Genomic DNA, 43,406 nt, shown 5'->3' on the forward strand with positions numbered 1-43,406 from the left:
AAAAGTAACGCGGCCGGTTCCCCGCGTTCATATTCAGTTCACGCCGGAATTGCTCATCTGAGGCCGTCATTCATGCGGCCCATCTTTGGAGAGAAGCGTGCGCCTGCTCGTTGTTGAGGACGACCCCGATCTCAATCGCCAGCTCACCAAGGCGCTGACGGACGCCGGCTATGTCGTCGACCGCGCCTTCGACGGGGAGGAGGGGCACTATCTCGGCGACAACGAGCCGTACGATGCCGTCGTGCTCGACATCGGCCTGCCGAAGAAGGACGGCATCTCGGTGCTGGAGGCCTGGCGCCGCAACGGCCGCACCATGCCGGTCCTGATCCTGACCGCGCGCGACCGCTGGAGCGACAAGGTCCAGGGCTTCGACGCCGGCGCCGACGACTACGTCGCAAAGCCGTTCCATCTGGAGGAAGTGCTGGCCCGCATCCGCGCGCTGCTGCGCCGCTCCACCGGTCATGCCCAGAGCGAACTCAGCTGCGGCCCGGTCACGCTCGACACCAGGACCGGCCGGGTCAGCGTCTCCGGCAATCCCGTCAAGATGACCTCGCACGAATATCGGCTTCTGGCCTACCTGATGCACCATTCCGGGCGCGTCGTTTCCCGCACCGAGCTGGTCGAGCATCTCTACGACCAGGACTTCGACCGCGACTCCAACACCATCGAGGTCTTCGTCGGCCGCATCCGCAAGAAGCTCGACGTCGACATCATCCAGACCGTCCGTGGCCTCGGCTATCTCCTGACCCCGCCGCCCGCTCCGGGCGCTTGACGCCTTCTCGGGCTTGACGGGCGGCCGAACAGGGGCCTTGGTCCGGTCATGACGTCCGACGCCCTTCCATCCTGCGCCTCCCGGGATCGTTCCGATGGCCGCTAGCTCGCTTGCGAACCGCCTGTTCCTGTCGGCGACGGCGTGGCTCGTGGTGATCCTGGCCATCACCGGCGTGGTGCTGTCGTCGGTCTACAAGAACGCGACCGAGCGCGCCTTCGACCGCCGGCTCAATCTCTATCTCCGCACGCTGATCGCGGAGGTCGCGACCCCGGACGAGCCGCCGGACCGCCAGTTCCAGTCGCTCGGCGAGCCCCTGTTCGAGCTGCCGCTGTCCGGCTGGTATTGGCAGATCACGCGCACCGACACCGAAAAGCCCGAGGTGCGCTCCTCGCGCTCGCTCTGGGACAAGAAGCTGCCGAAGCTGGAGGAGCAGGGCGCCGAGCTCACCGCCGCCGGCATCCGGCTCGGCTATGTCGACGGTCCCGAGGGGCAGAACCTGCGGATGGTGGAACGGCCGGTCGATCTCGGCGCCGACGGCAAATATCTGGTCAGCGTCGCCGGCGACGACACCGAGATTTTCGACGAGACGCGCAGCTTCGACTACTATCTCGGCGGCACCTTCACCGCGCTCGGCATCGTGCTGCTCCTGACCACGGTGTTCCAGGTCCGCTTCGGCCTCGCGCCGCTCAAGCGCATCTCGGAGTCGATCGCCGACATCCGCTCCGGGCGGGCGGAGCGCCTCGAGGGCGAATTCCCGGTCGAGATCGCGCCGCTCGCGCGCGAGACCAACGCGCTGATCGACGCCAATCGCGAGATCGTCGAGCGCGCGCGCACCCATGTCGGCAATCTCGCCCATGCGATCAAGACGCCGCTTTCGGTCATCGTCAACGAGGCCGGCGTACACGCCGCCGATCCGTTCGCGGCCAAGGTGATGGAGCAGGCGGACGTGATGCGCGACCAGGTCGCCCATCACCTGGAGCGGGCGCGCATCGCCGCGCGCGTTTCGGTCGTCGCGACCGTGACGGAGGTGGCGCCCGCCATCGAGGCGCTGCGGCGGACGATGGAGAAGATCCACCGCGACCGCGGCATCATGGTCGAGGCCAAGGCCGATCCGTCGGCAAAATTTCGGGGCGAGCGGCAGGATCTTGAGGAGATGGTCGGCAATCTCGTCGACAATGCCTGCAAATGGGCGGCCTCCCGGGTCTTCATCGAGGTGTTGGTGGAAGCGCCGCACCAGGCAGGCGCGGGTCCGCGCCTGCGGATCATCGTCGATGACGATGGCCGCGGCCTGTCGGAGGCGGAGCGCACCCAGGTCTCCCGGCGTGGCCAGCGGCTCGACGAGTCCAAGCCCGGCTCGGGGCTCGGGCTCTCCATCGTGGTCGACCTTGCCGCGCTCTATGGCGGCAGCCTCTCCCTCGGCGGCGCGCCGATTGGCGGCTTGCGGGCCGAGTTGGTTCTCCCCGGAATATAATCCTTTGTTCCAACAGGATTTTTTCGCTCCGGAACCGCCGATCCGCAAGCAAACGGGAGGATTCGAGCCAACGTCCTCAACGGCTTCTTAAGGCGCAGCCTCCTATGATCGCGCCCGGACGCATCCCATGTCCGCCACTTTACCGTGCATTACCCGGGCGCATGAGCCAGACATCGATCGAGCGGCTGAGGGAATATCTTGCGCAGCTCCCGCCGCAGTCGCAGGCGCTGCTGATGCGGGAGTTCGAGCGCGCGCTCGAACGCGGCCAGGACACGGCTGTGGCGACCCTCGTGCTCGAGCAGCTGCGCAAGATCGTCCGCAAGACGGAAGCCGACGAAACCCCGCCACCGCGCACGGACGACCTGTCGCGGCTCCTGTTCCAGGTGCTGGAACCGTTCCTCGTCGAGGCGGGCGCTCCGATCCGGGTCGGACAGATCCGCCGCTCCTCGCTGCATCCGATCTGGCAATGGCTCGGCCGTGACGGCGCTCCGGACAAGGTGAATGAATTCGAGGCGACGCTGGCGCGCATGCCGGCTGCCGACAGTGCGGGGCAGGTCGAAGCGCTCGCCCAGAAGCTCCAGGCGGTGGCCGCGGACGCCATCTTCCAGCTGACGGGGCCGGGCGGCGGCGACAAGTCGCGCGCGCTGGCCCGTGTCGGCCCGCCCAACGTGATCGAGGACCTCTATTCGGTTGGGGCGGTGCTCCAGGTCCGGGACGCCATCGCCACCCTGAACGAGAAGCTGCCGCGCTTCCTGCGCGCCTTCGGCGACTCCCAGATTGCCTCGGTGACGTCGGCGCTCAACATCCCCGTCCTCCAGACCCCGCAGATGCTGCCCTTCGCGCTGTCGATCGTCGTGCAGCGCATGACCGCGCCGTGGCAGATCATCCGCCTCGCCATCAAGATTGCCGCATCCGACGACGAGATCCGTGTGGCGGCAACGCCCTATGGCGTCGCCGTCACGATCGCCCTGCACGATCTGTCCTGCGTGGCCGCGATCCTGCGCATGGACATCAAGCGCGGCCATTTCGACAACGTCGCCGACAATCTCAAGGCGTTGCATGACGGCGTGCGCGGCCTGCGCACCGAGCTCGACCTGCGCAACGATTCCGCCTGGGGCAAGCAGCTGACCTCGATCCGGGCCGATATCTCCAATGCGCTGCAATCCGAGATCGACAGCGTTCCCGGCCGCGTTCGCCGCATCCTGCGCCAGCGCCCCGAGAAGGACATTCCGCCGGGCGCGCGGATCGACAGCACCGAGGTGGAGGAAACCGCGGCGCTGATCGATTTCGTCGCGACCTGCCGCAACTACGCCAGCGAGCTCGCGATCAACGAGGTGACGCTGCGCACCTATTCCGACCTGCAGCAATATGTCGAGCGCTCGACCGAGCAGCTGGTGCAGTCGCTGCGCGCCGCCGATCTCAAGGTCCGCACCTATCGGCAGCAGCAGGTGCAGGCCGCGATTCGCTTCTGCCAGGTACTGTTCGGCGATGATTACGCGTCGCTGATGAGCCGCGCCGCGGAGAACGCACTCACGGGCGAGCGCAAATCGTCGCGCGCAAGCTGATTCAGTCGCATATTTTTCTGATCACAATTTGTAGTTGACGCTGCCGGTGACGGGCCCTACGGTCCCGGTGCAAGTCCGGGGAATTTCTATTTGTGGGCGCATGAAACCCGTTATCAGCTCCATCGAAATCGACAACCGCGTCATTGTTGCCAAATATCAAAGACTGATGGTCGGCGCGAAGGTGGTGCTGGTCGAGAAGGCAAGCGGTCGGCAACTGCCTGAGACGGTCACCAGGGTTGCATCTCCGGTTCCGGTCGGAGCGTTGCGCATCAGATTGCCTGACGTCATCGAGCCGGGAACATACTTCCTGAAGGCCTTCAACGGTCACGGCGAGGACGCCGCTCGGAGTGTGGACTTCGAGATCGGCTAACCCGTTGGATTTCCGCCGTTTCGGGGCTGTGGCCGGTCGCGCCGAATTGACAATTGTCAATTGCCGCATCGTCCGGCCGTGGTGTAAAGCCACCTATGGGCGCGGGTGGCGCGCTGCCGGAAGCTTGCCAGATGACGCTATGGTTCGTGTTCGCGCTGATGACGGTCGCGGCGATTTTCGCCGTGCTCTGGCCGCTCGGCCGCAGCGCGCGCGTGCAAAATCAGGGCAGCGAGGTCGCGGTCTACAAGGACCAGTTGACCGAGATCGAGCGTGACCTTGCCTCGGGACTGATCGCTGCGCCTGAAGCCGAGGCTGCGCGTGTCGAGATCAGCCGCAGGCTGCTCGCTGCCGCCAGCAGCGAGCCCGTGTCGGAGCCGACATCGAGCCTGAAATGGCGCCGCACGGCAGCCGTACTGGCGCTTGTCGGTCTGCCGCTCGTTGCGATCGGCGTCTACATGCCGCTCGGCTCACCCCGGCTTCAGGACTTTCCGCTGGCGCAGCGGGAGCGCGGGTCCGGTTCCGGCATGGCGCGATCGCTGGAGAACCTCGTCGTGCAGGTCGAGCAACATCTGGAAAAGAATCCGACCGACGGACGCGGCTGGAACGTGCTCGCGCCGGTGCTGGAGCGGCTCGGCCGGTTCGACGATGCGGTGCGGGCCTATCGCAACTCGCTCACCTACAATGGTGAGAGCCCGGAGCGCAGATCCGATCTCGGCGAAGCAATCTCGGCCGCTGCGGGCGGCGTGGTGACGGCCGAGGCCAAGACCGAGTTCGAGCGCGCGCATGCCCTGAACGCGGACGATCCCAAGGCGAACTACTTCCTCGGTCTCGCCGCCGAGCAGGACGGCCGCAAGGACGATGCCGCCACCATCTGGCGCGCGCTGCTGGCCAAGGCTCCGGCGGATGCGCCGTGGCGGCCCTTGGTGCAGTCCTCGCTGGCGCGGGTCGGCGGCGGCACGATGCCGGCACTGTCGGACGAGACCATTGCAGCTTCCAAGGACATGAGCGAGGGCGATCGCGGCGCCATGGTCCGCGGCATGGTCGAACGTCTGGCGACGCGCTTGAAGCAGAACGGCGACGATGTCGAGGGCTGGTTGCGCCTGGTGCGCGCTTATCTCGTGATGGGCGATCGCGACAAGGCGGTCGGCGCATCGAGCGATGCCCGTCAAGCGGTCGCCAAGGATGGCGAACGGCTCCGCCAGCTCAACGAAGGCCTCAAAACTCTCGGGCTCGACGGATGACGATGTCAGGACGAGACCAGCGGAGAACGGATACGCCATGACCCGCAAGCAGCGACGCATGACCATCATCGGCGGCTCGCTCGCCGTGCTCGCGCTCGCCGCCGCGCTGGTGCTCAACGCACTTCGCGACTCCATCGTGTTCTTCTCGACACCGACCATGGTCGCCGAGAAGCACGTCCAGGCCGGCAGGCGGTTTCGCCTCGGCGGCCTGGTGCAGCCGGGCTCGCTCCAGCGCGGCGACAATCTCGTGGTGAGCTTCGAGGTCGCCGACGGCAACGCCAAGCTGCCGGTCGCCTACAAGGGCATCCTGCCCGACCTGTTCCGCGAAGGGCAGGGCGTTGTCGCCGAAGGCGCGCTCGATGCCAACGGCGTGTTCAAGGCCGACACCGTGCTTGCCAAGCACGACGAGACCTACATGCCCAAGGACGTCGCAGATGCCCTGAAGAAGCAGGGGCACTGGAAGGACGATTACGGCGGCAAGGCTTCTGATGGCGTCAAGCCTGCGGCCACGACAGCGCAGGGCAACCCGCAAGGAGCGGTGCGGTGATCGCGGAATCCGGGCATTACGCGCTGGTGCTGGCGCTCGGGCTGGCGCTGATCCAATCCATCGTGCCGCTGATCGGCGCGCGGCTGCGCGACGATGCGCTGATGAACGTGGCGCGCTCCACCGCACTGGCACAGTTGCTGTTCGTCGGCGCCTCGTTCGTGGCGCTGGTGATGCTGCATGTGAATTCGGATTTCTCCGTCGCCAACGTCTACGAGAATTCGCATTCGATGAAGCCGCTGCTCTACAAGATCACCGGCGTGTGGGGAAACCATGAAGGCTCGATGCTGCTGTGGGTGTCGATCCTGGCGCTGTTCGGCGGATTGGTCGCGGCGTTCGGCAACAACCTTCCGCTGTCGCTGCGCGCGCATGTGCTCGCCGTGCAGGCCTGGATCGCCAGCGCCTTCTATCTCTTCATCCTGGTGACCTCGAACCCGTTCCTGCGTATCGCCAGCCCGCCGATCGAGGGACGCGATCTCAATCCCGTGCTGCAGGACATCGGTCTCGCCGTGCATCCGCCGATGCTCTATCTCGGCTATGTCGGCTTCTCGATCTCGTTCTCCTTTGCCATCGCGGCGCTGATGGAGGGACGGATCGACGCCGCCTGGGCGCGGTGGGTGCGGCCGTGGACGCTGGTTGCCTGGATCTTCCTGACGCTCGGCATCGCGATGGGCTCCTACTGGGCCTATTACGAGCTCGGCTGGGGCGGCTGGTGGTTCTGGGATCCGGTCGAGAACGCCTCGCTGATGCCGTGGCTTGCCGGGACGGCGCTGCTGCATTCGGCGCTGGTGATGGAGAAGCGCAACGCGCTGAAGGTCTGGACCATCCTGTTGTCGATCCTGACCTTCTCGCTGTCGCTGCTCGGCACCTTCCTGGTGCGGTCCGGCGTCATCACCTCCGTGCATGCCTTCGCCACCGATCCGACCCGCGGCGTGTTCATTCTGCTGATCCTCTGCCTGTTCATCGGCGGCAGCCTGTCGCTGTTCGCAGGCCGCGCGACATCATTGAAGCAGGGCGGCCTGTTCGCGCCGATCTCGCGCGAGGGCGCGCTGGTGCTGAACAATCTGCTGCTGACCGTCGCCTGCGCGGTCGTGCTGTTCGGCACGCTCTATCCGCTGGCGATGGAGATGCTCGCCGACTTCAAGATGTCGGTCGGTGCGCCGTTCTACAACCTCACCTTTGCTCCGCTGTTTACCCTGTTGCTGCTCGCCGTGCCGTTCGGGCCGATGCTGGCGTGGAAGCGCGGCGATCTGCTCGGCGTCACCCAGCGCCTGCTCGCGGCTGGCGTTGCCGGGCTCGTCGTCACCGCGATCGTCTGGGCCTGGACGCGTGGTGGCAGCGCGCTCGCGCCGCTCGCGATCGGGCTTGGCGTCTTCGTCATCGCCGGCGCCGTCACCGATCTGGTCGAGCGGACGGGCCTGGTCCGTCTGCCGTTCGCAACGGTGCTGCACCGGGCGCGCGGCCTGCCACGCTCGGCCTGGGGCGCGGCGTTGGCGCATGCCGGCCTCGGCGTCGCGCTGATCGGGATCGTGTGCGAGACCACCTGGAACAGCGAATATATCGCGACGATGAAGCAGAGCGACGTCGCCCATGTCGCCGGCTACGACGTCAAGCTCGACGGGTTGTTTCAGCGTCAGGGCCCGAATTACCGCGAGATGATCGCCGAGTTCAACGTCAGCCGCGACGGTGAGACGCTGAGCGTCATGACGCCGTCCAAGCGCAGCTTCACCACCCGCGGCTCCTCCACCACGGAAGCCGCGCTGCTGACCCGCGGTGCGAGCCAGCTCTACATCTCGCTGGGCGATGCCAACGCCGAGGGCGCGATTGCCGTGCGCATCTATCACAAGCCGCTGGTGCTGCTGATCTGGTGGGGTCCGGTGCTGATGGCCTTCGGCGGCGTGCTGTCGCTGTCCGACCGCCGCCTGCGGGTCGGCGCGCCAAAACCGGCGCGGGCCAAGCCGCGCCTGCAACCGGCGGAGTGATCCGATGCGCCGGATGATGGCCGCGTTCGTCGCGCTTGCGCTGCTGGCTTCGCCTGCGGTGCATGCGGTGCAGCCCGACGAGATCATGTCGGATCCGGCGAAGGAGACGCGCGCGCGCGACTTGTCGCGCGAGCTGCGCTGCATGGTCTGCCAGAACCAGTCGATCGACGATTCCGATGCGCCGCTGGCGCGCGACCTGCGGCTCCTGGTGCGCGAGCGCATCGCGGCCGGCGACAGCAACTCGCAGGTGCTCGACTTCCTGGTCGCGCGCTATGGCGAGTTCGTGCTGCTCAAGCCGCGCTTCGAGCGGCAGACCATGCTGCTGTGGCTGCTCGGGCCGCTGCTGCTGATGGGCGGCGGCCTGGCGCTGTGGCTGCAAATCCGGCGTCGCTCGCGGAGCGGTGCAGACGTACCGGCGCCGCCGCTCACGCCCGATGAAGAGGCGAGGCTCGCGGCATTGATGTCGGACGAGGCCAAATCCTCCTAGCTGCTTCGAGTCGTCCCGGCTACGTAGAGCTACGTAGGGCGCCGGCCGCCGCCCGCGTATTTCATGCAATGTTGACCTTTGTCTGGAAGCTTGTCCCGAGATTTGATTCCAGACTCTGAGCTCTCCGATGTTCGCGAACAGCAATCTGACGATCCGCTTCCTGGTCGGCGCCGTTGTCGCTGCACTATTGTTCCTGCTGGGCATCGGCGGCGGCACCGGATTCGTCGCGGTGCTCTATCTCAACAACGAGATCACCAGCCTGTCGTCGGACTTTGCTGCGCTGAGCGGGCCCGCGCGCGATCACGCGATGCAGATCTACCAGCAGGCACAGGCCGCATTCTCCTATTTCCTGATCGCTTGCGGCGTGATCGCGGTCGTCGCCTGCACGATCTGCCTCACGACCTGGTTTGCCGTGCGCAACGGCATCCTCAGTCCCTTGGCGGCGATCGTGCATGCCATGCGCGAGGTCGCCGACCAGAAGTTCGAAACGCCCGTGCCGGGCCTTGGCCGCACCAACGAGATCGGCCTGCTCGCCGGCGCGCTGGAGGTCTTCAAGACCAATGGGCTCGAACGGCGCCGCCTCACCGAGCAGCAATTGCGTGAAGCGCAGCACCAGGCCGAGCGGTCGAAATTCCTCGACGCCCGGATCAAGCGCTTCAACGACCTCGTCGCCAGCGTCGTCGACAGGGTGGCCTCGTCGGCCGTGCATCTGAAGAGCAACGCCGAGACGCTGTCGCGGACGGCCAACGACACCAGCACCAAGGCCAATGCGGTGGCGAGCGGAGCGAGCCAGGCCAGCGCCAGCGTCCAGACGGTCGCGGGCTCCGCCGAGGAGATGACGAATTCGATCGGCACGATCAGCCGCCGCGTCACCGATGCGACCCAGCGCGCCGAGGGCGCGGCGGCGCAAGCCGAGAAGAGCCGCGACACCATCCACACGCTGTCGGATGCCGCCGACAAGATCGGCGAGGTCGTGCAGCTCGTGCAGGCGATCGCGTCGCAGACCAACCTCCTGGCGCTCAACGCCACCATCGAGGCGGCGCGGGCAGGGGAGGCCGGCAAGGGGTTTGCCGTCGTCGCCTCCGAGGTGAAGAGCCTCGCGCACCAGACCAGCAAGGCGACCGAGGAGATCACCTCCCATGTCGCCAGCATCCAGGGCATCACCGCGGAGACGCGCGAGGCGATCGACGGCATCTCGAAGACGCTGTCGGAGATCTCGTCGATCATGTCCGGCATCGAGGTCGACACCGCCCAGCAGCGCAACGCCACCCAGGACATCTCGCGCAGCGTCCAGGACGCAGCGCGCGGCACGCTCGACGTGTCCAATCACATCGTCCAGATCACCTCGACCTCCGCCGAGACCGGCCGCATGGCGGCCGAGGCCCGGGATTCCGCCGTCGATCTGTCGCAGCAGGCCGAGACCCTGAAGCGTGAAGTCGACGAGTTCATCGTCAGCGTCAGGGCGAGCTAAGGCCGCCAAAAACCTGGTTCGGCGCCGGTCACCGGAACTCGAATAAGTTCCTGTAAGACCACAACTTTCGGTCTGCGCTAAACTGCCGCATCAGCATCGCCCTTCATTACGAAAGTTTAACCTCGCCGCCAGCGCACGGTAAGGCGGGAGTCCCCATCTTCAGGTCCGCAAGGTGCTGGCATCCGGCACCAAATCGATTTCAAGGCCCTGGAGATATCTGCATGACCGAACGTCCCGACCTTTCGAACCTTCCGTCCTATCGGCAGTCGCGCCGGTCGGTCTTCTCCGCGCGCAAGATCGCGCTGATGGCCTCGGTCGTCGCCGGCCTCGGCGCCGCCGTCTACGGCTTCAGCCCGTCGGTGTCGCCGGCCGACCTGTTCTCGAGCCCGGCGCATGCGCAGGTCAACAACGAGGTCCGGAAGGTCGAGCGCCCGGTCGGTTTCGCCGACATCGTCGAGCGCGTGAAGCCGTCGGTGATCTCGGTGAAGGTCAACATCAAGGAGAAGACCGCGAGCAACGACGACGGCGATGATTCCTCCTCGCCGTTCCAGCCGGGCTCGCCGATGGAGCGTTTCTTCCGCCGCTTCGGCGGGCCGGATGGCATCCCCGGCCTGAAGGGCGGTGGTCGTGGCCGCGTCGTGCAGGGTCAGGGCTCCGGCTTCTTCATCTCGGCCGACGGCTTCGCCGTGACCAACAACCACGTGGTCGACGGCGCCGACAAGGTCGAGGTCACCACCGACGACGGCAAGACCTATACCGCCAAGGTGATCGGCACCGATCAGCGCACCGACCTCGCCCTGATCAAGGTCGAGGGCGGCTCGAACTTCCCGTTCGCCAAGCTGGCCGACGCCAAGCCGCGGATCGGCGACTGGGTGCTCGCGGTCGGCAATCCCTTCGGCCTCGGCGGCACCGTGACAGCCGGCATCGTCTCGGCCAGCGGCCGCGACATCGGCAACGGTCCCTATGACGATTTCATCCAGATCGACGCGCCCGTGAACAAGGGCAATTCCGGCGGTCCCGCCTTCGACACCAACGGCGAGGTGATGGGCGTCAACACCGCGATCTACTCGCCCTCCGGCGGCAGCGTCGGCATCGCGTTCTCGATCCCGGCCAACACCGTGAAGACGGTTGTTGCCCAGCTCAAGGACAAGGGTTCGGTCAGCCGCGGCTGGATCGGCGTGCAGATCCAGCCGGTGACGTCTGATATCGCCGACAGCCTCGGCATGAAGAAGGCCGAAGGCGCGCTGGTGGCGGAGCCGCAGGCGAACGGTCCGGCCGCGAAGGCCGGCATCGAGTCCGGCGACGTGATCACCTCGGTCAACGGCGAATCCGTCAAGGATGCCCGCGAACTCGCCCGCACCATCGGCGGCATGGCACCCGGCGCGACCGTGAAGCTCAACGTGCTGCACAAGGGCCAGGACAAGGTCGTGAACCTCACCCTCGGCCAGCTGCCGAACACGGTCGAGGCCAAGGCCGATATCGATAACGACAGCGGCAAGGGTGCGAGCAAGGGCACCGACGTGCCCAAGCTCGGCATGACGGTTGCGCCCGCCAATTCCGTGGCCGGCGCCGGCAAGGAAGGCGTCGTGGTCACCGAAGTCGATCCGAAGAGCGCCGCGGCCGAACGCGGCTTCAAGGAAGGCGACGTGATTCTCGAGGTCGGCGGCAAGAGCGTGAGCACCGCCGGCGATGTCCGCGACGCCATCAACACGGCGCGGTCCGACAGCAAGAACAGCGTCCTGATGCGCGTGAAGAGCGGCGGCCAGTCGCGCTTCGTCGCGATTCCCCTCGCCAAGGGGTAACCCTCAGGAGGCCTACGCAATGAAGGGCGTCGCCCGGCATCAGTCGCCCCAGCCGCCGGCGCCCTTCGGGGGAGCAGCGTAACGTTCGCTTCCCAATCTACCTTCCGGTGGAATACGCCCCCCTCCGTCGGAAGGCCTAGGGCGGTGAGGTCCCCCCAGCTTCACCGCCCGCCTTTTTCTCGACCCGAGACTCTCCCACTCGGCTTGCATGCGATTGCCGCTCGCGCCATGTTTAGAGAAGGTTGACTCCTTGACCGCCGCCGAACGCACGATGCGCCTCCTCATCATTGAAGACGACCGCGAATCCGCCGACTACCTCGTGAAGGCGTTTCGCGAAGTCGGCCACATTGCCGACCACGCCGCCGACGGCGAGGAAGGCCTCGCCATGGCCGAGAACGGCGATTACGACGTGCTGGTGATCGACCGCATGCTGCCCAAGCGCGACGGCCTGTCGCTGATCGGCGCGCTGCGCGACAAGGGCAACACCGCGCCGGTCCTGATTCTCTCCGCGCTCGGGCAGGTCGACGACCGCATCAAGGGCCTGCGCGCCGGCGGCGACGATTATCTGCCAAAGCCCTATTCCTTCGCCGAGCTCCTGGCGCGGGTCGAGGTTCTGTCGCGCCGCCGCGGCGGCCCGGCCGAGGACACGCTCTATCGTGTCGGCGATCTCGAGCTCGACCGGCTCTCCCATCGCGTCGCTCGCGGCAAGGACGAGTTGACGCTTCAGCCGCGCGAATTCCGTCTGCTCGAATACCTCATGAAGCATGCCGGCCAGGTGGTGACGCGCACCATGCTGCTGGAGAACGTCTGGGACTATCATTTCGATCCGCAGACCAACGTGATCGACGTGCACATTTCGCGGCTGCGCTCCAAGATCGACAAGGGTTTTGAGCGGCCTCTGCTGCACACGATCCGCGGCGCCGGGTACATGATCCGTGACGGCATTCGGTAAGCTGATCCGCACCACGGCATTCCGGCTGACGCTGGTTTACCTGTTTCTGTTTGCGATTTTCGCAGCCTCGCTGCTCGCCTATTTCGCCTGGAATACGCGGCGGCTGATCACCGAGGAAATCACGCAGACGGTGAACGCCGAGACCTCGGAGATCAACGAGATCTACGGCCGCCGCGGCCTGCGCGGCCTGGTGCTGGCGATCGAATATCGCGCGCTGCGGCCCGGCGCCAACCTCTACCTCGTGACGACGCCGACGGGGCAGGCGATCGCCGGCAATGTCGGCTCGCTCGCGCCCGGTGTGATGGCGACGCGCGGGTGGTCGGAAACCGCTTACCGGCGCATCGAGGACGCGGATGACCGCGACCATCGTGCGCTGGTTCGCGTCACCGAATTGGAGAACGGCTTCCGGCTTCTGATCGGCCGCGACCTCGCCGAGCGGCGGCGCCTGTTCGGCATCGTCGCCAAGGCTGCGCAATGGTCGATCCTGATCGTGGTCGTGCTCGGGCTCGGCGGCGGCGTCTTCGTCGCGCGCAGGGTGCTGAGGCGCATCGACGCGATGAGCGGCACGGCGCATCGCATCATGACCGGCGATCTCAGCGAGCGCCTGCCGGTGGGGCGCAGCGGCGACGAGCTCGACCGCCTCGCCGAAAACCTCAACGCCATGCTGGAGCGCATCGAGGCGCTGATGGCGGGGCTGAAGGAGGTCTCCGACAACATCGCCCACGATCTCAAGACGCCGCTGACGCGCTTGCGCAACCGCGCCGAGGAGGCGTTGGCGAAATCGGGCTGCGAGGCCGACTATCGCGCCGCGCTGGAGCGGACCATCGAGGAATCCGACGGGCTGATCCGCACCTTCAACGCGCTGCTGATGATCGCGCGCGCCGAGTCCGGCCAGGCGCGCGGCAACATGGACGATTTCGACGCCGCCGAAGTCGCGGGCGGCATCCACGAGCTCTACGAGCCGCTGGCTGAAGACGACGGCATGACCTTGAAGGTCAAATGCGAGCCGACGCCGGTTCACGCCAACCGCGAATTGATCAGCCAGGCGCTCGCCAATCTGGTCGAGAACGCGATCAAATACGGCAAGCCGGTCGCGCAGATTGGTGGAACCGTGGTCAGCATGGACTCCGGGCAGATCCTCATCGAGGCCAGGCGCGAGGGCGACCAGGTGCTGCTCAGCGTCACCGATCGCGGCCCCGGTATCCCCGAAGCCGATCGCAAGCACGTCGTCGAACGATTCGTGCGGCTGGAGGCCAGCCGCACGCTGCCGGGCTCCGGCCTCGGCCTCAGCCTCGCCTCCGCGGTTGCCACATTGCATGGCGGAGAATTGCGACTGGGCGATGCCCATCCCGGCCTCGTCGCCACGCTGGTGCTGCCGGCGCGTGTGGGCGCGGGCGACAGGGTTGCTCCTCCAATACCGGATGTGCCACAGAAGGTGGCATGAACCACTCCGCGCCGGGAAACGCGGACAAGCATGGTGAGAGCCTGGCCGCGCGCTTCGCGGAGGCTCCCCATATTGCCGCTTCCGCAACCGACGAACGACGTTTCGAAGACTGGCTGGCCGCGCTCGAGCCGGCACAATCGGCTCGTCTCGAAGCGTTGCTGGTTCATCCCTTCGCCCGGAATATCCTCGCCGGCATCGCGGAATTCTCGCCCTATCTGTTCGATCTGGTGCGCGCCGATCCGCTGCGCCTGATCCGGCTGCTCGAATGCGATCCGGATACTCATCTCGCCGCACTGATCGCGGAGGCGAGGGGCGCCGTGCTCGCGGCACCTGACGAGGCCGAGGTGATGCGGCTGCTTCGCCGCACGAAGGCGGAGGCGGCGCTTCTGACCGCGTTGTGCGACATCGGCGGGGTCTGGCCAGTGATGCGGGTGACGGCGGCGCTGACCGATGTCGCGGTCTCCTCCGTGCAGGCGGCGCTCCGGTACCTGCTGCGGCAGGAAGCCGCACGTGGAAAACTATTCCCGCCCAATCCCGAGGCACCGGAAGAGGGCAGCGGCCTGATCGTGCTCGCGATGGGCAAGATGGGTGCGGGCGAGCTGAACTATTCCAGCGACATCGACCTCATCGTGTTCTTCGATCCCGATGCCACGACGCTGGCGCCGGATATCGAGCCGCAGCCGTTCTTCGTTCGCGTGACGCAAGGCATGGCGCGCATTCTCCAGCAGCGCACCTATGACGGCTACGTCTTCCGCGTCGATCTGCGGCTGCGTCCCGATCCGTCCTCGACGCAGGTGGCGATCTCGCGGGACGCCGCGCTGCATTACTACGAGCGGGAAGGGCGCACCTGGGAGCGCGCCGCGATGATCAAGGCGCGTGCCTGTGCCGGCGATGCCAGGGCAGGCGAGGCGCTGCTCGCCGAGATCGCCCCCTTCGTCTGGCGCAAGCATCTCGACTTCGCCGCGCTTGCCGACGTCCACGACATGAAGCGGCAGATGCAGACCTATCGCGGCCAGAGTGAGGTCGCGGTCGAAGGCCACAACGTCAAGGTCGGTCGCGGCGGCATCCGCGAGATCGAGTTTTTCGCGCAGACCCAGCAGCTGATCGCCGGCGGCCGCCATCCGCAATTGCGGGTGCGGCCGACGCTCGCCGCGCTCGATGTGCTCGCCGCCAGCAACTGGATCACCCTCGCGGCGCGTGACGAGCTCGCCAGAGCATACGAATTCCTGCGCCGGGTCGAGCATCGCCTTCAGATGGTCGCCGACGAGCAGACCCATGCGCTGCCCGACGACAAGGAGGCGGTCGGGCGCTTTGCGCGGTTCTTCGGCTATCCGGATCGCGAGGCCTTTGCGCGCGATCTGCTGCGCCAGCTCGAGATCGTCCAGGGGCACTACGAGAAGCTGTTCGAGGGCGACGATCCGACCGGCACGGCAAAGCTGCCGGCGCTCGACTACGGTGCAGGTCCCGACGATCCACGCCTGCTCCAGCACCTGACGACGCTCGGCTTCAAGAAGCCTGCCGCCGTGGCGCAGACCGTGCGCGACTGGATCACCGGCGATTATCGCGTGTTCCGCAATGAGGCGACACGAAGCGCCTTCATCGAATTCGTGCCGGCCCTGATCGACGGCCTCGCCCACGCCGAGGAGCCGGACCGCGCCGTCGTGGCGTTCGATCATTTCCTTGGGGCGCTCCAGCGTGGCGGCCGGCTGATCACGCTGCTTGGCCAGAACCGCGATCTCGTCGCGCTGGTGGCGCTGGTGCTGGGCGCGGCGCCGCGGCTCGGCGAGATGCTGGCGCGGCAGCCGCAGCTCATGGACGGATTGATCGATCCGCGCTTCTTCGGCGCGATGCCGGACAGGCGGGAATTGTCGGGGCGGCTCGCCGCCACCGTGCAGGATGCCGCCTCATATGAGGAGTTCCTGGATCGCCTGCGCCTGTTCGGGCAGGAGAGCCTGTTCCTGATCGGCACGCGTATCCTTTCCGGCACGGTCTCGGCGCAGCAGGCGAGCACGGCCTTTGCCGACGTCGCGGAAGGTGTCGTCCACACCGTGCATGGTCTCGTCGCCGATCGCTTCGCCGCCCAGCACGGCCGGATCAAGGGGCAGGAGACGGCGATCATCGCGATGGGCCGGCTCGGCAGCCGCGAAATGACCGCGTCGTCCGATCTCGACCTGATCCTGCTGTACGATTTCGACCGAGAGAATCCGGACTCGGATGGGCCGCAGTCGCTTCAAGGCGCGCATTATTTCGCCCGCTTCACCCAGCGCCTGATCAGCGCCTTCACGACGCGCACCAATTACGGCGTGCTCTATGAGATCGACATGCGGCTGCGCCCGTCGGGGCGCGCCGGCCCCGTGGCCTCGAGCCTCGCCTCCTTCGCGGATTACCAGGCCAACGAGGCCTGGACCTGGGAGCACATGGCGCTGACGCGCGCGCGCGTGGTGTCGGCTTCGGCTGAATTCGGCGACCGGATCGCGCGCGTCATCCGCGATGTCCTGACCCGCCGCCGCGATCCCGCGATCATCGCCAACGACGTCGCCGACATGCGGCGCGCGATCGGCCAGGAGAAGGGCGAGACCGATTATTGGGATCTCAAATATGCCGCCGGCGGCATGATCGACATCGACTTCATCGCGCAATATCTCCAGCTCGTGCATGCCCATCACAAGCCGGATATCCTCGACGTCAGCACGCTTCAGGTGCTGGATAATGCGGCCAGGCTCGGCGTGCTGCCGCAGTCGGAGGCCGAGGTCCTGCGCGCCGCAGCGCGGCTCTATCACGACCTGACGCAGATCCTGCGGCTGTGCGTCAGCGACGGCTTCAAGCCGGAAACCGCCGGCACCGATCTCCAACGCGTGATGGCGCGCGCCGGCGATGCGCCGGACTTCTCGTCGCTGGAGGCGCGGGTGAAGGAGACGCAGAGCGAGGTGCGGCGCACGTTCAGGGCGCTGTTGGAAGCGACGTCGCCTGCTTCAGCGAGGTGATGGCCTCGCGCACGTTCGGCTCCAGGCCAGCGCCGCCCGTGTCGAGATGGGCGAAGATCGCGCGCTTCATCCGGGGATCCCAGAATTTCTTGATATGCTCGGCGATTCCCGGCACGGCCTTGTCGTGGCCCTGGCTCTGGAAGAACCTGCCGATCTGGTTGGCCATGTAGATCAGGCGGTCAGGCGACATCGGCAACCTCCGTGGCATGGCAGGCAACGATGCGGCCGCCATGTGTAAACACTTCGAACCCGTCTTGCCGGGCAATGGCGATCAGCGTGATGCCGGCGGCTTCGGCCGTGCGGACCGCGAGCGCGGTCGGCGCGGAGACCGCGACCATCAGCGGCGCGCCGATCGCGGCGGTCTTCTGCACCATCTCGACCGAGACGCGGCTCGTCAGCAGCACCATACCGCCGCGCGCATCCGTCCGGCTGCGCGCCAGCGCACCTGCGAGCTTGTCCAGCGCGTTGTGGCGGCCGACATCCTCGCGCAGCGCGGCGATGTTGCCGGCAGGGGACCAGAACGCGGCGGCGTGAACGGCGCGGGTTTGCATGTTGATCGATTGGAGCGGCGCGATGGCCTGCATCGCCGCCATGATCTGCTCGGGCGTGAACGTCTGCCCCTGCGGCACGACGGCCGCAGGCCGCACGGCTTCGGCAATGGACTCGATGCCGCAGATGCCGCAACCGGTCGGGCCGGCGATATGACGCCGCCGTTCGCTGATGCGCGCGGCTTCGTCCGGCGCAAGCCACATTCGCAGCTCGATGCCGTCGTCGAGGCGGACGATTTCGAGCGAGCGGATGTCGTCGACCGATCTGACGATGCCTTCGCTGAGGCTGAAGCCGACGGCGAAGTCCTCGAGGTTCTGCGGCGTCCCCATCATGACGGCATAGGTGCCGCCATTATAGGTCAGCGCCAGCGGCGTCTCTTCCGGGATCAGCCGCGCCCCTTCGGACGCCGCGCCGTCGCGCCAGATCTCGCGGTCGATGGCCTGAACCGGCACGTGCATGCGCTTACTCCGCGGCTTCGGCCGGCACGATGCGGCGGGAGTGCCGCGCCTGCGCGTCGTAGGACTTCTGCCAGTCGGACGGGCCGTTCGACGGCGAAATCTGTACCGCCGTGACCTTGTATTCGGGACAGTTGGTGGCCCAGTCCGAATAGTCGGTGGTGATGACGTTGGCCTGCGTGTCCGGATGGTGGAAGGTGGTGTAGACGACGCCCGGCGCGACGCGATCGGTGATCTCCGCGCGCAGCGTGGTCTCGCCGGCGCGGCTCTTTAGCCGCACCCAGTCGCCGTCGCGCACGCCGCGCTGCTCGGCGTCGTGCGGGTGGATCTCCAGCCGGTCCTCGGCATGCCAGACCACGTTCTCGGTGCGCCGGGTCTGCGCGCCGACATTGTACTGGCTGAGGATGCGCCCCGTGGTGAGCAGCAGCGGGAAGCGCGGGCCGGTACGCTCGTCGGTCGCGACATATTCTGTGACGATGAACTTGCCCTTGCCGCGGACGAAGCCGTCGATATGCATCACCGGCGTGCCCTCGGGCGCCTTCTCGTTGCACGGCCACTGCACCGAGCCGAGCTTGTCGAGCTTGGCGTAGGAGACGCCGGTGAAAGTCGGCGTCAGCGCCGCGATCTCGTCCATGATCTCGGAGGGGTGGCTGTAGTTCATCTCGAAGCCCATCGCCTTGGCAAGGCCGATGGTGACCTCCCAGTCGGCCATGCCGTTCTTCGGCGTCATCACCTTGCGCACGCGCTGGATGCGGCGTTCGGCGTTGGTGAAGGTGCCGTCCTTCTCGAGGAAGCTCGAGCCGGGCAGGAAGACATGGGCGTAGTTCGCGGTCTCGTTCAGGAAGAGGTCGTGGACGATCACGCATTCCATCGCCGACAGCGCCGCCACCACATGTGAGGTATTGGGATCGGACTGGAGGATGTCCTCGCCCTGCACATAGATGCCCATGAACGTGCCCTCGATCGCGGCATCGAACATGTTGGGGATGCGCAGGCCCGGCTCGGGGTTGAGCTTGACGTTCCAGAGCGCCTCGAACTGGTCGCGCACGGCATCGCCCGAGATGTGGCGGTAGCCGGGCAGCTCATGCGGGAACGAACCCATGTCGCAGGAGCCCTGCACGTTGTTCTGGCCGCGCAGCGGGTTCACGCCGACGCCGGGACGGCCGATATTGCCGGTCGCCATCGCAAGGTTGGCGATCGCAATCACCGTGGTCGAACCCTGGCTGTGCTCGGTGACGCCGAGACCGTAATAGATCGCGCCGTTTCCGCCGGTAGCGTAGATGCGGGCCGCTTCGCGTAGCGCCTTGGGGTCCACGCCGGTGAGGATCGCCGTTGCTTCCGGGCTGTTGTTCGGTTGGGCGACGAAGGCGGCCCATTCCTCGAACTCGGTCCAGTCGCAGCGCTCGCGCACGAAGGCTTCGTTGACGAGGCCCTCGGTGACGATGACATGCGCCAGCGCGGTCACGACCGCGACGTTGGTGCCGGGCATCAGCGGCAGATGCAGCGCCTTCACATGCGGCGCTTCCACCATCTCGGTGCGGCGCGGATCGATCACGATCAGCTTGGCGCCCTGGCGCAGCCGCTTCTTCAGGCGCGAGGCGAAGACGGGGTGTGCGGAGGCCGGATTGGCGCCGATGACGACGGCGACGTCGGTGTTCTCCACGGAGTCGAAGTCCTGGGTGCCGGCCGAGGTGCCGAAGGTCTGCGACAGGCCATAGCCGGTCGGCGAATGGCAGACGCGGGCGCAGGTATCGACATTGTTGTTGCCGAAGCCGGCCCGGATCAGCTTCTGCACCAGATAGGTCTCTTCGTTGGTGCAGCGGGACGAGGTGATGCCGCCGATGGCGTCGCGGCCGTACTTCTTCTGGATGCCGCGCATCCTGGCGGCGGCGAAGGAGAACGCCTCATCCCAGGACACTTCGCGCCAGGGATCCTCGATCCGTTCGCGGATCATCGGCTTGAGGATGCGTTCCTTGTGGTTGGTGTAGCCCCAGGCGAAACGGCCCTTGACGCAGGAATGGCCGCGATTGGCCTTGCCGTCCTTGTAGGGCACCATGCGCACGACTTCCTCGCCGCGCATCTCCGCCTTGAAGGCGCAGCCGACGCCGCAATAGGCGCAGGTGGTGACGACCGAATGCTCGGGCTGGCCGATTTCGATCACCGACTTTTCCGTCAGCGTCGCGGTCGGGCAGGCCTGCACGCACGCGCCGCAGGAGACGCATTCGGAGCCGAGGAAGCTTTCACTCATGCCGGGCGAGACGCGGCTGTCGAAGCCGCGGCCGGAGATGGTCAGCGCAAAGGTGCCTTGCACCTCCTCGCAGGCGCGGACGCAGCGCGAGCAGACGATGCACTTGGAGGGATCGTAGGTGAAGTAGGGGTTGGACTCGTCCTTCGGCATCCAGTTGTCGTTGGTGCAGCCATCCGTCTTGGCGAAGACGTGGTTCTCACCCTCATAGCCGTAGCGCACGTCGCGCAAGCCGACGGCGCCGGCCATGTCCTGCAACTCGCAATCGCCGTTGGCGCCGCAGGTGAGGCAATCGAGCGGATGGTCGGAGATGTAGAGCTCCATCACGCCCTTGCGCAGCTTCTTCAGCCGGTCGGTCTGGGTGTGCACGACGAGGCCCGGCATCACCGGCGTGGTGCAGGAGGCCGGCGTGCCGGCGCGGCCCTCGATCTCGACGAGGCAGAGGCGGCAGGAGCCGAATGCATCGACCATGTCGGTCGCGCAGAGTTTCGGGATCTGGTGGCCGGCCTCCATCGCCGCGCGCATGATCGAGGTGCCCTCGGGCACCGATATCTCTTTGCCGTCGATGGTCAGCGTCACCATCGTTTCCGATTTGGCGCGCGGCGTGCCGAAGTCGATTTCTTCGATCAGAGACATTGTCGTTCTCCTATTCCGCGGCCTGAAGCGTGGTCGGCGCCGGGACGAAATCCTCCCGGAAGTGCTTCAATGCGCTGAGCACAGGGTAGGGCGTGAAGCCGCCGAGCGCGCAGAGCGAGCCGAATTTCATGGTGTTGCAGAGGTCTTCGACGAGCGCGAGGTTTTCGCTGACCCGCTCGCCGTTGATGATCTTCTCGATGGTTTCGACGCCGCGGGTCGAGCCGATGCGGCAGGGCGTGCACTTGCCGCAGGATTCGACGGCGCAAAATTCCATCGCAAAGCGCGCCTGCCTGCGCATGTCGACGCTGTCGTCGAACACGACGATGCCGCCATGGCCGATCAGCCCGTCACGCGCGGCAAAGGCCTCGTAGTCGAACGGCGTGTCGAACAGCGCGCGGGGGAAGTAGGCGCCAAGGGGGCCGCCGACCTGCACCGCACGGACCGGACGGCCCGTGAACGTGCCGCCGCCGATGTCGTCGACAAGCTCGCCCAGCGTCACGCCGAACGCGGTCTCATACAGGCCGCCATAGCGGATGTTGCCCGCGAGCTGGATCGGCATCGTGCCGCGCGAGCGGCCCATGCCGAAATCGGCATAGGCCTTGGCGCCTTCGGCGAGGATGAAGGGGACCGCCGCGAACGACAGCACGTTGTTGATCACGGTCGGCTTGCCGAACAGGCCGTGATGGGCCGGCAGCGGCGGCTTGGCGCGCACGATGCCGCGGCGGCCTTCGAGACTCTCCAGCAGCGACGTTTCCTCGCCGCAGACATAGGCGCCGGCGCCGACGCGGACTTCAAGGTCGAAGCTGTAGGCCGAGCCGCCGATTTTGTCGCCGAGATAGCCGCCGCGCTTCGCAGCCTTGATGGCGGCATTCATCGCCTCGACCGCGTGCGGATATTCGCTGCGGATGTAAATGTAGCCCTTGGTTGCGCCGACGGTGATGCCGGCGGTGGTCATGCCCTCGATCACCAGGAAGGGATCGCCTTCCATGATCATGCGGTCGGCGAAGGTACCGCTGTCGCCTTCGTCGGCGTTGCAGACGATGAACTTGCGGTCGGCCTTGGCCTGGGCAACCGTCTTCCATTTGATGCCGGTCGGAAAGCCCGCGCCGCCGCGGCCGCGCAGGCCCGATGCGGTGACCTCGGTGAGGATTGCGTCCGAGCCGAGCGACAGCGCGCGCTCCAGGCCCTTGTAGCCGCCATGGGCGCGGTAGTCCTCGAGCGAGCGCGGATCGATCACGCCGCAGCGGGCGAAGGTGAGGCGGGTCTGGCGCTTCAGCCAGGGAATCTCGTCGGTCGCGCCGAGCCGCAGCAGATGCGGCGTATTGCTGGCGAGTGCGTCGAGCAGGGAGGGCACATCGGTCTCGGTGACCGGGCCGAACGCGATCCGGCCCTGCGGCGTCGCGACCTCGACCAGCGGCTCCAGCCAGTACATGCCGCGCGAGCCGGTCCTGATAATCTCGACGGCGACGCCGCGCTTGGCCGCGGCCTGTTCCAGCGCCAATGCAACCTCGTCGGCGCCAACGGCCACCGCGCCCGCGTCGCGTGAGACGAAGAGACGCATGCTCATCGCTGTGCCTCCGCAACCAGCGCATCGAGGCGCTTCTCGTCGAGCCGGCCGACGAGGCGGCCGTCGAGCATCGCCGACGGCGCAGTCGCGCACAGGCCGAGGCAGTAGATCGGCTCCAGCGTGACGCGATCATCGGCCGTCGTGTTGCCGAGCGACACACCGAGCCTGGCCTCGGCACGCGCGGCCAGCGCATCGCCGCCCGCAGCCTGGCAGGCCTCGGCGCGGCAAAGCTTCAGCACATGGCGGCCGGCCGGCTTGTGCCTGAAATCATGATAGAACGTGAACACGCCATGCACCTCGGCGCGCGACAGATTGAGCGCCTGCGCCACCATGGGAATGGCCGCCTCCGGCACATAGCCGAACGCCTCCTGGAGCGCGTGCAGGGTGACCAGCGTCGCGCCTTCCTGCTTGGCGTGTTCGGCGATGATCTCGGCGCCGCGCGTCTCGTCCCAAGGCTCGTAACAAGGCTCGTAAACCGCTGTCATTCTTCGTTCTCAAATTGAGCGTTCCTGCATCGCAAACTATTTGGAATCATTCGAAGATCAATAAAGCTGTCTCATGCTGCGATTGCGAATTCGGATCGATTGGCGGATGCGATCGATCGATACGGAAATGCAATTAATCGCATTTCGCCTGCCGGTTTTTCCGTGTTGGCCACGACCTGCCGTGCTAGCTTGCATGCCACGACAGAATCCGAGGGGACGTCCGGTTGATCGACAAGCTTGAACTGCTGCTGGCGCTGGCGAAGGAACGGCATTTCGGACGTGCGGCGGAAGCCTGCGGGGTCACCCAGCCGACGATGTCGACCGGGCTCAAGCAGCTCGAGGAGATCCTCGGCGTGATGCTGGTCCAGCGCGGGTCCCGCTTCCAGGGCTTTACCCCCGAAGGCGAGCGGGCGCTGGATTGGGCGCGGCGGATCGTGGGCGATGCCCGCGCGATGCGCCAGGAGATCAACTCGCTGAAGGACAAGCTCTCCGGTGAGATCCGCATCGCGGCGATCCCGACCGTGCTCGGCATGGTTGCCGCGCTGACGACGCCGTTCCGCGCCAGGCATCCCGAGGTGCGCTTCCGCATCCAGTCCACAACGTCATCGGAGGTGCTGGGCCTGCTCGAAAATCTCGAGGTGGACGCGGGACTGACCTATATCGAGAACGAGCCGATCGGGAAGGTGCGCACCATTCCGCTCTACAACGAGAGCTATCGTCTCCTTACCGCGCCGGATGCGATGTTCGGTGATCGCGAGACGGTGACCTGGACCGAGGTCGGGCAGGTGCCGTTGTGCCTGCTCACGCCCGACATGCAGAACCGCCGCATCATCGACCGCGCGCTGCGCTCGGTCGGTGCGGAGGCGACGCCGACGCTGACCTCGAACTCGCTGCTCGTGCTGTTCACGCATGTGAAGACGGGACGCTGGGCGAGCGTGATGCCGGCCAAGCTCGCCGAGACGCTTGGCCTGTCCGACACCGTGCGTTCGATCCCGATCGTCGACCCCGAGGTCAATTACAGCATCGGCATGGTGATCCCGCAGCGCGATCCGATGACGCCGCTGATCGCGGCGCTGGTCAACGTCGCGCGTGAAGTCGCGCCGACGCTGCAATCGTAGCTTCAAGCCGCGGCCGATATCCCGGACGCCGCCTTGATTGCGTCGCGCGGCAGCGTCACGCGGACGACGGTGCCGACATCGATCTTCGAGCGCAGCCGCATCGAGCCGCCGTGGAGCTGCGCCAGCGAGCGTGCGATGGCGAGGCCCAGCCCCGAGCCGTGATAGGTCTTCGTGAGCTGGCTCTCGACCTGCTCGAACGGGCGTCCGAGCCGCGCCAGGGAGTGCGGCGCGATCCCGATGCCGGTGTCGGCGATCATCAGCACGATCCGGTCGTCGAGCTGCCGGCTGCGCACCACGATGCGGCCGCCGTCGGGCGTGAACTTCACCGCGTTCGAGAGCAGGTTGACGATGATCTGCTTGGTGGCGCGGCGGTCGGCGACGACGGAGATCGATTTCGCGATATCGGCATCGAGCGTCAGGTGCTTGTCCTGCGCGCGGCCGGAGACGACGCGCAGGGATTCCGCGAGCGTCCGCGCAAGGTCGAGCTCTTCCATGTCGAGCTTCATGCGGCCGGCCTCGATCTTGGACATGTCGAGGATGTCGTTGATGACCTCGAGGAGGTAGTGGCCGCTGGTCAGGATGTCCTGGCAGTATTCCTGGTACTTCTCGCTGCCGAGCTCGCCGAACAGGCCCGAGCCCATGATCTCGGAGAAGCCGATGATGGCGTTGAGCGGCGTGCGCAGCTCGTGGCTCATATTGGCGAGGAATTTCGACTTGGTCTGGTTGGCTTCCTCGGCGCGGGTCTTCTCGCGCTGGTACTTTTCCGCGAGATCCGCCAGCTCGTTGGTCTGGCGTTCGAGCGCGGCCTGCGAGCGCTTCAGGTCGATGACGGTGGCGCGCAGGCGCAGATCGTTGTCGACGAGCTTCTGCTCGTGCTCCTTGATGCGGGTAATGTCGGTGCCGACCGAGACGTAGCCGCCGTCCTTGGTGCGGCGCTCGCTGATGTGCAGCCAGCTGCCGTCGTCGAGCTGCGCCTCGAAGGTGCGCGCGCCCGGGCCCTGGCTCGCCGTCTCGTTGTGGCGGGTGCGCACCTCAGGCATGCGGCCGACCTCGAGCACGGTCTCGTAGGAGGTGCCGGGAATGACGGCGCTGTCGGGCAGTTTGTGCAGGCGCTGGAAGTGCGAGTTGCAGAGCACGAGTCGGTCGCTCGCGTCCCACAGCACGAAGGCCTCCGGGATGGTCTCGATGGCGTCGCGCAGGCGCAAATCGGCTTCCACCGTCCGCTCGGCGAGGCTCTTCTGCTCGGTGATGTCGACCGCGATTCCGATCAGGTGGACGCTGGAGTCGGTCGCGCCGCTCGTCTTTTCGCAGCGGACGCGGAGCCAGATCCAGTGGCCGTCGACGTGCTGCATGCGGAAGGTCTGGTCGATGTGGTCGATCTTCTCGGAGATGAGCTGGTCGGCGATCTCGAACAGGTCGATGTCGTCCGACTTCACCAGCGCGTTGACCTCGCCGAAGGTGAGGAGCTCGTTGCGGCCGTCCAGGCCGAGCATCGAGAACATCGACTGCGACCAGAAGATCCGGCCGCGCGACAGGTCCCAGTCCCAAAGGCCGCAGCGGCCGCGGTTGAGCGCGGTGTCGATGCGGCCGCGCACCGCGTCGTTGATGAGATCGCCCTCGCGGGCGCGGGTCGACTGCCAGTGGAAGGCGAAGCCGAGGATCAGGACGACGAAGCCGGTGGTGGCCGACAGCGTCACCGAGAGCGCGGCGTCCGAGCCCCAGATCGGCTCGTTGCGCTCCTGGATCACGGTGACGAAGCCGGGCAGCGACTTGATCTGCCGCGAGGTCGCCATCGCGGCATTGCCGTTCGGCAGCGTCATGTCGGAGATGTTGCCGTCGCGCGGCGGCGCCGCGAGCAACTGCGCCGTGGTGATGGAATCGAGCAGGCGGTCGTTGCCCGAGGGATCGCTGTCGACGGGAATGCGGGCGAGGATGCGGCGGTCGACGCCGGCCGAGGTGACGATGACGTGGCGGCCCGTGGCCGTGCCCCAGGACGGGATCAGGTCGGGCAGCAGCGTCGGCAGGCTCTCGATGTTCTTCAGCCGCTCCTGCCGCGAGGAGGTGAGGCGGTCGATGCGCTCGGCGAGCAAATCGGCGAGTGCCGAGATGTCATGGCGGATCACCAGCCGCTTCTGGCGCGTCTGATCGACGACCTGCACGAACGCGCCGAGGCAGATCGTGATCAGGAACGCGATGATGAGCGTCGGCACGGCGCGACGCAGCGCCGGCTCCGCGATCAGCAGCCGGTGATAGGCAGGTTTCGCGATCGATTGCGCCAATCCTTTGATCGAATCGGATTGGACGCACGCGTTCGCGGCGTCTGCACGCGACATGCCTTCGGCCCCCTGGAAAACCTGCTTGCAACTTGAGTTCGGAAGCAGCCCCACATCGCTTCCGAATCACACCGATTTGAATCCAGTTTTGCCGGGCTGTCGAGAGTCAACGAATCGTTAACGCGAATTTATTCTTATCCAACGCGCAGTTTGCGCATCGAGAGTCCGCAAACTCACGTGCACAGTGAGTCCGAAACGAGAACGTGTGACTCCTCGCACATTCTGCGTCACGCGCGCGGCGGCTCGGCGTGGCTGATCACGCGCTTCACGCTCGGGAACGCGCGGCGCAACGCGCGCTCGATCGCGTCGACATGCTCGTGCACCTTGATCACGCTCATCGACGGCGTGGCGCGGCAGTGGAAGTTGACGATCTCGCCGGCATCGGTGTTGCGGACGCGCACATTGTGGATGTCGTGGATCTCGCTGCCGGCGGCATATTCGGTGAGCGCGGCGGCGATGGTCCGCACCCGTTCCGGCGCGGCATCGACGCCGAACGGCAGTTCCGGTTCCAGGGGCTCGATATGGACGTCGACCTCGACGTCGGCGCCGAACTCCTCCTGGATGTTCCGCTCCAGCGTGTTGGCGACGTCATGGGCGGCGTCGAGCCGCATCCCGGCGTCGACCTCGAGGTCGATGCTGACGATCAGCTTGGCGCCGAGGTCGTGCACCGTGACGTGGTGGACGGCGAGGCTCGAATTGCGCGCGATCACCATGATGCGGTCGCGCACGGTCTCGTTGTCGCGGGCGACGGGGACCGGGGTGAAGGTGAGGTCGGCATCGTCGAACGCCTTGTCGACGGCGGCTTGCACCTTGCGCTTGATCTCCTCGACGCGGTCGATCGGATAGGTCCGCGGCACCTTTGCGATGGTGTCGATGAAGGTGGTCGCGCCGACCATGCGCACGCGCAGCCGCTCGACGCCGATGACGCCGGGCACGCTGCGGATCGCAGCCGTGGCCTTCTCCTGCGCGCCCTCCGGCGCCCGGTCGACCAGCGTCTGCACGGTCGAGCCGGCCATGCGCAGGCCGAGCGCGGCGATCATCACTGCGACCGCAGCGGCGGCCGCCGCGTCGCCCCACCAGAAGCCGAGAGCGGCGAGGATCAGGCCCACGATCACGGCGAAGGAGCCCATGACGTCGGAGGCGAAATGCAGCGCGTCGGCGGCGAGCGCCTGGCTGCGCGTTTCCCGTGCGGCGCGGTGCAGGGCGCGGGCGCGCCACAGGTTGACGACGATGTCGATCACCAGCACCACGAACGGCACGGCCGAAATGGTCGGCGGCGGGGTTCCCTCGCGCAGCCGGCTGTAGGACTCGACCAGGATGCCGCCGGCGAGCACGTAGAGCAGGGCGGTGACGCCGAGCGCGGAGATGCTCTCCAGCTTGCCGTGGCCGTAATGATGCTCGTCGTCGGCCGGCTTGTCGGACACCCGCACCACCGCCCAGGTGATGATGGTCGCGATCAGGTCGACCGAGGAGTGCAGGGCTTCCGAGATCAGCGCGAGCGAGCCGATGGCCACGCCGACCACGAACTTGGCCGCCGCCATGCCGCCGCTGGCGAAGATCGAGATGGTCGCGACCGAAGTCTTGTCGTGATGGGAGGTCATGGCGGGGGATTTAGCAGCCTATGGGTGAACATCAAGCGGCAGTTCACAGCTGTAGTCGCAAGTGACTTGCAAGAGCGGGCACGATGTCATTCCGGGGCGCGCGAAGGGCGAACCCGGAATCTCGAGATTCTCAGGCGCGCAATTGCGCGCCTTAGTTCGGCTCTTCGAGCCGCCCCGGAATGACGGCCACGCTCACACCGTCACGACGATCTTGCCGAGATGCTTGTTCGCCTCCATGTGCTCGAACGCCTTGTCGATGTCGGCGAACGCAAACACCTTGTCGATCGGCAGTTGCAGCTTTCGCGATTCCACCGCGCCCCAGATGTCCTTGCGGACCTCCTCGAAGATCTCGCGGACCTCCTCGATGGTGCGGGTGCGGAAGGTGACGCCGACATAGTCGATGCGGCGTGCGGCGTGCAGGTCGAAGTTGAAGTCGGCATGGGTGCCGCCGAGCCGGCCGACATTGACGATGCGGCCCTTGATCCTGGTGGCGGCGAGGTTCTGGTTGGCGACCTTGCCGGAGACCTGGTCGACGGTGAGATCGACGCCTTCGCCGTTGGTCGCCTTCAGGACCTCCTCGACCCATTTGGGATCGGAGGAGTCGACGGCGAGGTCGGCGCCGTACTCCGTCAGCCGGCCGCGCCGATAGGCGTCGGTCGACGAGCCGATCACGAGCCTTGCGCCCTTGAGCTTGGCGATCTGCATCGCCATCAGGCCGACGCCGGAGCTGGCGCCCTGGATCAGCACGCTCTGGCCCGCCTGCACACCGCCGACGGTGACGACCGCGTTGTGCATGGTCGCGAGCGCGACGGGCAGGGTGGCGGCCTCCTCGAAATTCATGTTCGACGGCGCTCGGAACAGCCGGCCGTGATCGGCCAGTGTGTATTCCGCGAATGCCGCCCCGCCCGAGCCCATGATGCGGTCGCCGACCTTCACGCCCTTGGCATCCGGTCCGAGCTCGGCGACCTCGCCGGCCCATTCCATGCCGAGCACGGTGCCGACCCCGCCGGCCGCACCATGGGCGTGGCCCTTGCGCATGCCAGTGTCGGCACGGTTCAAGCCGCAGGCACGGACGCGGACCAGCACCTGTGTGCCTTGAGGCTTTGGTTGAGCGACGTCGGAAATTCGAGCGCCCTCAGGGCCGTAGACGTAAGCCTTCATGCGTTACCTCGGGACTCAATTGAGTTTGTAGGTGAAGAGCGATGCAGTTCTTCACCTCTCCCCGCTTGCGGGGAGAGGCCGACGCGCGGTGGGTGAGGGGGAGTCTCCGCGAGTCCAGCTCTCACCTTCCTCGCGGAGACTCCCCCTCACCCCAACCCTCTCAGCGCGAGCGAAGCTCGTCGCGCCCCCGCATCCGCCTTCGCCAAGGCTTCGGCGGACAAGAGCGGGGCGAGGGAGCATACCTTCGGCGTGGCGAGCGCCGTGTTCAAATCACATCGCGATCATTCGGCCGCCTGCGCCGCGGGGCTCGCGATCATGCCCTCCAGCCGCCTTCTGATGATGGCTTCCGCTTCGCGCACGATGCGGGAGACGAGCTCGGCGCAGCTCGGGATGTCCTGGATCAGGCCCTGGACCTGGCCGGCCGACCAGATGCCCTCGTCGGAGTTGCCGGTGGCATAGACCAACTTGCCGCGGGCACCCGCAACGAGCTCGCGGATGTCCTCGAACTTGGCGCCTTCCTTCTCCATGGCGACGACCTTGGTCGAGACCGCGTTCCTGGCGACGCGCGAGGTGTTGCGCATGGTGCGGAAGATCAGCTCGGTCTCGCGCTCGTCATTGGCGACGATCTTCTCCTTGATGGACTGGTGGATCGGGCTTTCCCTGGTGGCCATGAAGCGCGTGCCCATGTTGATGCCCTCGGCGCCCAGCGCCAGCGCCGCGACGAGGCCGCGCGCGTCGGCAAAGCCGCCCGAGGCGATCATCGGGATCTTGATCTTGTTGGCGGCGGCCGGGATCAGGATCAGGCCGGGGGTGTCGTCCTCGCCGGGGTGGCCGGCGCATTCGAACCCATCGATCGAGATCGCGTCGACGCCCATGCGCTCGGCCGAGAGCGCGTGACGGACGCTGGTGCATTTGTGCACGACCTTGACACCGTGCTTCCTGAACTCGTCGACATGCTCCTGCGGCTTGTTGCCGGCGGTCTCGACCACCGTGATGCCGCTCTCGATGATGGCGGCGCGGTATTCGGCGTAGGGCGGCGGCTTGATCGCGGGCAGGATGGTGAGATTGACGCCGAACGGCTTGTCGGTGAGGTCGCGGCAGCGCGCGATCTCCTTGGTCAGATCCTCCGGCGTCGGCTGGGTCAGCGCCGTGATGAAGCCGAGCGCGCCGGCGTTCGCGACGGCCGCGACCAGCTCGGCGCGCCCGACCCATTGCATGCCGCCCTGGACGATCGGGTGCTCGACGCCGACGAGTTTGGTGAACCGTGTCTGCAACATGATGCGTGTCCCCCGCCTGCGCGGCAGGCCCTGTTATCGGTTGATGGCGGCAGGATGCCGCCCAGGTCGGCAAAAGTCTATTGCGCCGGCGTGCGGTGCGGGCGGGGCGATCATGCGGGAGGCGGGGGGATTCCGTGGCGCGGATAATTTTGGGGTGGCGCTTGCCGCATCCACCGCCGTCGTCCTGGCGAAAGCCAGGACCCATACTCCGTGACCCATCATTGGGGCAATCTGGTCGTCGTTCTTCGCCAAACCCAATCCCGGGGTAATGGGCTCCTGGCTTTCGCCAGGACGACGTTGGAGAGACGGTTTGCCCCGCTGCTTCAACACCGTCATTGCGAGCGCAGCGAAGCAATCCAGAGTCCCTCCGTGGCGGCAGTCTGGATTGCTTCGCTGCGCTCGCAATGACGGAGAATGAGGAGCCTTCGGAGATCACCAGCTCGCATTTCCATTGCAGACATACCTCCGCGCTCTCGCGGCATCTTCCGCCCGAGCTTTGCTTCGTCCGCGTCGCCCTTATCAGGACAAGGGCGCAGGGAAGGCCGGGCGCCGGCTGGCACCCGCAGGTCCGTGCGCTACAAAAGATGCACACGGGGTGGACCACAGGTTTCGCCGGATCGCCCGGCCTTCCCTGCGCGAATGGTTTTAACGGTGTCCTTCGTGCTCTCCCCGGGGAGCGATGCACTATTGCCCCCGTCGGCTCGCAGATGACTGATGCGCGCGGTCCGGTCGGGCAGCGCACATCACCACGAGACTTGACGCACAGACCCCGGGCGTCAGGACCACACGACTTCGCCGTCCGCGCACGTCCTCGCTGGGACTTCGAGAGCTGGCGTGTGCTCGCGCCCGAAGCCATGCGAAGACGCTGTCGGCGCCGTGTCGTTCGCGCGAGTGCACTTTGCTCACGGTTTCCCGCCCTGCAATGCTGCTCGCGCCCGACGCCGTCGCGTCCATCGCTGCCCGGCCCGCGGTTCGTGACGATCGCGATCCGCCCCTTGTCTCGGGCCGGGGTGTCTGGTGTGTACGATAAATCCGAATTTCGGTAAAGTGGAATATATTTGCGGCCGAGGATTGACAGGCGAGGCGGGAGATTTGTGCGGGTGTTTTGCCCGACGGGCGAGGTGCCGCTCCACCCAACGCTGTCATACCCCGCGACCCGGCTACGCCAAGGCTTCGTCGGGGTTGAGGTCCAGGGGCGCCGAAGCTTTAGCGTAGGCGGCAGGCGGGGTATCCAGTACGCCGCGGCTTCTCCGTATCGCCTCGCTGTCTCTGGAATACTGGATTGCCCGCCTGCGCGGGCAATGACAGCGAGGGGATGGCAAGGCCGGAGTGTTCGTGAGATGTCGTAGCCCGGATGGAGCGCAGCGTAATCCGGGTAGGTCGTGCAATGCGGCGACATCGATCCCGGATTGCGCTGCGCTCCATCCGGGCTACGGGAAGAGCTACGAGGCTCCGGCTACTCCGCCGACAGACGCACCATCTGGCGGCCGCCGTTGATGTCTTTCAGGCTGTTGACGAAGTTCTCCGGGCGCTGCCAGCGATAGGGGACCTTCAAGCCCATGAACTCGGCGATGTCGCCGATGAAGCCGGTGCAGTTGGTGGTCTCGGCGTTCCAGACCGGCGAGCTCGCCTGCAATTTCTTGATGTAGGCGAACACGCGCTTGGCGTCGGCTTCGTTCAGATAGACGCGATAGCTCGCGGTCAGATATTCCGGATCGAGATCGCCGTAGCTCGCGCCGGTCTCCGACGGCACAAAGGTGAGATGACCGAGCACGTAAGCAAGGGTGTCGCCGGCGGGCGTCAGGCCCGCGACCTCGACGGCGCGCTCGCTGGTCTTGCCGTACCAGACGAAGGCGTGGCCCCAGCTCGCCGCCGTCCGGGCGCGGAAGTCGACGTAGTAGGGGCCTTTCTCCGCACGCGCGACGGGCCGCCGCGACTGCGGCGCCGGTCGCGATGCGGTGTCGGTCGTCGCAAGCGCATTGGCATCGGCCATGCGCTTGTTCGCTTCGTGGGCCGAGGCCGAGGGCGTCGTGCACGCGATCATCGCCGCAAGCGCGAACCCCGCAAGGATGCAGGATCCCGATCGATCAGGTTTGTTCGTCACGCTGTGCCCCTCGACTGTCGGCCGCTTACGCAGATGCTGCGCGTTTGTCGCTACGCGTCAGTAGCGCGCTGCGACCGGGCCGGGCGCCTTGCCGATCGGGGCCTTGCCAATCGGGCTCTTGCCAATCGGCATCTTGCCGATCGGCGCCTGCTCCGCCGGATAGACAGGCACGGGCTGCCGGCGCGGCAAATCGGCAGCGTTCGCAGCCGTCACCAGAGCAAGCGTCGCACCCAGAACAATTACAATCTTCTTCACAGTCATACCCCTAGAAGGTTTGGTCCAAACACGGCAGTGCCGTGCCCCCAGACACGCCTCACAGAAGGGCGGCCGAATGCGTCCAAGTTGCGGCGCGCGCGGGACATGTTGGCGGCATATGTCGGGTGCGCGCAGATGTGATGTGTGTCTGGATGTTTCGTTGCGCGGGATTGGCGGTGTGCAGTAGCCCGCATGAGCAAAGCGATATGCGGGAATCGTTTGCGGCGAGCGTGATCCCGGATGTCGCTTTCGCTCATCCGGGCTACGATTCCAATAAATTCACCCGATCCGGTTCAGGCTGTTCCTGATCGTCGAGAAGATGCCGCCGATGTCCTTGCGCAAGGCATCGAGGGCGTTGAAATTGTCGAAGATGCGGGCGAGGCGGTCTTCGACCTCGCGCTTGCTCTTGGTCAGCGTCTCGACGCGCGAGACGAGGGGCACGCCGCCGTTCGCTTCGATCTCGCCGACGGTCCTGGCGAGCAGGTCGCGGGTGGTGCTGACCTCGGCGATCAGCGCCTCGATGCCGAACACCGGGGCCTTCAGCGGGACGAGGTCGGCCTGCGACTTCGACAGCTCTGTCTTGAAGGCGTTCAGCGTCGCCAGCGTCTCCTGCAAGGCGCCGAGGCGCTGGCGCGACTGGATGACGAAATCGTTCAGCGTGTTCTGGCGGTCGGCGAGGGTCTTGCCGTCGGCGTCGGTCTCGACATCCGCGAGCGAGCGTTCGAGCTGGGCCTGGCGCTGGCCGAGCTCCTCGAAGTCGAGACGGATCGCCCTGAGGATGTTGAAACTGTCGTCGATGCGCGCCAGGCGCTGCTCGATCTCGATCTTGTTCTTCGACAGCGCCTCGACCCGCGTGCCGAGCGGCGTTTCGCCGCCGGTCTCGAGCTCGTCGATGCTCTTGGCGAGGCGGTCATGGCTGAGGCCGAGCTCGCTGATCACCGCGTTGATGCCGGCGTCCGTCGACCGCAGCGGCACCAGCTCGGCGTGGGATTTCGCCAGATCTTCCTTGTACTGGTTCAGGGTCGCGAAAATGTCCTGGACCGTGTTCACCCGCGAGAGCAGCGTCGAGACATCGCGCGCGATGTCCTTGAGCCGGTCGGCGAGGTTGTTCTTGCGGTCGTCGGTCTCGAGGTCGTGGAGCGACCGTTCGAGCTGGTTCTGGCGGTCGCGGATCTCGGTGAAGACGGGCTCGACCGCGCGGCGCTGCTCGGCGACCTTGCCGACCATCTCGCGCAGACCTTGCTGGCGGCGGCGGATCTCGGCGAGCTGGTCGTGCATGTCGGTGGATTCGTTGCGGCCCTGCTGGAGCCGCGCGCGCTGCTCGGTCTCGCCCAGCTTGTCGTGGAGGGCGGAGACGGCTTCCCTTGGGTCGCTCTCGATCAGGTGCTGGACGGTGGCGTCGAGGTGGTTTTGCAGGGCGTGGGCGGCGACGACGTCCTCGCGGGTCTTCTTCAGGCGGTCGCGCAGCGTGCCCAGACGCCGGTCCTGACGCGAGAGCCGCCAGGCGGTTGCGCCGATCAGCGCCAGCGCCACGGCCGGGAGCGCGCCGGTCGCGATGCGCTGAGGCATGGGAAGGCCCGCAAACAGGGCGGGCAGGTGGGTGAGGTCGTAACCAAACGCCTGCTGGGCGAGAAGCGCGATGGCCGCCAGCAGGACGAACCAGGCAACCAGGAAAAACAGCCACATCGTGACTTCCTCACGCCGGCACACATTATCGCCATAGTTGCTATTGGAGAGCGGAACCGAGATCAAGGGGCGCGCGGGTTGCCGGAGGTTTCCGGTAGCGCGATCTGTGGACGGCGGCGTCAGCCGATCGGTGGAAGGCCGACGGGGCTTGCCGGATTTTCCCGAGATCCGGTTGTTCAGCAAACTCGTCATGCCCGGGCTTGTCCCGGGCATCCACGTCCTTGCATCGGCGCGAGAAGAACGTGGATGGCCGGGACAAGCCCGGCCATGACGGCGAGAGGGGGAAGCAGCTACAGCCGAAACTCGTTGGTCAATTCGCCAATGCCGTCGATCGCGACGGTCACGGTGTTCACCGGCTCCTTCATCACGCCGACGCCGACGGAGGTGCCGACGGCGATGAGGTCGCCGGGGAGCAGGGTCATGTCGTGGGAGATCCTGCTCACCAGCTCCTGCGCGGTGAAGATCATGTCCGAGATCGGATAGTTCTGCCGCTCCGCGCCGTTGAGGATGGTGCGGACCACCAGCTTTGCCGGATCGAGGCCGGTCGCGATGACGGGGCCGAACGGGCCGTAATCGTCGATGCCCTTGGCGCGGGCCCATTGCGGGAAGGTGGGATCGCGGGTCAGGATGTCGTTGGCGGTGATGTCGTTGACGCAGGTGTAGCCGAAGATGAATTGGCCTGCTTCCGCGGGCGAGACGCGGGCGCAGGTCCTGCCGATGACGATGCCGAGCTCGCCCTCATAGGTGGTCTTGCCGTCGTAATAAGAGGGACGGCGGATCACCGCGCCGGGTGCCGCGATGCTGGTGGTGGCCTTCAGCAGATAGAGCGGCTCCGGCGGCTCGGGCTGGTTGAGCTTGGCGGCGAGCGCGTGAAAGTTGTTCCAGAGCGCGACGATCTTGCTGGGCGCGCAGGGGGCGAGCAGCTCGACCTCCGACAGCGCCAGCGTCCTGCCGGTGGCGGCATGGCGGCCGAACATCTCGCCCTCGTGCACGCTGATGCCGGATGAGGTCAGCGTGCCGAAACCGGTCGCGCCGTTATTCCGGAAGCGCAGCCATTTCCTGATCTCGCCGGTCATCACGCCACCGCCAGTGCGCGCGGATCGATGGGCGCGGAGACGCCGTCATAGAGCCCGGCGATGCGGGCGCGCTGGGTCACCATCGCCAGCACCGAGTCCAGTGCGGGCGTCGCGATCCCGGTGAGGCGGCCCATCTCCTGCACCACGGTGACGAGCGGGTCGATCTCCATCGGGCGGCCGCGCTCGAGGTCCTGGAGCATCGAGGTCTTGTGCGCGCCGACCTTGCGGGCGCCCTCGATGCGGCGCTCGACGTCGACGCGGAATTTGACGCCGAACGTCTCGGCGATGCCTTGCGTCTCCACCATGATCGCGCGCGACAGCGCGCGCGTGGCCGGATCGGTGCAGATCACGTCGAGCGTCGCATGGGTGAGCGCGCTGATCGGGTTGAAGCAGACATTGCCCCACAGCTTCAGCCATATCTCGTCGCGGATGCGGTCGAGCACCGGCGCCTTCAGGCCGGCTGCGACGAACAGATCGGCGAGGCGCTGCACGTCGCCCGTGATCTCGCCGGAGGGCTCGCCGAGCGGGAAATTGTTGCCGTAGACGTGGCGGATCACGCCGGGCGCCTCGATCTCGGTGGCGGGATAGACGATGCAGCCGATGGCGCGCTCGGCGCCAATTTCGCGCCACTGCCGTCCGCCGGGGTCGATGCTCTCCAGCGTCGAATTCTCGTAATTGCCGCCGTGCTTGTAGAAATACCAATAGGGGATGCCGTTGACCGCGGTGACGATGCGGGTGTGCGGGCCCAGGAGCGGCTGCATCTTCTCGATCACGCCGGTGATCGAATGTGCCTTCAGCGTGATGATGATGTAGTCCTGCACGCCGAGCTCGGCGGGATCGTCGGTGCAGCGGGGATGCACGGTGTGCTTCTCCTCGCCCGCGAGCAGCGTCAGGCCGCGCTCGCGCATCGCGGCGAGATGCGCGCCGCGTGCGACCAGGCTGACGTCGGCGCCAGCCCGCGCGAGCTGAACCCCGAGATATCCGCCGATTGCGCCGGCGCCGTAGATGCAGATCTTCATGAAATCCTCGCGGGTGACCGGAATTTCGGGACGAAAGATCCGGTCCGGCTCGGAAGGATCCGAGCCGGGGCCGGTAGTCGCAGGGGAAGGGTCGTGGCGCTTTAAGCTGCTGCTTGCGGCGTGCCGTTGATCGCTTCGTCAACGGCAGCGGCGATGTCGCGCATGCTGATGACGGAGACGAGGCTGTAATCGTCGATGACCGGCAGGTGGCGGATGTGATTGCGGTTCATCAAATGCCGGACGTGCTCGATCGTGTCCGTCGAGGTGCAGGAGATGAGCTGCTGCACCGAGACGAGCTGGGAGACCTTGACGTTGATGCCGCTCGCTCCGTGCTCCGCGATGGCGCGCACCACGTCGCGTTCGGTGAACATGCCGACCGCCGTGTTGCCTTCCGAGCGGACCACGTCCTTGACCACCAGCGCGCTGATGTTGTTGGCGCGCATCAGCTTGGCGGCGATACCCACCGTTTCGTTCATTCGCACCGTGACAACGCGCGGCGTCTTCTTGCGCAGAATGTCTCCGACCAGCATGGCAACCTCCCTGGGTGAATGACAGGGGAAGTGTGGTATACATAATGCCAATCGTCAAGCATTGGATTTGGGTGATCCGAAAATTCTTGCGGCAGCAGTACTGACGTTTGTCGCCGCGCCAAAAGAGAAAGGGGCGCATTGCTGCGCCCCTTCTTCAGCCGTGCAATGGCGTGTTGTGGCTTACGCCGTCTCGGTCTTGGCGTTGCCCGTTGCGGTGCCAGTGCTCTCGGCTTCCTTGCCGAGGATGAAGGAGCGGCGCAGCGGCTTGATCACGAACAATGCCATCAGCGCGGCCGTTGCGTTCAGCGCCACCGCCACCACGAACACGGCCTTCCAGCCATACGCCGCCGAGATCACGCTGGCGAGCGGAACGAGCAGGGAGGCGGTGCCCTTCGCGGTGTAGAGCATGCCGTTGTTGGTGGTTGCGAACTTCGAGCCGAAGGTGTCGCCGCAGGTCGCGGGGAACAGCGAGTAGATCTCGCCGAACACGCCGAAATAGACCGCGGTCGCGAGCACGAAGACGACAGGCACGTGACCGTAGGCCGACAGCGCGAGCAGCATCACTGCCGCCGTGCCGAAGGCGATGAACATGGTGTGCTCGCGGCCGATCGTGTCGGAGACCCAGCCGAAGAAGGGACGTCCGAACCCGTCGAAGATGCGGTCGAGCGAGATCGCGAAGGTCAGCGCCGCCATCTGGAAGCCGGCGAGCGTCACCGGCGTGTCGGCGATCTTGAAGTCGTGGGCGATCGGGCCGATCTGGGCCGCGGTCATCAGGCCGCCGGAAGCGACCATGACGAAGACGAGGTACATCACCCAGAAAATAGGGGTGCGCAGCACTTGCGGCGGGGTGAAGTCGATCTTGGTCTGCGGCAGATTGAGCTGCTTCTTCTTCGGCGGGATCGAGAGCCGCGGCGGCTGGATGAAGAAGGCGAGCACGAAGACGATCAGGCCCTGGCCGATGCCGAAGGTGAAGAACGCGCTCTGATAGCCGCTCGCTGCGATCATGGTCGCGATCGGCACGATGGTGAGCGCGGCGCCCGCGCCGAAGCCGGCGGCCGTCGCGCCGGCGGCAAGGCCGCGGCGGTCGGGAAACCATTTCAGCGCGTTGCCGACGCAGGTGCCGTAGACGGCGCCCGCGCCCATGCCGCCGACGATCGCGGCCGCGTAGAGCAGGGTGAGCGAGTCGGCGTAGGAGTTGAGCACCCAGGACAGCGCGATCATCACGCCGCCGAACATGATGACGATGCGCGGACCGTATTTGTCGACGAACCAGGCCTCGACGGGCACCAGCCAGGTCTCGGTGACGACGAAGATGGTGAAAGCGAGCTGGATCGCGGCGCGTCCCCAATGGTGGGCCGCATCGATCGGATCGACGAACAGCGTCCAGCCGTATTGCAGGTTGGCGATCATCGCCATGCAGACGATGCCCATGCCGAGCTGGAGCCAACGGAAACCGGTGCGAAGAGGCGCGGCCGTGACAGCGCCGTCCGTGCTGGAAATCATCAAGAACCTCCCAACGCGCTTGCCTGGTCGACACCAATTGGCAAGATGACCTGATGTCGCAAATATTGTGGCTTATCGTCGCAAGCGCGGCGCGAGCTTGGTATACCATATCCCAGAACGCAAGCCCAATCTTGGCCGCCCGCCACAAAATCGGCAGTTCCATTCGGGATCGCGAAACCTCGCGCAAAACGAAAACGCCCGGCCGTGAGGCCGGGCGTCCTGCCGGAATGAAATGTGGTGAAGTGCGTCAGACGGTCGACTTCGCCACCACCACCTTGCGCCAGGGCTTGAGCACCGCGATCGCCAGCAGCGAAGCCAGGATGTTGGCGCCGGCCGCGATGATGAACACGCTGTCCCATGTGCCCGACGACTGCTGCATCAGGTTTGCGACCGGGACGAGCAGCGCGGCCGTGCCCTTTGCGGTGTAGAGCAGGCCCGCATTGGTGGTCGCGAACTTGGCGCCGAACGTGTCGGTGCAGGTCGAGGGGAACAGCGAGTAGATCTCACCCCAGGCGAAGAACACGAAGCCCGAGAGCAGCACGAACCAGATGGGATCGTGGCCCCAGAGGTAGAGCATCCAGATGCCAAGACCTTCCATGCCGAAGGCGATGAACATCGTGTTCTCGCGGCCGATCATGTCGGAGATCCAGCCGAAGAACGGGCGCGTCAGGCCGTTGAGCACGCGGTCGATCGTGGCAGCGAAGGTCACCGCGGTCATCGTCACCGCCATCAGCGTGACCGGCACGTTGTCGACCTTCCAGTCGACCGCGATCGGCTTCAGGTTGGCCGTCACCATCAGGCCGCCGGCGCCGACGATCACGAACATGAAGTACATCAGCCAGAAGATCGGCTGGCGCAGCACCTCGGTCGGCTGGTAGTTGCGACGCGTCTGCACCAGCGCGGCGTTCGCCACGACGACCGGCACCTGGCCGGCCTTCGGCGCGAGCAGGAAGAAGGCGAGGATGCAGATGATGATGCCTTGTCCCAAGCCGAAATAGAGGAAAGTGGTCTGGAAGCCACTGTCCTTGATCATGGCCTGGATCGGCGCGACGGTCAGCGCGGAGCCTGCACCGAAGCCCGCGGCGGTGATGCCCGCGGCAAGACCGCGCTTGTCCGGAAACCATTTCAGCGCGTTGCCGACGCAGGTGCCATAGACGCCGCCGGCGCCGATGCCCGCGATGATCATGCCGAGATAGTAGCCGTTGAGCGTGGTGGCCTGTGCGTTGATCGCCCAGCCCATGGCGCAGAGCACGCCGCCGACCAGCACGACGATGCGCGGACCGTATTTGTCCACGAACCAGCCTTCGACCGGCACCAGCCAGGTCTCGAACAGGACGAAGAGAGTAAAGGCCCATTGGATCGACGCGCGATCCCAGCCGAATTTCTTCTGGATGTCGGGGACGAAGAATGTCCAGCCGTACTGATAATTGGCGATCATCACCATCGCCGCTACACCGACTGCCAATTGCGCCCAGCGATACGTGTCGCTAACGCGCGCGGTTGTAGGGGCCGTTGCCTGCACCATGTCCGTCATAAAGCCTCCCGTGGCGCCTCTAATTTTTCTGCGAGCGCTGGAGCGGCATTCTTGTATGCATTATGCCAAGCTTCAAGCGCTGGTCCGGTCACCGTGCGCAAATGCCGCAGGACCTTCACCGGCTGTGGCAGTGACTCAGGGACAGCACAAGTAGAAATGGCCCCGTCCTGCGGGGCCATTCATCAAAAGTCGTATGTTGACGGCTGTGAAACCGGCGTGCGGTTCCCGCGGGCGCGGGAAGCGCCCGGTTAGAGGCCGAAACGCGGCAGGTCGCCGTTGTGATTCGAGATCTCGGCGCTGGCCATCAGGAAGCGGTCCACCGCGGCCATGAAACGCGCGAACAGGGTGGAGGAGGGGGCGAGAGCGACGGAAGCGGTCTTGGACATCGGAAAATCCTTTCTTGAGACGGTCAGTAGCGCTGTCTCATTTCGAAAGGGAATTTATGTATACCAGATGCCAATGTCCATGCATGCCATTGCATAGCAGCATGCACCATCCCGCATTGCAACATAATCATCCGTTAAAGGGGCCGGTCCGGGCTTAAAATTGCAGAAAGGGCAGCCGAAACGGGCTATTGGCTCCGAAATGCCCTGTCACTGCCGCAGCTGGCGCCCCATGGGCACGAATTCCGGCAGGGCACGCCACGGGCCGGGCCTTGGACCGGGTCTTGGCACGGCAAGTCAAAGCCGCTAGTGGTCTGCCCCCTTCCAATCATCTGTCAGAGTGGTTCATGTCGAGCGCCTCGCCCGCCGTCTCGATCGGCATCGATTTTGGGACCAGCAACACGGTCGTAGCGCTTGCGGCGGACGACCGCCGGGTCGAGGCCATCCGCTTCGATCATGGCGGACAGCGCCACAGCGTCTATGTGTCGGCCCTGTGCTTCTGGGAGGACCGGCCGGGAGCCGGCGCCCAGGCCGAAGGCGGCCCGTGGGCGATCGAGCAGTTTCTCGAAGGACGCCACGTCTACCGCTTCCTCCAGTCGTTCAAGACCTTCGCGGCGAGCAGCAGCTTCAACACCACGCAAGTGTTCCGGCAGCGCTTCAAGTTCGAGGATATTTTGGCGGCGTTCCTGCGGACGCTGGCGCGCCATGGCGGCGACAGGTTCGGCTTCGAGACGTCGACGATCACTGTCGGCCGCCCCGTGCGCTTTGCCGGCGGCAATCCCGACGAGGCGCTGGCGATGCAGCGCTACCGGGCCGCGTTCGAGCGCCTCGGCGCCGGCCACGCGCGCTATGTCTACGAGCCCGTGGGCGCCGCGTTCTCCTTCGCCCGCCGCCTGGAGCGCGATGCCACCGTATTGGTCGCGGATTTCGGCGGCGGCACCAGCGACTTCTCCGTGATGCGCTTCTCGCGCACAGGCGGTGCCTTGCGCGCCGAACCGCTTGGACACGCCGGCATCGGCATTGCCGGCGACACGTTCGACTACCGCATCGTCGACCACGTCGTCTCGCCGCGGCTGGGAAAAGGCTCGAGCTTCCGCTCGTTCGACAAGGTGCTGCCGGTCCCCAGCGGCCACTACACCAACCTCGCGCGCTGGCATCAGCTCGCGATGATGAAGAGCAACGGCGATCTGCGCGAGCTCCGCGAGCTGGCGCGCACCGCGCTGAAGCCGGAATTGCTCGAGGATTTCATCACCATCGTCGATCTCGACCTCGGCTTTTCGCTGTACCGCGCGGTGTCCGACGCCAAGGTTGCGCTGTCCGCGCAGGATCAGGTGGACTTCCGCTTCAAAGGCGGCGGGGTCGACATTGGCTCGACCATCACACGGAAGAACTTCGAGACCTGGATTGCCGACGATATCGCCCGGCTGGGGGCCACCGTCGACAAGGTGCTGGGCGAGGCCGGCATCACCGCGCGCGAGGTGGAGAAGGTGTTTCTGACCGGCGGCACCTCGTTCGTGCCCGCGGTCCGAAAATTGTTCGCCGACCGCTTCGGCAACGAACGGTTGATGTCGGGCGACCAGTTCGAGTCGATCGCCTATGGTCTGGCGCTGATCGGGCACAGCCCGGATCCGGATCGCTGGACGGCAGGCGGGGGGCTCGAGTCGAGGGCCGGCACTTAGGCTTGCAGTCTTGCCGCTCACCCAGCCATTGGTGTTGTCTCATCAGCAAGTCAAAGCGATTTTTGGGGCATCGTGTCGCGCCGGTGACAGCCCGTGATGGCAATTCGTGGTAGTGCCGATCAGCAACAGTGAGGTGCACGTTGTCGAACAAGACGATTGCCGTCGGATTCTCTGCGCTGAGTTTGCTCGTCTCCAATCCGGTGGCGGCGGCCGACTTGGCGGTGAAGGCGCCGCCAGCCCCGCCTGCAACCTGGACCGGTTTCTATGTCGGCGGGCAAATCGGCGGCGCCTGGGCCAACCGTGGTGTCAACTACGCAGCTAACGATCCGGCTGCAGCTTTGCTGTTGGGCGGAAGCTTTCCTACTCCAGGAAACCAAGCGATTTCTCCCAACAGCTTCAACATGAGCGGCGTCGTCGGCGGGATCGATGCGGGCTATAATGGCAGATCCAACGGAATTGGCTGCTGGGAATCGAAGCCGATTTCAATGGCTCAGGGTTGAAGGGGTCGGGGAGCAGCACGTCCTTCCTTCAGCAAGCGCCGGGCGCGACCTTCACCCAGACCGTCGCTGAACAGCAAAAGGTCGAGTGGTATGGCACCTTGCGCGGCCGAATCGGGTGGTTGCCGCGCCCCGACGTCTTGCTGTTCGCGACCGGTGGTCTTGCCTATGGAAAGGTTACGGGCAACGGCAACTACTCCTCCAACGGTCCGTTCGTTGCGCCCTTCTTCTCGTCGTTCGGCGGCGTATCGGCCCAATGTACGTCGAATTCGACGTGCTTTGCCGGCTCCTCATCATCAATTCGAACCGGCTGGACTCTCGGAGGCGGAGGCGAGTGGATGTTTTCGCGCAACTGGACCGCCAGGCTTGAATACCAATATGTCAATCTTGGCGGCGACGGCGTCCGCCTCGCCGCAAACGCAGTCGTGCTTGCGACAGACACGCCGGCGTCGTTCAATGCCAATTCAGCGCGCGTAGACTTTCATGTCGTACGCGCAGGTGTGAACTTTCATTTCTGATCTGCTGTCGAACAGCCCGCTTCCTCGGAGGCGACTCGATCACGAGGCCAGCGACACCTGCGGCCTTTCGCGGTTCTGTCGCTATTTCTGCTGAATTCTGTTCAGGTAGT

35 protein-coding genes are annotated in these 43,406 nt (G+C 66.0%); 17 read left to right on the forward strand and 18 right to left on the reverse strand.

Features of this window, described 5'->3' with window-relative positions; all coding sequences use genetic code 11:
* Positions 1-97: 97 nt before the first annotated feature.
* The 13 genes from XI09_RS25990 (at position 98) to XI09_RS26050 (ending at position 17,085) form a co-directional block, all read left to right on the forward strand.
* Positions 98-772, forward strand: a complete 675-nt coding sequence (locus XI09_RS25990) for a response regulator transcription factor (protein WP_011085905.1) — start codon at positions 98-100, stop codon at positions 770-772.
* Positions 773-866: 94 nt separating this feature from the next.
* Complete coding sequence (locus XI09_RS25995) at positions 867-2,243, forward strand: sensor histidine kinase (protein WP_092188950.1); 1,377 nt, start codon at positions 867-869, stop codon at positions 2,241-2,243.
* 161 nt (positions 2,244-2,404) lie between these two features.
* Entirely contained in the window at positions 2,405-3,808 is a 1,404-nt protein-coding gene (locus XI09_RS26000) for a hypothetical protein (RefSeq protein ID WP_271569379.1), read from the forward strand.
* 100 nt (positions 3,809-3,908) lie between these two features.
* Positions 3,909-4,178, forward strand: a complete 270-nt coding sequence (locus tag XI09_RS26005; protein WP_271569409.1) for a hypothetical protein — start codon at positions 3,909-3,911, stop codon at positions 4,176-4,178.
* A gap of 131 nt (positions 4,179-4,309) precedes the next feature.
* Entirely contained in the window at positions 4,310-5,419 is a 1,110-nt protein-coding gene (gene ccmI, locus XI09_RS26010; protein ID WP_271569380.1) for a c-type cytochrome biogenesis protein CcmI, read from the forward strand.
* Between the two features lie 37 nt (positions 5,420-5,456).
* Positions 5,457-5,966: a cytochrome c maturation protein CcmE gene (ccmE, locus tag XI09_RS26015; RefSeq protein ID WP_271569381.1), complete on the forward strand. Its 510-nt coding sequence runs from the start codon at positions 5,457-5,459 to the stop codon at positions 5,964-5,966.
* Complete coding sequence (locus tag XI09_RS26020; RefSeq protein ID WP_271569382.1) at positions 5,963-7,945, forward strand: heme lyase CcmF/NrfE family subunit; 1,983 nt, start codon at positions 5,963-5,965, stop codon at positions 7,943-7,945. The genes ccmE and XI09_RS26020 overlap by 4 nt, the downstream gene beginning before the upstream one ends.
* A gap of 4 nt (positions 7,946-7,949) precedes the next feature.
* Positions 7,950-8,432, forward strand: a complete 483-nt coding sequence (locus XI09_RS26025) for a cytochrome c-type biogenesis protein (RefSeq protein ID WP_092188940.1) — start codon at positions 7,950-7,952, stop codon at positions 8,430-8,432.
* A 127-nt stretch (positions 8,433-8,559) separates the two neighbouring features.
* Positions 8,560-9,903, forward strand: coding sequence for a methyl-accepting chemotaxis protein (locus tag XI09_RS26030; protein WP_271569383.1), 1,344 nt, complete (start codon positions 8,560-8,562; stop codon positions 9,901-9,903).
* 221 nt (positions 9,904-10,124) lie between these two features.
* Entirely contained in the window at positions 10,125-11,705 is a 1,581-nt protein-coding gene (locus XI09_RS26035; protein WP_271569384.1) for a Do family serine endopeptidase, read from the forward strand.
* Positions 11,706-11,976: 271 nt separating this feature from the next.
* A complete protein-coding gene (locus XI09_RS26040; protein ID WP_271569410.1) occupies positions 11,977-12,657 on the forward strand; it encodes a response regulator transcription factor in 681 nt (226 codons plus the stop codon).
* Positions 12,641-14,101, forward strand: a complete 1,461-nt coding sequence (locus XI09_RS26045) for a sensor histidine kinase (RefSeq protein ID WP_271569385.1) — start codon at positions 12,641-12,643, stop codon at positions 14,099-14,101. Before XI09_RS26040 ends, XI09_RS26045 begins: the two co-directional genes overlap by 17 nt.
* Positions 14,098-17,085 (forward strand): bifunctional [glutamine synthetase] adenylyltransferase/[glutamine synthetase]-adenylyl-L-tyrosine phosphorylase, encoded by a 2,988-nt coding sequence (locus tag XI09_RS26050; protein WP_271569386.1) that lies wholly within the window; start codon positions 14,098-14,100, stop codon positions 17,083-17,085. Before XI09_RS26045 ends, XI09_RS26050 begins: the two co-directional genes overlap by 4 nt.
* On the opposite strand, the gene XI09_RS26055 is transcribed toward XI09_RS26050, so the two are convergent.
* The 5 genes from XI09_RS26055 to XI09_RS26075 are packed head-to-tail and all read right to left on the reverse strand — an operon-like array spanning position 17,042 to position 23,022.
* Complete coding sequence (locus XI09_RS26055; RefSeq protein ID WP_177234716.1) at positions 17,042-17,275, reverse strand: formate dehydrogenase subunit delta; 234 nt, start codon at positions 17,273-17,275, stop codon at positions 17,042-17,044. The genes XI09_RS26050 and XI09_RS26055 overlap by 44 nt on opposite strands.
* Complete coding sequence (fdhD, locus tag XI09_RS26060) at positions 17,265-18,092, reverse strand: formate dehydrogenase accessory sulfurtransferase FdhD (RefSeq protein WP_271569387.1); 828 nt, start codon at positions 18,090-18,092, stop codon at positions 17,265-17,267. Before fdhD ends, XI09_RS26055 begins: the two co-directional genes overlap by 11 nt.
* Before the next feature lie 4 nt (positions 18,093-18,096).
* Positions 18,097-20,970: a formate dehydrogenase subunit alpha gene (fdhF, locus tag XI09_RS26065; protein WP_271569388.1), complete on the reverse strand. Its 2,874-nt coding sequence runs from the start codon at positions 20,968-20,970 to the stop codon at positions 18,097-18,099.
* A gap of 10 nt (positions 20,971-20,980) precedes the next feature.
* Positions 20,981-22,537, reverse strand: a complete 1,557-nt coding sequence (locus XI09_RS26070; protein ID WP_271569389.1) for a formate dehydrogenase beta subunit — start codon at positions 22,535-22,537, stop codon at positions 20,981-20,983.
* Positions 22,534-23,022: a formate dehydrogenase subunit gamma gene (locus tag XI09_RS26075; protein ID WP_271569390.1), complete on the reverse strand. Its 489-nt coding sequence runs from the start codon at positions 23,020-23,022 to the stop codon at positions 22,534-22,536. The genes XI09_RS26070 and XI09_RS26075 overlap by 4 nt, the downstream gene beginning before the upstream one ends.
* 224 nt (positions 23,023-23,246) lie before the next feature.
* On the opposite strand from XI09_RS26075, the gene XI09_RS26080 reads away from it, so the two are divergent.
* Complete coding sequence (locus tag XI09_RS26080) at positions 23,247-24,140, forward strand: LysR family transcriptional regulator (RefSeq protein WP_271569391.1); 894 nt, start codon at positions 23,247-23,249, stop codon at positions 24,138-24,140.
* A gap of 2 nt (positions 24,141-24,142) precedes the next feature.
* On the opposite strand, the gene XI09_RS26085 is transcribed toward XI09_RS26080, so the two are convergent.
* The 13 genes from XI09_RS26085 to XI09_RS26145 all read right to left on the reverse strand — a co-directional run bounded on the left by XI09_RS26085 (position 24,143) and on the right by XI09_RS26145 (position 40,605).
* Positions 24,143-26,473 (reverse strand): PAS domain-containing sensor histidine kinase, encoded by a 2,331-nt coding sequence (locus tag XI09_RS26085; protein ID WP_271569392.1) that lies wholly within the window; start codon positions 26,471-26,473, stop codon positions 24,143-24,145.
* A 227-nt stretch (positions 26,474-26,700) separates the two neighbouring features.
* A complete protein-coding gene (locus tag XI09_RS26090) occupies positions 26,701-28,074 on the reverse strand; it encodes a cation-efflux pump (RefSeq protein WP_271569393.1) in 1,374 nt (457 codons plus the stop codon).
* Between the two features lie 192 nt (positions 28,075-28,266).
* Positions 28,267-29,235, reverse strand: a complete 969-nt coding sequence (locus XI09_RS26095; protein WP_271569394.1) for a zinc-binding dehydrogenase — start codon at positions 29,233-29,235, stop codon at positions 28,267-28,269.
* Between the two features lie 281 nt (positions 29,236-29,516).
* A complete protein-coding gene (locus XI09_RS26100; RefSeq protein WP_271569395.1) occupies positions 29,517-30,512 on the reverse strand; it encodes an NAD(P)H-dependent flavin oxidoreductase in 996 nt (331 codons plus the stop codon).
* A 1,456-nt stretch (positions 30,513-31,968) separates the two neighbouring features.
* Positions 31,969-32,616 (reverse strand): hypothetical protein, encoded by a 648-nt coding sequence (locus tag XI09_RS26105; protein ID WP_271569396.1) that lies wholly within the window; start codon positions 32,614-32,616, stop codon positions 31,969-31,971.
* Positions 32,617-32,673: 57 nt separating this feature from the next.
* Complete coding sequence (locus tag XI09_RS26110) at positions 32,674-32,877, reverse strand: hypothetical protein (RefSeq protein WP_092188913.1); 204 nt, start codon at positions 32,875-32,877, stop codon at positions 32,674-32,676.
* 273 nt (positions 32,878-33,150) lie between these two features.
* On the reverse strand, positions 33,151-34,557 hold the full coding sequence (locus XI09_RS26115) for a hypothetical protein (protein WP_271569397.1): 1,407 nt from the start codon (positions 34,555-34,557) through the stop codon (positions 33,151-33,153).
* 290 nt (positions 34,558-34,847) lie between these two features.
* Entirely contained in the window at positions 34,848-35,633 is a 786-nt protein-coding gene (locus tag XI09_RS26120; RefSeq protein WP_271569398.1) for a fumarylacetoacetate hydrolase family protein, read from the reverse strand.
* Positions 35,633-36,652: a 2-dehydropantoate 2-reductase gene (locus tag XI09_RS26125; protein ID WP_271569399.1), complete on the reverse strand. Its 1,020-nt coding sequence runs from the start codon at positions 36,650-36,652 to the stop codon at positions 35,633-35,635. The genes XI09_RS26120 and XI09_RS26125 overlap by 1 nt, the downstream gene beginning before the upstream one ends.
* 101 nt (positions 36,653-36,753) lie before the next feature.
* Positions 36,754-37,182, reverse strand: a complete 429-nt coding sequence (locus tag XI09_RS26130; protein ID WP_271569400.1) for a CBS domain-containing protein — start codon at positions 37,180-37,182, stop codon at positions 36,754-36,756.
* 180 nt (positions 37,183-37,362) lie between these two features.
* Positions 37,363-38,685, reverse strand: coding sequence for an oxalate/formate MFS antiporter (gene oxlT / locus XI09_RS26135; RefSeq protein WP_271569401.1), 1,323 nt, complete (start codon positions 38,683-38,685; stop codon positions 37,363-37,365).
* Positions 38,686-38,932: 247 nt separating this feature from the next.
* Complete coding sequence (gene oxlT / locus XI09_RS26140; protein ID WP_271569402.1) at positions 38,933-40,219, reverse strand: oxalate/formate MFS antiporter; 1,287 nt, start codon at positions 40,217-40,219, stop codon at positions 38,933-38,935.
* A gap of 248 nt (positions 40,220-40,467) precedes the next feature.
* Positions 40,468-40,605: a hypothetical protein gene (locus XI09_RS26145; protein ID WP_165448147.1), complete on the reverse strand. Its 138-nt coding sequence runs from the start codon at positions 40,603-40,605 to the stop codon at positions 40,468-40,470.
* 344 nt (positions 40,606-40,949) lie between these two features.
* On the opposite strand from XI09_RS26145, the gene XI09_RS26150 reads away from it, so the two are divergent.
* The 3 genes from XI09_RS26150 (at position 40,950) to XI09_RS26160 (ending at position 43,296) form a co-directional block, all read left to right on the forward strand.
* Entirely contained in the window at positions 40,950-42,281 is a 1,332-nt protein-coding gene (locus XI09_RS26150; RefSeq protein ID WP_271569403.1) for an Hsp70 family protein, read from the forward strand.
* Positions 42,282-42,421: 140 nt separating this feature from the next.
* Entirely contained in the window at positions 42,422-42,781 is a 360-nt protein-coding gene (locus XI09_RS26155; protein ID WP_271569404.1) for a hypothetical protein, read from the forward strand.
* Entirely contained in the window at positions 42,778-43,296 is a 519-nt protein-coding gene (locus XI09_RS26160; RefSeq protein WP_271569405.1) for an outer membrane protein, read from the forward strand. The genes XI09_RS26155 and XI09_RS26160 overlap by 4 nt, the downstream gene beginning before the upstream one ends.
* The last annotated feature ends 110 nt before the right edge of the window (positions 43,297-43,406 follow it).

This window comes from Bradyrhizobium sp. CCBAU 11386, from assembly GCF_028128955.1.
In the GTDB taxonomy this organism is placed as follows: Bacteria; Pseudomonadota; Alphaproteobacteria; order Rhizobiales; family Xanthobacteraceae; genus Bradyrhizobium.

What these genes read in the sequence shown, in the direction of transcription:
- XI09_RS25995 (WP_092188950.1), top strand. Translation starts at nt 867, where the DNA reads ATGGCCGCTAGCTCGCTTGCGAACCGCCTGTTCCTGTCGGCGACGGCG.
- XI09_RS26000 (WP_271569379.1), top strand. Translation starts at nt 2,405, where the DNA reads ATGAGCCAGACATCGATCGAGCGGCTGAGGGAATATCTTGCGCAGCTC.
- XI09_RS26005 (WP_271569409.1), top strand. Translation starts at nt 3,909, where the DNA reads ATGAAACCCGTTATCAGCTCCATCGAAATCGACAACCGCGTCATTGTT.
- ccmI (WP_271569380.1), top strand. Translation starts at nt 4,310, where the DNA reads ATGACGCTATGGTTCGTGTTCGCGCTGATGACGGTCGCGGCGATTTTC.
- ccmE (WP_271569381.1), top strand. Translation starts at nt 5,457, where the DNA reads ATGACCCGCAAGCAGCGACGCATGACCATCATCGGCGGCTCGCTCGCC.
- XI09_RS26025 (WP_092188940.1), top strand. Translation starts at nt 7,950, where the DNA reads ATGCGCCGGATGATGGCCGCGTTCGTCGCGCTTGCGCTGCTGGCTTCG.
- XI09_RS26030 (WP_271569383.1), top strand. Translation starts at nt 8,560, where the DNA reads ATGTTCGCGAACAGCAATCTGACGATCCGCTTCCTGGTCGGCGCCGTT.
- XI09_RS26035 (WP_271569384.1), top strand. Translation starts at nt 10,125, where the DNA reads ATGACCGAACGTCCCGACCTTTCGAACCTTCCGTCCTATCGGCAGTCG.
- XI09_RS26040 (WP_271569410.1), top strand. Translation starts at nt 11,977, where the DNA reads ATGCGCCTCCTCATCATTGAAGACGACCGCGAATCCGCCGACTACCTC.
- XI09_RS26050 (WP_271569386.1), top strand. Translation starts at nt 14,098, where the DNA reads ATGAACCACTCCGCGCCGGGAAACGCGGACAAGCATGGTGAGAGCCTG.
- XI09_RS26055 (WP_177234716.1), bottom strand. Translation starts at nt 17,275, where the DNA reads ATGTCGCCTGACCGCCTGATCTACATGGCCAACCAGATCGGCAGGTTC.
- fdhD (WP_271569387.1), bottom strand. Translation starts at nt 18,092, where the DNA reads ATGCACGTGCCGGTTCAGGCCATCGACCGCGAGATCTGGCGCGACGGC.
- fdhF (WP_271569388.1), bottom strand. Translation starts at nt 20,970, where the DNA reads ATGTCTCTGATCGAAGAAATCGACTTCGGCACGCCGCGCGCCAAATCG.
- XI09_RS26070 (WP_271569389.1), bottom strand. Translation starts at nt 22,537, where the DNA reads ATGAGCATGCGTCTCTTCGTCTCACGCGACGCGGGCGCGGTGGCCGTT.
- XI09_RS26075 (WP_271569390.1), bottom strand. Translation starts at nt 23,022, where the DNA reads ATGACAGCGGTTTACGAGCCTTGTTACGAGCCTTGGGACGAGACGCGC.
- XI09_RS26085 (WP_271569392.1), bottom strand. Translation starts at nt 26,473, where the DNA reads ATGTCGCGTGCAGACGCCGCGAACGCGTGCGTCCAATCCGATTCGATC.
- XI09_RS26090 (WP_271569393.1), bottom strand. Translation starts at nt 28,074, where the DNA reads ATGACCTCCCATCACGACAAGACTTCGGTCGCGACCATCTCGATCTTC.
- XI09_RS26095 (WP_271569394.1), bottom strand. Translation starts at nt 29,235, where the DNA reads ATGAAGGCTTACGTCTACGGCCCTGAGGGCGCTCGAATTTCCGACGTC.
- XI09_RS26100 (WP_271569395.1), bottom strand. Translation starts at nt 30,512, where the DNA reads ATGTTGCAGACACGGTTCACCAAACTCGTCGGCGTCGAGCACCCGATC.
- XI09_RS26110 (WP_092188913.1), bottom strand. Translation starts at nt 32,877, where the DNA reads ATGACTGTGAAGAAGATTGTAATTGTTCTGGGTGCGACGCTTGCTCTG.
- XI09_RS26115 (WP_271569397.1), bottom strand. Translation starts at nt 34,557, where the DNA reads ATGTGGCTGTTTTTCCTGGTTGCCTGGTTCGTCCTGCTGGCGGCCATC.
- XI09_RS26120 (WP_271569398.1), bottom strand. Translation starts at nt 35,633, where the DNA reads ATGACCGGCGAGATCAGGAAATGGCTGCGCTTCCGGAATAACGGCGCG.
- XI09_RS26125 (WP_271569399.1), bottom strand. Translation starts at nt 36,652, where the DNA reads ATGAAGATCTGCATCTACGGCGCCGGCGCAATCGGCGGATATCTCGGG.
- XI09_RS26130 (WP_271569400.1), bottom strand. Translation starts at nt 37,182, where the DNA reads ATGCTGGTCGGAGACATTCTGCGCAAGAAGACGCCGCGCGTTGTCACG.
- oxlT (WP_271569401.1), bottom strand. Translation starts at nt 38,685, where the DNA reads ATGATTTCCAGCACGGACGGCGCTGTCACGGCCGCGCCTCTTCGCACC.
- oxlT (WP_271569402.1), bottom strand. Translation starts at nt 40,219, where the DNA reads ATGACGGACATGGTGCAGGCAACGGCCCCTACAACCGCGCGCGTTAGC.
- XI09_RS26145 (WP_165448147.1), bottom strand. Translation starts at nt 40,605, where the DNA reads ATGTCCAAGACCGCTTCCGTCGCTCTCGCCCCCTCCTCCACCCTGTTC.
- XI09_RS26150 (WP_271569403.1), top strand. Translation starts at nt 40,950, where the DNA reads ATGTCGAGCGCCTCGCCCGCCGTCTCGATCGGCATCGATTTTGGGACC.